Genomic DNA, 56414 nt, shown 5'->3' with positions numbered 1-56414 from the left:
CGACGCCACAAGGATCGGGCCATCGATGCCCGCCGCAACCTTGACAAGCGCATCTTGCCAGCGCGCCAGATCGACCTGTTCCAAGGGAACGAGGCTTTCATTCTGCCCCGGCAGATCGGGAAGCATTGCTCCAAAACCCTCGGCCGCCAGTGCGCGCATCGCGAGCACCAAAGTGCGGCGCGTGCGGTTCGCTTCCTCGAACAGCGGCGGGACGATCAGGACGGTGGCGCGGGGCGTGCCCGCGGGGTCGATGCGCAATCGATGTTCGCTCATGCGCGCATCCGGGATCAGTCGGTCACTTTGCGCAGCGAAAAGGCGAGCAAATTGCCGTAGGTTTCAAAGATTTCGCCGTCGATCTCATCATCGTCGATCAGGATGCCCAGCCGGTCTTCCATCTCGGTCAGCACCGTCGCGACCGCCATCGAATCGAATTCGGGCAGTTCGCCGAACAACCCGCTGTCTTCGGTCAGCGCGGCAGCGCGCGCTTCGCCGAGGCCGAGCACGTCGGCGAGCAGGGCGCGAAGGGTGGCGTCGACGCCGGATGCTTTGGTAGCGGGTTCGGTCATGAGTCTTTCCTGAGCAGCGAACGGGCATATGCCTTCAATGCCGGACCCCATGCCGCGACGCGCGACGGATTGAAAGCCTCGATGCGCCACAGCGGGTCGTGCCGATTCATCCAGTCGCGCTTGTACCCGTCGTTACCGGTGCCGAAATCGACGCGCTTCACGCCATCGACCTCGATCACATGGCGAAACAGCGCCGCCGACAGCAACGTACCCGGCGAGGCTTTCAGGCTGTCCTCGACATGCGCGAGCTTGTGGATGAAGGCGGTGCCGTCCTCGACGGTCCAGAACTGCGCGGCGACGGGGATTCCGTCGATACGCGCGATTCCCATGCGCAGGCGTCCGCCATCGCCTTCGACCTCGGCAAAGGCGCGCAGTAGTGCGGGGTGGCCTTCTTCGGGCTTCCAGCTCGCGGCATAGATTTGTTCGTAAGCGGCCCAGCTCCCCGGATCGAAATCGGTGAGCAGCTGGATATCGACGACACCCTTCTTCGCCTTGCGCTGAACGGTATTGCGCAGCGCGCCGGGCCGGCTCGCCCACCAGGCGTCATGGTCCATCTCGCCCAGGTCGAGCCAATGGCGATCCCCCGCAGGCGCCGTCTTCACCCACCAGCCCGCAGCGCGTAGCGCGGCGGTCAGCGCATCGGGGTCGGCAACAGGGTAAAGCGTCAGACGCGCGGCTTTTTGGCGAAGATCGGCGAAAAGCGCGCCAAGGGCGCCGCTGCGATCGCCGTCGCCATCGAAAAGCGGACGGATCGAAAAGCTGTACCAGTTGGTGAGGCCGGCCAGATCGCCCGGCGCCTCGACCCGCAGCGGCAACCACGCACGCGTCGCGCCCGCGCTGCCACGTGCGTCGATTCGGTCATGGCCGGCAAAGCCATGCGCGGTGAGCAGGTCGAACCATTCGGCCCGGTCGAACGGCGACGCAAAGCCGGCCGCGCGCGCTGTGGCGGGCAGCCGCTCATCATTAGCGTGATGTTCACCGTTCCCTTGCATGGTGCCGCCCTCTATCACTCCTGTCCTAACAGCCGATGACCAAAGCCGAAAACACATCTTCCAGGCCGATCGACCATCTCGCCCGCTGCGGTGCATCGGACGCGGCTGCGCTGCTGATCGGCGATCGGGTAACCACCTTCGCCGAACTCGACGCCGGAGTTGGACGGCTGGCGTCATGGCTGCTTGAACAGGCCGGCGGTCCCGGTGAACGCGTCGCAAGCTGGAGCGCCAAGACGCGGCTCGCCTGCCTGATGCCGCTCGCGGCGGCGCGCGCGGGGCTGATCCATGTGCCGGTCAATCCGTTGCTCAAAGGGCCGCAGGTCGCGCACATCCTGTCGGACAGCGGCGCGAAATTGCTCGTCACCAATGGCGCGCGCGCCGAGATGCTCGGCGATGGCCTGCCCGACCAGTGCGTGGTGCAGGATCTGAAGGTCGGCGAGGAAGTGATTGCTTCGGGCGGGCAGGGGCTGCCGCTCTCGATCGCCGAGCCCGACGATCTCGCCGCCATCCTCTACACCAGCGGTTCGACCGGGCGGCCCAAGGGCGTGATGCTCAGCCACGCGAACCTGTGGCTCGGTGCCGAAAGCGTCGCTTCCTATCTGAAGATCGTGCCCGAAGACCGTGTGCTCGCCGTCCTGCCGCTGAGTTTCGACTATGGCCAGAACCAGCTGCTTTCGAGCTGGTATGCAGGCGCGGCGGTCGCGCCGCTCGATTATCTGACCGCGCGTGACGTCGTGAAGGCGGTGGCGCGGCACAGGGCGACGACGCTCGCGGGCGTGCCGCCGCTGTGGGTGCAGCTCGTCGAGGCCGAATGGCCCGCCGAAACCGCGGCCCATCTTAAACGCCTGACCAACAGCGGCGGCGCGCTCACGCCGTCGCTCATCGACGCGCTGCGGGCTACCTTCCCGGGCGCCGACATCTACCCGATGTACGGGCTGACCGAGGCATTCCGCTCGACCTATCTCGACCCGAAATTCGTCGCCGACCATCCGACGTCGATGGGCCGCGCGATCCCGCATGCCGAAATATTGGTGTGCCGGCCCGACGGCACGATCACCGCCGACGAAGAACCCGGCGAACTCGTCCATTGCGGGCCGCTCGTCGCCAAGGGCTATTGGCAGGACGAAGAACGCACCGCGCAGCGTTTCAAACCCGCGCCGCGCGCGTCGCATTATGGCGGCATGGCGGTGTGGTCGGGCGACACGGTGCGCCGCGATGCCAATCACCTCCTCTATTTCGTCGGCCGCGACGACGCGATGATCAAGACCGCGGGCAACCGCGTCAGCCCGACCGAGGTCGAGGACGTCGCGGTCGCATCGGGGCTGATCTATGAAGCCGTCGCGTTCGGCGTGCCCGATCCGCGGCTCGGCGCCGCGATTGTCCTCATCGTGCGCGGCAAGGACGGCGTCGCCGACGAGGAGGGGCTCGCGGCCTATCTCCGCCAGAACCTCCCCAATTTCATGCAGCCGCAGGCGATCGAATGGCGGGGCGCCTTGCCGCGCAATCCCAATGGCAAGCTCGACCGTGTGGCGATTGCCGCCGATTGGGCCAAGGAGTTGACGGCATGAAGCCGCATGGCCCGATCCCGCCCGGCTTCCGCGCCGATGTGAGCGGTATGTTACTCATCGGCGGCGACCGCGCCGAGGCGCTCGCCGACGTCGCGGGCGACACCCCGCTGTTCGCCTATGACAGCGAGATGCTCGCCGCACGCGTCGCCGAATGGCGCGCCGCGATGCCAACCGGGGTCCAGCTTCATTATGCGATGAAGGCGAACCCATATGCGCCTTTGCTCGCCTTCATGGCGCGGCTGGTCGACGGGTTCGACGTCGCCTCGGGCGGCGAGCTCAAGGCTGCGCTCGCCAGCGGGATGCCGGCGGGCGACATCAGCTTTGCCGGCCCCGGCAAGCGCGACCGCGAACTCGAAGCGACGATCACCGCCGGCGCGACGCTCAATCTCGAATCGGCGGGCGAGGCCGAACGGGCGTTGTCGATCGCCGAGCATCTGGGATTGACGCCCAGCCTCGCGGTACGCGTCAATCCCGACTTCGACCTCAAGGGGTCGGGCATGAAAATGGGCGGCGGCGCCAAGCCATTCGGCGTCGACGCCGCCGATGTTCCGGCGCTCGTCCGCCGCCTGATCGACGCCGGCGCCGACTGGCAGGGTTTCCATATTTTCGCGGGATCGCAGGCGCTCGACGCCGCCGCGATCGCCGAAACGCAGGCGCAGACCGTCGCGCTCGCGGCGCGGCTCGCGAACGAGATCGGGGAGACGCCGCCGCTCGTCAATCTCGGCGGCGGCATGGGGGTCCCCTATTTCCCCGGCGACAAGCCGGTCGATGTCGCCTCCGTCGGGGCGGCGCTCGGCGAGACGCTGGCGGCGCGCGATCCGGTTCTCGCAAAGAGCCATTTCGCGATGGAGCTCGGCCGCTGGCTCGTCGCCGAGGCGGGGGTCTATCTGACCCGCATCGTCGACCGGAAGGTCAGCCATGGCGAAACCTTCCTCGTCACCGACGGCGGCCTCCACCACCAGCTCGCCGCGAGCGGCAATTTCGGCACCGTGATCCGCCGCAACTATCCGATCGCGGTCGCGGGCGCTTTCGGCGCCGAGGCCGAAGAGACGGTATCGGTCGTCGGCTGCCTCTGCACTCCGCTCGACCGCCTCGGCGATCAGGTCGCGCTCCCGCGCGCCGAGGTCGGCGATCTCATCGCGATTTTCCTCGCCGGAGCCTATGGTGCGAGTGCCAGCCCCGCGACCTTCCTGGGGCAAGGACCGGCGCGCGAAATGCTCGTCTGACGCGCTAGAATCTGTTCCTTATCGGGACATCTTCCGACAAGCGCGGTCCAAACTTAGTTCAATACTAACATTATGTTCACCCTTTTCGAGCAATGGCTGAAGCTGACGCAATGGCTGTCGCCGCGGAGTTTCCGGACCGCGGTTCCCCTGACGGCTCGAAAGGTTGATGGATTATGGCTTCGTTCCCCTCGCTCCGCATCGCGCGCGCCGCGCTCGTTTCGGGCATCGCCGCGACCGCGCTGACGGGCTGCATGGGCGCCGGCGGCAGCGCGCCGCAACTGCCGAGCGCGAACTTCGTGCAGAACCAGGAAGGGCCGGGCGAGGAATATATCATCGGCCCGCTCGACGAGCTTCAGATCTTCGTTTGGCGCAACCCCGAACTCGGCGGCAAAGTCCAGGTGCGCCCCGACGGCCGCATCACCACCCCGCTGATCACCGACATGCCCGCGGTGGGGAAAACCCCCACGATGCTGCAACAGGACATCAAGCTCCAGCTCAGCCAATATATTACCGATCCGATCGTCAGCGTGATCGTCACCAGCTTCAACAGCACCTTCTCGCAGCAGGTGCGTATCGTCGGCGCCACCGAGAAACCCGCGTCGATCCCGTTTCGCGCCAACATGACCGTGCTCGACGCAATGATTGCAGTCGGCGGCCTCGGCGAATATGCCGCTGGAAACAAAGCGCGACTCGTCCGCTTCGACAAGGGCAGTGGGAAGCAGCAGGAGTTCGGCCTGCGGCTTAATGACCTGATCAAGCGCGGCGACATCAAGGCGAATGTGCGGCTGCAGCCCGGCGATGTGATCATCATCCCCGAAAGCATGTTCTGACCGTAGCCGCCAACCCACCCATCTCCCAAGGATCGATTTCGAGCGATGAACAGCCTTTACGACGAATTCCGGGTAGCGCTGCACAGCGTCTGGACGCGCCGGTGGCTCGTGCTGGCGGTGGCGTGGGGCATCTGCATCCTCGGCTGGCTGGCGATCGCGTCGATCCCCAACCGCTATGACAGCCGCGCGCGCCTGCTCGTCGACGTCAACGAAATTCTGCCCGACGACGCGCAGGGTGGCGGCGGGCGTCCGCAGCTCGACCAGATCCGCGAAACGCTGACCAGCGCGCGCAACATGGAAAAGGTCGCGGCGACCACCGGCCTGCTTCCCGCCGGCGCGAACGAGCGCGAAAAGGCCGGCGCGGTCGGCATGCTGCAAAAGAATATCAAGGTCATCCCGCAGCAGGACAATATCTTCGAAATCACCTCGAGCGTCGCGGTCGGCAGCCTGTCCGACGCCGACAATGCCAAGCTCGCGTCGGGCGTGCTCGACAGCCTGATCACCGTGTTTCGCGACGATCAGCTGCGCGGCGGCCGGATGAACGCGCGCGAGGGGCTGAAATTCCTCGATGCCCAGATCGCCGACCGCGAAAAGGCGCTGCGCGAGGTCGAAGCGCGCCGCGGCGCGTTCGAGGCGCAGAATATCGGCCTGATCCCGGGCGGCAGCGGGTCGCCCGCGCAGCGCGTCGAAGCCGCGCGCGCCGAACTCGGCCAGATCGATTCGCAGCTCGTGTCGGCGCAGGCGCAACTCGCCGCCGCGAACGGCCAGCTCTCCTCGACCCCCGCAACGATCAACATCCCCGGCATGGGCAGCGTCGGCGGCGGCGTCGCGCGCCAGCAGCTTGCCGGGGCGCAGAACGAACTCTCGTCAATGCGCGCACGCGGGCTGACCGACGCGCATCCCGACGTCATCGCGCTCAAGAGCCAGATCGCCTCGCTGAAAGCGATGGCCGACCGCGAAGGCGCAGGCGGCGGCGGTGGCGGCAACTCGCAGAATCCCGCCTATGCCTCACTGTCGGCGATGCGCGCCGAGCGGCAGGCAACGGTCAGCGCGCTGTCGTCGCGCAAGGCGCAGCTCACCGCCGACATCGCCAAAATCACCTCGCAGCAGATCCAGAACCCCGGCATCGCCGCCGAGTACGACCGCATCAACGGCGAATATACCGCGTTCAAGGCGCAGTATGACAAATTGCTCGCGCAGCGCGAACAGGTGCGCATGCGCGGCGAGGTTCAGACCGAAACCGACGCGATCAAGATCGAACTGCTCGACCCGCCGTCGAAACCGACCAGCCCCGCCGCGCCCAACCGGCCCTTGTTCCTGACGCTCGTCCTGCTCGCGGGCATCGGCGGCGGCATCGGCGCCGCCTTCGGTCTCGCTCAGGTGCGCACCAGCTACGCGACCGCCGCGAAGCTCGAACGCGCGAGCGGCCTGCCGGTGATCGGATCGATTACCGAAGTCGTGACGCCCGACCGCCATCTCGACCGGCGCAAGAAACTCGTCTGGCTGGCGAGTGGCGGAGGCGCGCTGGTCGGGCTCTACGCCTTGCTGCTGGTCGTCGAATTCATCCAACGCGGCATGGTTGCGTGACGGGGGACGATGACATGAACGACCAACGCAAAGTCAAGCGCCCGCCCTCGCTCCTCGAACGCGCAGCCGATATGTTCGGCCTCGATCCCGCGGCCAATGCGCCGACGATCGACGTGTCGAAGCTGCCGCCCGAAGCGCCCAAAAAGACGAAGACGGCGAAGCCGGAACCCGCCGCGGACGCGCCGCAGCCCGAAATCCTCGATCCGGTCGTCGAGGCGGCGCCCGCCGTCGAGGCCGCGCCCGCCGCGCCCAAGCCGTCGCCGCGCAAGGATGTCGCCAAGGCGGCGCCCGCCATCGTGCCGACGCGGCAGGGAACGATCGACCGCGAGCGCCTCGCGTCGCGCGGGATGATCGTGCCCGGCACGCCCGTCACCGGCATCTCCGAAGAATATCGCATCGTGAAGCGCGAGCTGATCCGCAATTTCGGCGGCGTCGGCAATCGCCCGATCCTGCCGCGCGGCCACCGCGTGCTGATCGCGTCGGCGAACCCGGGCGAGGGCAAGACCTTCTCGGCGGTCAATCTCGCGCTCAGCCTCGCGGTCGAGGCCGATCACGACGTGCTGCTGATCGACGCCGATATCGCGAAGCCGAGCGTGCTCGAAGCGCTCGGGCTCGACGACGGTCCCGGCCTGATGGACGCGCTCGCCGATCCGCACCTGCCGCTCGGCGACTGCCTGATCCAGACCGACATTCCGGGCCTCAAGGTCATGCCCGCGGGCACCGGGCATATGCACGACACCGAACTCCTTGCCTCGGCGCGGACCGAGGCTTTGCTTGCGCAGCTCGAAGCGGGCGCGCCGGGCCGCATCCTCATCATCGATTCGCCGCCGGTGCTCGCGGCATCGCCCGCCGCGGTGCTCGCGGGGCATGTCGGGCAGACGATCATGGTCGTGCGCGCCGACGAAACGCTCGAATCGGCGCTGCGCGACGCGATCGGCCTGATGGGCGCGTGCCCGCATATCCAGCTGCTCCTCAACGGGGTCAAATTCTCGCCGGGCGGCCGCCGCTTCGGCACCTATTACGGACAGGGAGGCGCGTGATGCGCACCACCACCACCATGCGTCATATGTCGACGCTGGCGGCCTTGCTGCTCGCCGGGACGGCGACGGGCGCGCACGCGCAATTTTCGGGCGATCCCGGTTCGGGCAGCGGCAACGCGCCTGCGGCCGGCGCGCCGGCCTCCGAAGGCCGCGCGGCGAAGCGCGCCGAAGGCCGCCGGTCGCAGCGCCAGGTCGACGTCAGCCCCTATCTTGAAATCGGCCAGGTCCTGACCGCCGACCTCAAGAACGGCGGCGATGTCCTCACCTATACGAACCTGGCGGTCGGCGTCGACGCGTCGATCGTGACCAACCGCGCCGAACTCGCGGGCACGCTGCGCTACGAACATAACATCGGATGGAATGGCGGCCTCGGCGATTCGGACACGATCAGCGGCCTCGCCCGCGGACGGATCGAGGCGGCGCGCGGCCTGAATCTCGAAGGCGGCGCGCTCGCTACCCGCTCGCGCGCCGACGGGCAGGGCGCCGCGAGCGGCCTGTTGATCGGCGACGCCAGCAACGTCGCGAACCTCTATTCGCTCTACGCTGGCCCGACCTTCGCGCGCCGCATCGCCGGGCTCGACGTCGGCGCTGGCTATCGCTTCGGCTATACCAAGGTCGATGTGGACCAGCCCGCAATCCTCTCGCCGGGCACGCAGCCGCAGGATATTTTCGACAGCTCGACGAACCATGTCGCGTGGGCCAGCGTCGGTGCGCGACCGGGCGACCTGCCGTTCGGGTGGCAAGTGTCGGGCGGGTACGAGCGCGAGGACGCGAGCCAGCTCGACCAGCGCTACGAGGGCAAATATGCCCGCGCCGACGTCACGGTGCCGATCGGCCCGACGGTCGCGCTGCTCGGCGGGGTCGGCTACGAAGATATTGAGATCGGCCAGCGCAATCCGGTGGTCGATGCCAATGGCGTGCCGGTGCGCGATGCCAGCGGCCGCTTCATCACCGATAAATCGACCCCGCGCCAGCTGTCGTTCGATACCGACGGGCTGATCTGGGATGCCGGCGTGATGTGGCAGCCGAGCCGCCGTACATCGCTGACCGCGCGCGTTGGCCGCCGTTACGGCGACACCATCTACACCGGCAGCTTCACCTATCGCGCCGACCATGCGACCTCGATCCAGGTCGGCGTCTATGACGGATTGTCCAGCCTTGGCCGCGGCCTGTCGGGCGGGCTTGCCGCGCTGCCGACGCAATTCGACCCGATCCGCAATCCGATCAGCGGCGACATCAATCCGTGCGTTTTTGGCCAGCAGGGCGGCGGCTGCCTCAGCAACCAGCTCGGCAATGCGACCTCGGCGCAGTATCGCAGCCGCGGTGTGCAGGCGACTTTGTCGTCGCGCTTCGCCGGCTGGAGCTATGGCGTCGGCCTCGGTTACGACCAGCGTAAGCTGCTCGCGCCCTTGCTGTCGCCGATCGGCAGCCTCAACGGGATCAAGGACGAGAATTATTATCTCTTCGTGTCGGCGGCGCGTCAGCTCGACGTCGATTCGGACCTCTCGCTGTCGGGTTACGTCAATTATTTCGACAATGGCGCGCCGGGCGCCAGCGACGTCCAGTCGGCGGGCCTGACCACATCCTATTCGCGGCGCTTCTGGCGCGGCCTCACGGGGACCGCGGCGGCCAGCCTCAACGCCTTCGACCAAGAAGGCTTCAACAGTCAGCTTATCGGTTCAGCTTTGGTGGGACTTCGTTACAACTTCTGACCAGGCAACGGGAATTTTTGCGATGTACGATCAGTTCTATGGTTTCACCGGGCGTCCGTTCCAGCTGACGCCAGACCCGCATTTCTATTTCGAAAGCGGCACCCACCGCAAGGCGATGTCCTACCTCGGTTATGGCCTCGCGCAGGGCGAAGGCTTCATCGTCATCACCGGCGACGTCGGCGCGGGCAAGACGACGCTCGTCGGCCATCTGATGAACACGATCGACGCCAACCGCCTGACCGCGGTCAAGCTGGTGTCGACGCAGGTCGAGGGCGACGATCTTCTCCGCCTCGTCGCCGAACAGTTCGGCATCGAATGGGAAGGGCAGAGCAAGGCCGAACTGCTGCGCTCGATGGAGCAATATCTGCGCGAACAGGCGCGCGCGGGCCGCCGCACGCTGCTGATCGTCGACGAGGGGCAGAATCTCGCGATCTCGGCGCTCGAAGAGCTGCGCATGCTGTCGAACTTCCAGCTCGGCGGCCATTCGCTGCTGCAGATATTCCTGCTCGGCCAGCCCGAATTCCGCCAGACCTTGTTCCATTCGCCGGCGCTCGAACAGCTGCGCCAGCGCGTGATCGCGACGCACCACCTCGACCCGATGGAGCCCGAGGAGGTCGAACCCTATATCCTCCATCGTCTCGGCAAGGTCGGCTGGACGGGCAACCCCAGCTTCAGCCCCGACGCGTTCGAGGAAATCTTCGACTATAGCGAAGGGGTGCCGCGCAAGCTCAACGTGCTCGTCAGCCGCCTGCTGCTTTACGGCGCGGTCGAACAGATGAACCGCATCACCGCGCAGAATGTGCGTTCGGTGGTTGCCGAGATCGAGGCCGATCGCGGTATTGACGCGACGACGCTCGCGCCGCTGCCCGTCGACCAGGTCGTTGCGGCGGCCGCCGCTGCGGTGGCACCGACCCCCGCGCCCTTCGCCGTTCCGACGCCCGCCAACGAAGCGCCGCTCGAATGGCCGCAGCGCGCCGCCGAGCCCGCCGCCGATGGACCTCCGCCCTTCGCAGCGCCCGCCGAACCGGCGCGAGTCGTCACGCTGACCCCGCCGAAGCCGGCGGAGCCCGAGGGCGAGGTTCTGGAACTCGCGCCCGACGCCGCGGCCGAAGCACCCGCTCCGGCGGCACCCGCGATCGACCCCGAACATCTCGCGGCACTGGAAAAGCAGATCGCATCGCTCGAGGAACGCCTCGTCGAACAGGATGCCGCGCTCCGCCGCGTGCTCGACCTCTTGATCGAATGGGTCGAGCGCGATCCGGACAATGCACCCAACCCGCAGAATTCGCGGACTTGGGCTGCCTGACAACCCGGCCAAAATCGGCTATCCCGCTGATGAAGGTGAGGAAAAATGCAGAACGGCCTGTCGGTCGATGTCGAGGACTGGTTCCAGGTCGGCGCCTTTGAGCGCACGATCGACCGCGCCGACTGGCCGACGCTCGAATGCCGCGTCGAGGCGAATTGCGACGCGGTGCTGCAGATTTTCGCCGACGCGGGCGCCAAGGGCACTTTCTTCACCTTGGGCTGGGTCGCCGAACGCTATCCCGCGCTGATTAAGCGCATCGTCGCGGCGGGGCACGAACTCGCCAGCCACGGCTACGATCACAAGCGCGTGTTCAATATGACCGCCGACGAATTCGCGGCCGACCTCAAGCAGACGCAGGCGATCCTCGAAGACCTCGGCGGCGTGTCAATCCGCGGCTATCGCGCGCCGAGCTTTTCGGTCGATACGCGCACGCCGTGGGCGCATGCGGTGCTTGCCGAACAGGGCTATGCCTATTCGTCGAGCGTCGCGCCGGTCGTCCACGATCACTATGGCTGGCCGCAAAGCCCGCGCCATGCCTGGCGACCGCTGGCCGACAGCGACCTTGTCGAATGGCCAGTCACCACCGCGCGCTTTGCCGGGCGCACTTTGGCAGCGGGCGGTGGAGGCTTCATGCGGATGCTGCCCTATGGCTTCACGCGCTGGGCGATCGCGCGAATGAACGAGGAAGGCCATCCGGCGATCCTCTATTTCCACCCATGGGAAATCGATCCCGGCCAGCCGCGCGTCGCCGAAGCGCCGATCCGATCGAAGCTCCGCCATTACAGCGGCTTGTCGGCGATGGCCGGCAAGCTCAGGAAACTTCTCGCCGATTTCGAATGGACCCGCGCCGACGCCTTGCTCCCCGGGCAGCAGCAGCGCGCTTTGCCGTGGCGCGCTGCGGCGTGAACGCCCCCGTGTCGATCGACCAAAATTTCACCGCCGCTCCGCTATCCGACACGGCGGCGTGGGACGCCTATGTCGCCGCGCACGCGCAAGCGACTCCCTTTCACACCCGCGCCTGGTGCGAGGCGATCACAAAGGCGACCGGTCACCGCTGCCACCTCGTCACCGCGCGCGACGCAACCGGCGCGCTCACCGGCATCCTCCCGCTCCACCATATCCGCTCGCCTTTGTTCGGGCAGGCGCTGGTTGGCAGCGGCTTCGCGGTCGGTGGCGGCATTCTCGCCGACAATGCGGCGGTCGCGGCAACGCTCGCACAGGGCGCGGCCGACATGGCGAAGTCGCTCGGTGTCCCGTCGGTCGAACTGCGCGGCGGCCCGCAGCCCGCCGACTGGCAGGTCGATGAAGGCACCTACGCCGGCTTCGCCCGCGACCTCGCCGCCGACGACGACGCCGAACTTCTCGCCATCCCGCGCAAACAGCGCGCCGAGGTCCGCAAGGCGCTCGAAAGCGGCCTCACCGTCACCACCGGCCGCTCCGAACAGGACCGCCGGGACCATTATCGCATCTACGCAACCAGCGTCCGCAACCTCGGCACGCCCGTTTTTCCTAAATCATTGTTTTCATGTGTTATTGAAGCTTTCGGCGACGACGCCGACATCCTCAATGTGCGCAACGATCGTGAAGTTGTCGCCAGCGTCCTCAGCCTCTACTGGCGCGGCACCGTCATGCCCTATTGGGGTGGCGGCACCGCCGATGCCCGCAAGCTGCGCGCCAACGAACTCATGTACTTCGCCCTCATGCGCCACGCCCGCGCGAAGGGCTGCACCCGCTTCGACTTCGGCCGCTCGAAACTCGGCACCGGCCCCTTCGCCTACAAGAAAAACTGGGGTTTCGAGCCGCAACCGCTCGTCTACGCCCGCTGGCTCGCGCCGGGCGAAATCGCGCGCGACACCAACCCGAACAGCGCCAAATATCGGCTGCAAGTCGATCTGTGGAAAAAACTGCCGCTGTGGGCGGCGAACCGGATCGGCCCGCTGATCGCCCGTGGATTGGGGTAATGGCCGAAATCCTGTTCCTCGTTCACCGCGCGCCCTGGCCCCCCGACCGCGGCGACCGGATCCGCAGCTGGCATATGCTCGAGGCACTGGCGAAGCTCGCGCCGGTGCACGTCGCCGCGCTCGCCGACACGGAAGCCGATGCCGCCATCGCTCGCGAAAAGATGGCTCCGCTTTGCAAAAGCTTGACGATCGAAGTGCGCAACGTGTCGCGCCCGGTTGCGCTCGCGCAGGCGGTGCTGCGCGGTGAACCCGTATCGAACCGGCTGTTTCGCAGCGCCGCGCTGGCGCGCCATGTCGACGCGCTAATCGGGCAGGGTGATGTCAGCCATATCGTCGCCTTCTCCGGCCAGATGGCGCAATATCTGCCCGCCCGGTTCGATGGCCCTGTGCTGATGGATTTCGTCGACGTCGATTCGGCAAAATTCGCCACTTACGCCGAGCAGGATAAGCGCCAGCCGCTGAGCTGGGTCCATGCGCGCGAGGCCCGTGTTTTGGGCGCTTATGAGGCGGCGGTGGCGCGCCGCGTCGGCGCCAGCCTGTTCGTGAGCGAGGCCGAGGCGGCGTTGTTTCGCAAGCAAAGCGAACTCGGCACCGACAAGGTGCGCGCGGTCGAGAATGGCATCGACACCGACCGGTTCGACCCAGCGGTCCAGCTCGATGCGGTCGAGGCAGGCGAAGGGCCGCTTGCCGTCTTCACCGGTCAGATGGATTACCGCCCCAATATCGATGCGGTGCGCTGGTTCGCAAATGACATCCTGCCGCTGATCCGTCAGCGTCACAGCCAAGCACGCTTCGCGATCGTCGGCCGCGCGCCGAACGACGAGGTGCGCGCGCTCGCGGCGCTGCCCGGCGTGACGGTCACCGGCGAGGTTCCCGACGTGCGGCCGTGGCTCGCCGCCGCCGATGCCGTGGTCGCGCCACTGCTGCTCGCGCGCGGGGTGCAGAACAAGCTGCTGGAGGCGATGGCGATGGCGCGGCCCGTGGTCGCGAGTGCCGCCGCCGCCACGGGAATAGACGCGGTTCCGGGCGAGCATCTGCTCGTTGCCGATAATGCTCCGGGCATCGCCGAAGCTGTGTGCGCCCTCTTCGACGACCGCGTGGTGGCCGCGAAGATGGGGCAGGCGGCGCGCGCGCGGATGATCGCACGCTATGGCTGGGACGCACGCCTCGCGCCGCTCGGCGAACTGCTGGGGCTGTCCGCATGACGCGCTGGCAACGTCATCTTGCTGCGCTGGCGCTGCTGTCGGCGGCGATCTTCGCAATCTTCTGGCGCGAAGCCGCCGACGTGGCGGGGATCTGGTGGAACAGCTCGACCTTCACGCACTGCCTGCTGATCGTGCCGATGATCGGCTGGCTGGTGTCCCAGCGCGTGGCGCTGCTGCGTCCGCTGACGCCGGTCTATTGGTGGCCCGCACTCCTGTGGATGGCGGGAGCGGGGCTGGTGTGGCTGGTCGGCGAGGCCGCAGGCGTCGGCCTGTTCCGTCAGCTGGCTCTCATTCTCATGTTGCAGGGCGCGGTCGCGGCGACGCTCGGCGAAAAGCTCGTGCGCGCTTTGCTCTTCCCGCTCGGTTATGCGCTGCTGCTGGTGCCGTTCGGCGAAGAACTGGTGCCGCTGCTCCAGACGCTCACCGCGCATATCAGCATGGTCCTGCTCCACCTGTCGGGCATCCCGGCCCAGATGGAAGGCGTCTTCATTACGACGCCCGCGGGCTTCTTCGAGGTCGCCGAAGCCTGTTCGGGGGTCAATTTCCTGATCGCGATGCTCGCTTATGCGGTGTTCGCGGCGCATCTCTGCTTCCGCAGCTGGACGCGGCGGATCGTCTTTGTCTTCGCGGCGCTCGCGACGACGATCCTCGCCAATGCGCTGCGCGCCTATGGCACGATGGTCGCGGCGGAAATCTGGGGGATCGAGGCAGCGGGCGGGATCGATCATATCTTCTACGGCTGGTTCTTCTTTGGCGCCGTGATCCTGCTCGTCATGCTCGTCGCGCGGCGCTGGTTCGACCGGCCGGCGAACGATGCCGCGGTCGATGTGCGCGGGCTGGGCGGCGTGTCGCGTTTTTCCGGGCCGGCGAAAGCAGTGTTGCCAGTGGCGCTCGCGATTCCGTTGCTCTTTGCCGGTTGGGGGACGCTGGTGGGCGGGCGCAGCGCGCCCTTGCCCGATACGATCACGGTCGAAACGCCGCCGGGCTGGGACGAGGCGCGCGTCGAAACCATGGAATGGCAGCCGCGCTTCGATGGCGCCGATCAACGGCTGCTGCGCCAGTTCGCCAACGACAGGGGGCAGGTGGTGACCGTCGCGATCGGCGGATATGAGCACCAGGCGGAGGGGCGCGAGGTCGTCGCCTTCGGGCAAGGCGCGATCGACCCGGACAGCAGATGGAAGTGGAGTACCTCGCTGCCCGCGGTCGAGGGTGCGAAGACCGAGCGGCTGCTGCATCCCGGCCCGGTGCTGCGCGATGCTGCGACATGGTATGTCGTCGATGGCAAGGTGACGGGCAGCACGCGTGCGTCAAAGCTTGCGGGTCTGAGGGCACGGCTGCTCGGCGGCGACCCGCGCGCATTGTCACTGATCATATCGAGCGAGGAGCGGCGCGGCGGCCGCAATGCGATAGAGGATTTCCTTTCCGCGTCGGGCGGAGTCAACGCAATGGCTGACCGCGCGCTGAAAACGCGTTAAGAGCGGTTCCTATATGTGTGGGATCGCCGGCATCTATCATCTGGAAACGGCGAAACCGGTCGATCCGGCGCGCCTTCGCGCGATGCTTCAGCCGATGCAGCATCGCGGCCCCGACGGATCGGGCGAATGGACCGCACCCGGGGTCGGGCTCGGACACCTTCGCCTCTCGATCATCGATATCGCGGGCAGCCCGCAGCCGATGGCGAGCGACGACGAGATCGTGACGCTCACCTATAATGGCGAAATCTATAATTTCCGCGAGCTGCGCGCCGAGCTCGAGGATCGTGGCCACCGCTTCCGCACCAGCGGCGATACCGAGGTCATCATCGCGGCGTGGCGCCAATGGGGTCCCGATTGCCTGTCGCGGCTTAATGGCATGTTCGCCTTTGCGATCCACGATCATCAGCGCGGGTGCCTGTTCCTCGCGCGCGACCGGTTGGGGGTGAAGCCGCTCCATTATGTGCGCCTGTCCGACGGATCGGTCGCGTTCGCGTCCGAGCTGAAAGGGCTGCTCCGCAATCCGCTGTTGCGGCAGGAAGCCAACCTGACTGCGATCGAGGATTTCCTCGCTTTCGGTTATGTCCCCGACGACAATTGCATCGTCGCGGGCGTCGAGAAACTGCCCGCCGGCCATTGTCTGATGCTCGAACGCGGCAAGCCGGTGCCGGCGCCGACGCGCTGGTGGGCGCCCGATTTCTCGAAGCGTATCCGCGCGAGCGAAGGCGAGGCGGCCGAGCATCTCGTCCACCTGATGCGCGCCGCGGTGACCGACCGCATGGTCGCCGACGTGCCGCTCGGCGCCTTCCTGTCGGGCGGTGTCGACAGCAGCGCGGTCGTCGCGCTGATGGCCGAGGCGAGCGCGAAGGCGGTCAAGACCTGCACGATCGGCTTCGATCAGGCGGCCCTCGACGAAACCGCCTACGCACAGCAGATTGCCGAACGCTTCGCGACCGACCATCGGACGCGCACCGTGTCGTCGGGGGATTTTACGCTCGTCGACAAGATTGCCGATCATTTCGACGAACCCTTTGCCGATGCGAGCGCCCTTCCGACCTATCGTGTGTGCGAACTCGCGCGCGAAGAGGTGACGGTGGCGCTTTCGGGCGACGGCGCCGACGAGGCATTCGCCGGCTACCGCCGCCTCGTGTTCCAGCATCAGGAGGAGAAGCTGCGCGGGCTGATCCCGGGCTTTATGCGCCGCGGGGTGCTCGGCCCATTGTCGCATGTCTGGCCGCAAATGGATTGGGCACCGCGCCCGCTGCGCGCGCGTGCGACGCTCGCCAGCCTGTCGAAGAGCGGGGCGGAGGGCTACGCCGAAGCCGTTGGCGTGACGGGGCAGGCGCAGCGTTCGCGCCTGTTCAACGACGCCGCGCATCATGCGCTCGGCGATCATGTCGCCGAGACGCGATACTGGAAGGCGATGGCCGAGGCGCCTGCACGCGAGCCCCTCGACCGCGCGCAATATGCCGACCTGCAAATTTGGCTCTCCGGCGACATCCTGACCAAGACCGATCGGATGAGCATGGCGGTCAGTCTCGAGGCGCGCGAGCCTTTGCTCGACTATCGCCTGATCGAATTCGCGGCGAGCTTGCCCGCGTCGATGCGCGTCAAGCGCGGCACGGGCAAGGCGATCATGAAGCAGGCGATGGAACGCTATTTGCCGCACGATATCCTGTACCGCCCGAAGATGGGGTTCGTGACGCCGGTATCGCACTGGTTCCGCGGCCCGCTCGTCGAACAGGCGAAGGCGCTGGCGACCTCGTCGACGCTCGCGCGCTCGGGTTGGTTCGACATGGCCGAAATCGAACGCATCGTCGCCGCGCACCAGTCGGGGCGGCGTGACCATGGGCGCCTGATCTGGCAATTCTTCATGCTGGAGAAGTCGCTGGCGAAGCTTTTCGGGATCTGATCTCCCCTCCCTTCTAGGGAGGGGTCGGGGGTGGGTATGCGAACTGGAAAGAACGCCTGCGGCGACCCACCCCTAACCCCTCCCTAAAAGGGAGGGGCACTAAGTGATTTGCCACCCATCCTTAACGCTTGGCTGCTAGGCTCGCTGCCGATGACGGTCCATCCTGCCTTTCCGACGAGCGCCACCGAAGCCGCGCCGCTCACCGTACGTGTTGTCGATCCGCTGGCGCTGTCGCCCGATCTTGCCGCGCAGTGGGATCGGCTGGCCGGCGAGGCGAGCGAGCCCAATCCCTTTGCCGAGCGCTGGTGCCTGCAATCGGCGCTGCACCTGCTCGATCCCGAGCGCCAAGCGCGTTTAGTGCTGGTACGCGACGGTAGCGACGGGCCGGTGATCGGCATCATGCCGCTCGCGCCTGCCGCGAATTATGGCCGCATACCGCTGCGCCACGTCACCGGCTGGACGCACCACAATCATTTCCACGGTGCCCCGCTCGTGCGCGCGGGTTTCGAAAAGCTGTTCTGGTCGATCCTGCTCGGCTGGTGCGACGCGGCGCCGTGGGCGCGCACGCTGGTGCATGTGCCGCGGCTGACCGAAGGCGGCCCGCTCCATCGCGCTCTTGTAGATGTGGCGCGTATGCGCGGCGGCAGGGCAGAGGTGGTGCACCGCGAGGAGCGCGCGCTGCTCGAAAGCAATTTGTCGCCCGAGGAATATTGGGACGCTGCGGTGCGCGCCAAGAAGCGCAAGGAATTGCGGCGGCAGGCGAACCGGCTCGCCGAACAGGGCGCCGTGCAATTTCGCCGCTGGCAATCGGGCGAGGCAATCGATCCGTGGGTCGATGCCTTTCTCGACCTCGAGGCACGCGGATGGAAAGGGCGCTCCAAATCTGCGCTCGCGAGCCAGAGCGACACCGAGGCATGGTTCCGCGCGATCCTCGTCGCGGCGGGCGATGCGGGCCGGCTCGGCATGCGCGCGCTCGACCTCGACGATCGCCCGCTCGCGATGCTCGTCAATTTCCTTTGCCCGCCCGGCGGCTTTTCATTCAAGACTGCGTTCGACGAGGATTATAGCCGTTTCTCGCCTGGCGTGCTGCTGCAACAGGCTAATCTCGATCTGCTCGACCACCCGCAAATCGATTGGGTCGACAGCTGCGCGGCGCCGGGTCATCCGATGATCGACAGCGTCTGGCGCGAACGCCGCGCGCTTGTGTGGGTCAATATTCCCTTGTCGGCCACCCCGGACCGGATTCGTTTCGCCATGCTGACGAAGACCGAGCGGCTGTGGCGGCGCTGGAAGGGTGCCGCGGCGCCCGAAAATGAAGTAGAAAGCCTGTCATGACCGCGCACCAGCCGATCACTCGCCCTGTATTCCCCGCCGAAACGCTCGAACGGATGGCGACGCTCTATCCGCTGCAGGCGGGGCTGCTCCACCATCATCTGCCCGACCATCCGCTGCTGTCGCTCGAAGCGCTCGCGCAGCTCGGCGAAAGCCTGCCCGCGAGCGAGGTCGAGTATAATCCGGGCAATGTCCCGATCGGCATCCTGCCCGAAGATGTCCCGTCGAACGGCCTCTCGATTGGCGAGACGATCCGCACGATCGACAGCAACGGCAGCTGGGCGGTGCTCAAGAATATCGAGAATGTGGGCGCCTATCGCACCCTGTTGATGGACCTGCTCGGCGAACTCGAACCTGTTGTCGAACCGCGGACGGGTGCGATGCTGACGCCACAGGGCTTCATCTTCATCTCGTCGCCGGGATCGATCACGCCCTTCCACTTCGATCCCGAGCATAACATCCTGCTCCAGCTCCGGGGTACAAAGGTTATGAATGTCTGGCCGTCGGGCGACGAACGCTTTGCCCACCGCCGCGAGCATGAACGCTATCACACCGGCGGCCACCGCAATCTGCCGTGGCAGGACGACTATCGTGGAGATGCGCAGCAGGTGCCGCTCGGGCCGGGCGATGCGGTGCTGATGCCGGTGATGGCGCCGCATTTCGTCGCCAATGGCGATGCGCCGTCGATCTCGCTGTCGATCACCTGGCGCAGTGAGTGGAGCTATCGCGAGTCCGAGGCGCACGCCGCCAATGCGACCTTGCGCCGCTTGGGTCTAGACCCTGCGATGCCGCCGCGCTGGCCGAGCTATGCCTGGATGAAAACAATTGGCTGGCGCATCGCGCGCAGGCTCAAGCTCGTGTCATAACCCGTCTATGTCTTCGCCCCGGACTTGATCCGGGGTTCGCCCGTCCTTGATGGAAAAGATGGATGCCGGATCAAGTCCGGGGCGACGAAATTGGAGGGTGTGACAGATTGCTTTCAATTGGCATAAATTGGCGTTATGGGCCCGCATCCTTGATTTCGAGCCCATAGAGGACTGATGGCGAAAGAAGAACTTCTGGAAATGCGCGGCCAAGTGGTCGAACTGCTGCCCAACGCGATGTTTCGCGTCAAACTGGAAAATGACCACGAGATTCTGGGTCACACCGCCGGCAAGATGCGCAAGAACCGAATCCGCGTTCTGGTGGGCGACGAAGTGCTCGTCGAACTCACCCCCTATGACCTGACCAAGGGTCGGATCACCTATCGCTTCAAGTGAGCAGCGCGGCGAAATCTCCCGTGCTGGTGCTTGCTTCGACATCGCCGCGCCGGCGCGAACTGCTGGCGCGGATCGGCCTTGTGCCGGCGCGCATCGCCGCGCCTGAAATCGACGAGACACCGCTGAAGGCCGAGCTGCCACGTGACTATGTCGCGCGGCTCGCCAAGGGCAAGGCGCTCGCGGTCGAGCGTGCGCCGGACGAGGTCGTGCTTTCGGGCGATACCACCGTCGCGGTGGGCCGCCGCATTCTCGAAAAGCCGGCCGACGAGGCCGATCTGCGCCGGATGCTCGGGCTGCTGTCGGGGCGGCGGCACCATGTCTATTCGGGGATTTGCGTCGTCGGAACCGACGGAAAGGCGCGCGTGCGCGTCGTCGATACGGTCGTTGCATTCAAGGCGCTGAGCGCCGCCGAAATCGACCGCTATGTCGAATCGGGCGAGGGCATGGGCAAGGCGGGCGGCTACGCGATCCAGGGCCGCGCCGAAACCTTCGTCCGCTTCCTGTCGGGCAGTCATTCGAACGTTGTCGGCCTGCCGTTGTTCGAAACGCGCGCGCTGCTGACCAGCGCAGGAATCGCGCTTGGCTGAGTGGCTCTACGAGGCCGGAATCGGCGAAGCGCGCGCCGCGCTGGTCGAGGATGGCGCGATCGTCGAGGCCCGGATCGAACGCGACCATGAAGGACCGCCCGTCGGAACCGTACAACATGCCCGGCTGATCGAGGCAGGAAAAAAGCCGCTGGTCATGCTCGACGGACCCGGCGAACAGGCTGTTTCGCTCGCCAAATTGCCGCCCGGTATCCCGATCGGCTCGCGGCTGCAGGTGGAAATCACGCGCGAGGCGCTGATGGAGCGCGGCCGCGACAAGCTTGGACGAGCGAAAATCGCCGATCCCGACGCGGCGGTGGGTCCCGGCCCCGACCTGCGCGCGCGGATCGCGGCGACCGACGTGAGGGTCGTTGATCTCGGGGCACCGGGACCTGACCGTCTGGAAGAAGCGGGCTGGTCGGAGATCGTCGGCCATGTGCGAGCCGGCCATTGGCCGTTCGGCGACGGCGCGCTGTGGGTCGACGCGACGCCGGCGATGGTGCTGATCGACATCGACGGCGATGGTGACCCGCTGGCGCTGGCCAAGGCGGGCGCGGTGGCCGCGGTCAGGGTGATTCGCTGCTGCGACATCACGGGATCGATCGGAATCGATTTTCCGTCGTTGGCAAGCCGGGCCGACCGGCTTGCGATCGATGCGCTGATCGATACGCTTTTGCCGCAGCCCTTCGAGCGCACCGCGGTCAACGGGTTCGGCCTGATGCAGATCATCCGCCGCCGCGTGCGGCCCTCGCTGATCGAACAGATTCGGCTCGATCCCGTCGCCACCGACGGCGCCCTGCTGCTGCGGCAGGCGGAACGCGCGGTCGGGGCAGGGGTTTTGAAACTGACTTCGCGTCCTGCCGTGATCGATCATGTCGGCCGCCACCCGCTCTGGATCGAAATGCTGCAAAGACGTACAGGCCGGCCGGTCGAGCTGATCGCCGACGCCCAGATCAAAGGAATGGGCCATGCCCAATAAGATATCCGCCAAATCGCAATCCTGCCCGCTGTGCGGCAAGCCGCGCGAGCCCGAATATAAGCCCTTTTGCAGCCGCGGCTGCCGCGATCGCGACCTGTTGACCTGGTTCGGCGAAGGCTATCGCGTACCCGTCGATCAGGCGCCCGACGGCACGGCCGAGGACGATCGTTTCGACGAAGGCTGACCCCGAAATAGAGCGTCACAAAGCCTCTGGACAGGATGCAAAGCCCTGCCTATAGCCGCCGCTCGCCAGCGCGACCGACCGGTCGCAGCGGCCGTGCCCGGGTAGCTCAGTTGGTAGAGCATGCGATTGAAAATCGCAGTGTCGGCGGTTCGACCCCGTCCCCGGGCACCATTCGCTTTTCAGAACATCCCGGAAAATCCGGATGTAGAACTGGGGCCGTTATAGGCGCTCCAGCTATCGCGTGGCAAACAAGCGCGGGCCGTCTCGCTCGAGGCATACCCGAACGTCGGTTTGACGGCCGCGTTGATCCCGATGAGTGCGCTTCTTCCGAGCAGGGAATCGACCGCGACTATCAAATACTTATCGGCACCCGCTCAAAATGTTGTGCGTTGGTGTGAAAGGCCTGTCGGGTTATGTATCTGTAAAAATATGTAAAATTTCCACAATTGAGGATGCATTACAGGAAGATGAGGATAGCTGTATCTCATATGGTCTGACGAAAACGCAAAAGGAGCATGCTGGAAAAGGCCGGGGCTATATCAAGAGCTGCGGTGTCGCCGAGGTATATATTGTTGCAAAACCTGACAGGACCACGGAGGGCTGGAAATGGTGGTAGCTCGCTACCTTCTGGCAGCTTTGGGGCACGTCTACGGTATCTGAGAACCGTGAAGGGCCTCAGCCAAGCGGATGTCGCGTCGTGTCTCGGCGTCAGCAAACCGGCGATTTCGGGCTGGGAAAAGGGGCGCACGCGGCCAAAAAATGCGCGCTTGGGGGCTCTCGCGGACTTGCTCGGTGTGTCGCAATTTGACCTGATGGAAGGGCCGCTGTCCGCTGCGTACGGTGACGTGATCGCCCGCAGCCGGATACAGATCGCTCAAAAACTGGGTGTCGAACTCAACAAGGTAAGGATAATCATCGAGTTCTAGATTATCGGCAAATCAAAACCGAAGGCAATCTCGCCGGCATGGAAGCCGCAAAGCTGTTGCCTGCGAGCCCGATATTCGGCAGCGCGAAGCGTCCTGAAAGGACGCAAATGCGTGGATTTTCGCCTCTACCAATGGGTTGTCGTGCGTGTTACTGCCCAGCGATGAACAGGATTGTGAACAAGCTCAACCGGTTGTGGAAGGAGCGCGCGCACCGCGCCGCGGCACGGGCGGTACTGGATACGCCCCCGATCGTACCGGCCGATGACGGACTGGTCCTGTTTTCCATGATCGGCACGCGCGTGCTGCTACCGTATCTCGTCGCGGTCAAATCGCTCCACGCGCAGCTTGGCAAAGGGCGCATCGTCATCCTCGACGACGGTACGCTCACCGACACCGACCGGCAGATATTGGCGGCGCACCTTGGAAATCCGCACATTGTGGCGATCGCGGATATCGATACCGCGCCTTGTCCGCGCGGGCAGGTATGGGAACGCCTCCTCGCGCTTCTGGACATGCGGGCAGGCGATTATGTGATCCAGCTCGATTCGGACACGGTCACGCTGGGCGACGTGCCCGAGATCGCCGCCGCGATCGTACAAAATCGCAGCTTCACATTGCGCGGCGATCCCGATTCCGAGCTGTTGTCCTTCGCCGAGATGGCGGCAAAGTCCGATGACGACGCGTTTCTCTACAATCCTGCGGCCCACGTGCAGGGTGCGATCGAATGTGGTCTCGACCGCGTTTCGCTGCCCATGGTCACGAACCCGCAATATGTGCGGGGATGTGCGGGCTTTGCCGGTTTCGCGCGTGGCGGCGATGGCCGCGCGCTTGCCGAGGCGTTTTCACGCGAGGCCGAACGATTGCTCGGAGCCGAGCGCTGGGCGCGATGGGGCAGCGAACAGGTGACGTCGAACATCGTTATCGCCAACGAACCCGATCCGTTGCTGCTGCCTTACGATCATTACCTTAACTTCTGGGACGAAGGCGTGCCTCCCGACGCCCGGTTCGTCCATTTCATCGGCAGCTATCGCTTTAGCGGCAATGCCTATATCGACGCGACGCGCACAGCGATCGCGGCGCTCGGTCGCGCTTAGGTAGCGACGGCCGGAACGGCCGGCATACGTCGTCCGCGCACCAGTTCGATCAGGTCCCGCACCGTCTCGCGAGCGAACAACGCCAGCCACAGGCAATAGATCGGTCCCCCGGTTGCGACGAGCACCGCCAGTCGCATGGGCTGCGGCAGAGCGGGCAGCATGCGATCGACCAGCATCACCACCGCGGCCATGGCCGTGGCAGCGAGAACCGGCGGTGCGACCGCGCGCAACAGCTCGCCCGCCCGGACGCCGACAACGGGCAAACTCCGGACGGCGGCAAAGATGAGCAGCAACGGATAGGCGATCAGCCAGGCCCATGCGATGCCGATGATGCCCCACTGCGCGCCGACCAGAAATACGACCGGCATCAGCAGCGCCCCTGCCGCGGCATTGCCCGACGCGATACCCGGGCGGCCGAGCGCGTCGGTTGCGGGGCGAAGCAGGGTGAACAAGGTCCAGAAGGGCATGGCGAGCGCCAGCGGCAGGAGCAGCGGCACGATCTCGCGCCATTTATCGCCGAGCAGGGTGAGAACGAGCGGCTCCGCCACCGCGGCGAGGCCGAAGAAGAACGGCATGGCTGCGACCATTATGGCACGCGTCGAGCGCGTAAAGCCCGCGGCCAACGCCGGACGGTCGTTCTGCATTCGCGAATAGGCGGCAAAGGCCACCTCGTTGAGCGGCGGCACGACCTTGTTGTTGAAGATCTGCGTCAGCAGCAGCGCGGTCGTATAGATGCCGACCAGATGCGCCTCGAACCAGCGGCCGGCGACCAATATGTCCGCCTGGCTCTGGACGAAGCCGAAAAACTGCGCAACCGCGATCAGCCCGCCATAGCGCGCGATCGAACCCGCGCCGCGGAAGTCGAAGCTGGGCCACATCCAGCTGCGCGCCGCGATCGTCAGGCCCAAGGCCCGCGTCGCGAACATGGCGATCGGCGCCCAGACCAGCGCCCACACGCCCCAGCCCGCGAGCGCGCCGCCGAGCGCCACGCCCGCGCCGATCAGCGCGGAGACGAGGTTGACCTGCGCCTGACGCTGAAACTCCAGCGAGCGTGCGAGCTGCGCGTAGGCGAGCGCGGAGAAGGGAATGGTGAGATAGATCAGCGCCTGCACCCGCAGCAGATCGGCGACCATCGGCTGGCGATAATAGGCGGCCGCCAGGGGCGCGCAGGCAATCTGGGCCACCGCGAGCGCGCCGTTGAGCAGCAGCAGAAGGCCGAAAATCTGCCGCAGCTCCTGTTTGGCTACCTCGTCGCGCTGGATTACGGCGCTGGCGAGGCCATAGCCGTTGAGCAGGTTGAACAGCATCAACATCACTTGGGTGAGCGCAAACAGGCCATAATCTTCGGGCGTCAGGATGCGGATGACGAGGAAGGTGGAGGCCCAGGCGACGATTTGCCCCGCAATCTGCGACCCCGAGCGCCAGATCACGGCGCGGCGGATCCGCTGACCGAAATCGGGTTCGGTCGCGATATCCGGGCCAAGTGCCGTTTCGGGGGGGATGGAGGAGCCTGACATGACGGCGAGCCTTAGCAACTATTCGTTGGCAAAGCATTGCACGCGCCTGTCATCGCGGTGCAGCGCCGTTCTTGCGCGCGGCATAGTCGCCAACCGGCGGTCGGGCGACCGATGCGCGCTCGACCTTGACCCATATCGGCTCGCGCCCCAGCCGCGCGTTGAAGAGGCTGTTGAACGTGGCCGGATCGGGGGCCGAGGAGTCGAGCGCTTCGCCATATTGGCGGCGCACCGCCGCCCGATCATAGCCCATCGCATTCAGCAGCGTCGGAAAGATGCGATAGTGGCTCGATGCGTCGAAATGGCGTTTCGCGGCGGCTTCCCAGCGGCCGGGCGCGCCGATGATTGCGAGGGGCACTGCGCCCTCCTCGCTGGCGGGCGACGGGCTGCAATGCGTCGTCGTTCCCGAATCGCCGCGCTCGTGCAGATTCTGCCCGTGATCGGACGTATAGATGATCAGCGCCCCGTCGAGCCGGGCGCGCGCGAACAACCGGTCGAAGAAGCCGCCCACCGTCCACGTCACCGTGTTGCGATAGGCGTTGCGATAGCGGCGCCAGCTTTCGGCGCCGTTGTACAGATTTTCGGGAAGCCGGGTTTCGGTCACGACCTCCGATTCGTCGCGCGGCAGAGCGGGGCTGAAGAGATGGGCGCTGCCGGGATATTTGTCGGCGACGGGGAAATGCGCACCCATCTTGTTGACGAGGATGAATTCGCGCCGCTCGTTGCTGAGCGCCGCGATCAGCGCATCGGCCGCGGCCATGTCGCGGTCGACGACGGGTATATCGTCAAACTGGACGATATGATCGATCTGACGCCGCTCGGCATCGTCCATGCCGTTCTGATAGGCGCCGCCGGTCCGCTGCGCGTCGATGTAGATCGTCGCGAAGCCGGCTTGTTTCGCATAGGCGAAGATTGACGGCATCGTGGCATTGATGCGGTGATAGGCGCCGCGTGTCCCGCCGTAGCGAAGCGTCAGATTGCTTCCGAAACTGCAATTGGCGATCGAGGCGGCGAGCCCGAAATTGCTGACGACGATGCCGGGGGGCGGCGATGCCAGCCCGGATCGAACGCCCGCGGCATCGTTGATGTCGAGGTATCGGCCGGCAATGCTTTCGTCGATGATCAGGATGATGTCGCCCTGGTCGGGTTTTGGACCATGCGCGATGGTCACCGGTTGGCGCGCCATCGACGGCTGCGTCGCGGCTTCGAATGCAGCAAGCGCCGAATAGGCGGTTCCGACCCAGGCGTTCGGTAGCCCGCGGCCGCCTTCGCCCCCGCGCACGAACAGCAGGATGGTTAGCATCGCGAGCCCCGCCAGCGGTGCGAGCGCAGCAGCGATGCTGGGCAGGGGGCGCCGGGCACCCGGTTTCAGCCCGACGCCGACAAAGAGGAAGAATGCGCCGGCCGCCGCCCATGCGATCGATGCGCCATATTGCGCGACGGCGTCGTCGGCGAAGCCTGCCGAATGGACCATGGTGACGAAGGCGTCGTAGCTCATCGCATCGGCCGTGGCATCCTGAAAGCTGCCGACGAAGATGGCGGCGAGAGCAAACACTGCAGCCCAGCCCCACCGCAGCAGCGGGCCGCGGATGAAGGCCGCGCCCCACAGGCAAGCGATCAGGCCGCCATAGAGGCCGGCGTAGAGCAGGAGGGGCGGCGACAGTCCCAGCATAGCGATCCGCGCGGCGATGCCGGGAAGCTCGAAGGCCAGGCCGAATGCCAGCAGCAGCGTTTTGGTCAGCGTGTTCGGGCTCGGCCGGGTCTGTGCCCGCATCGCTTGTCCTTCGTCTTCCGGGGCGGAGCTATTTGGCAGATTGCCTAATACACGTTTCGCATTTGACACATAACTGTAACCAATTCGAACGTTCGCCGTAACGTAAACTGTTGCTTTTTAGTCACGAATTGGCGGAAAATCGGCCGTTTCGCGCGTGCGCGCGTTGACGCCGCCGGGGTGGGCGTTAGACCGGGAGCTTACCACCGGGCATCTCCCGATAAGCCTTTGGCTGCGCTTCGGTGGGTTTGGAGAGAGACTGAATATGACTTTGCGCAACATTCTGTTGGGCGCCACCGTGCTGTGTGCCGCCACCACCCCCGTCTATGCCTTCGCTCAGGATGCCGCGCCGGCCGACGCCGGAACGACGGTCGACGACACCGATTATGGCAACGACATCATCGTTACCGCCAGCAAACGTTCGCAGACGCTGCAGGACACGCCGGTCGCGGTCTCGGTGACCTCGGCAGCGCAGCTTGAAGAAGCGCAGATCCGCGACCTTATCGACCTGCAGTCGTCGGTCCCCAGCCTGCGCGTGTCGCAGCTCCAGTCGAGCGCGAACACCAACTTCATCATCCGCGGTTTCGGCAACGGCGCGAACAACGCCGGTATCGAACCGTCGGTCGGCGTGTTCATCGACGGCGTCTATCGCTCGCGTTCGGCCGCCCAGATCGGCGACCTTCCCAACGTCGAGCGCATCGAAGTGCTGCGCGGCCCGCAATCGACTTTGTTCGGCAAGAACGCGTCGGCGGGCGTCATCAGCATCGTCACGCAAAAGCCGCAGTTCGAATTCGGCGGCTCGGCCGAAGTCACCTATGGCAACTACGACGCGATCACCGTCAAGGGCGACGTCACCGGCCCGATCAGCGACACCATCGCCTTCTCGATCGGCGGCAGCTACAACCGCCGCGATGGTTATGCGCAGGATTTGAAGCTCGACACCGACGTCAACGACCGCAATCGCTGGGGCGTGCGCGGCCAGCTCTTGTTCGAACCGACCGACGCGCTGTCGATCCGCCTGATCGGCGACTATGACAAGATCGACGAAAATTGCTGCATCGCGGGTAACGTCATCGCCGGCCCGACCGTCGCGATCACCAACGCGCTCGCGGGCGGCCCCAGCGTCGATGCGAACGACCCCTTCTCGTATGACGTCTACAACAACTTCCTGTCGTCGAATAAGATCAAGAATTACGGCGGCTCGGCGCAGATCGACTATGATCTCGGCAACCTCGCGCTGACCTCGATCACCGCGTACCGCAAGGTGCAGGCCGACACGAACCAGGATTCGGACTTCACCAGTGCCGACCTGATCGGCGAGAAGAGCGACAATGTCGGCATCGACACCTTTACGCAGGAAGTCCGCCTGACGTCGGACTTCGATGGACCGCTGAACTTCCTGATCGGCGGCTATTATTTCAACGAAAAGGTCGATCAGCAGAGCGCGATCAAGTTCGGAAACCATTTCCGTCCCTACGGTGATGCATTGATTCGCGCTGCGAGCGGCAACGCGCTCAACGTCGCGATGCTCGAGGCGACGTTCGGCGCGCTTGAAGGGAATCCGGCGAAATACGCGGGCACTTTCTTCCGCGCGGGTAACGGGCTCGACGAAGATTATCAGATGAAGAACGAGGCCTTCTCGATCTTCGGCACTGTCGATTTCGAGGTCACCGATCGCCTGACGCTGACCCTCGGCGGCAACTATACGAAGGATCGCAAGCGTTTCTCGACCAATGTCGTCAGCAGCGATGTGTTCTCGGGCGTCAATCTTGACGCGGCTGCCTACACGCCGTTCCGTCAGGCGCTGCTGATCGGTCAGGGTGTTCCCGCGCCGACTGCCGCCTTCCTGGCGGCCAATCCGACGCTGACGCTGCCCGATGGGCGCAGCGCGAATCCGCTGGCCGGCCTCAAGGCGTTCCAGTTCCTGCCGCCCTTCCTCAACATTCCGAACGCGGTCGAAAGCGGCAAGACCAACGACGGCGATTTCTCGTACAGCGTTCGCGCCGCCTATGAGCTCACCGACACGGTCAATATCTATGCGACCTATGCGACGGGCTTCAAGGCGAGCTCGGTCAACCTGTCGCGCGATAGCCGCCCGCTTGCATCGGACCTCGCGGCGATCACCGCCGCGGGTTTGCGTACCCCGAACCTGGTGGCAGGGTCGCGCTTTGCCGATCCCGAAGAATCGACCGTCTATGAGTTCGGCCTGAAAGGCCAGTGGGACGTCGCGGCGGTGAACGTCGCGGTGTTCAAGCAGTCGATCAAGGGCTTCCAGTCGAACGTCTTCACCGGCACCGGCTTTGCGCTCGCCAACGCCGGCAAGCAGTCGACCTTCGGTATCGAGTTCGACGGCTCGGTGCGTCCGGTCGCCGGGCTCAACCTGACGCTCGCGGCGACCTATCTCGACGCCAAATATGACAGCTTCATCAACTCGGCGTTCGGCGACATCTCGGGCAGCACGCCCGCGGGCATCCCGGAACTGTCGCTGTCGCTCGGCGGCACCTACACGCATGAATTCGCGGGCGGGACCAAGGCGATCGCGCACGTCGACTATGCGTATGAAAGCCCGGTCCAGATCGTCGAAGGCCTCGGCGGTTTCCCGGCGAGTGTCGCGCAGAACCTGAAGCGCGAAGTGAACTCGCTCAACGCGTCGTTCACGATCCGCCTGACCAACGGCATCGACGTCGGCGTGTGGGGCCGCAACCTCACCAACGCGCAGTATCTGACGACGATCTTCCCGGCGGTGGCGCAGGCGGGCAGCGTCTCGGGCTACCCGAGCCAGCCGCGCACCTATGGCGGGACCATTCGCTACAAATTCTGATCGGGAGCGCCGGGGTAGCGTTGCTCCCCCGGCTGCCGCACGAAAGGCAAAAAGAAACCCCGGCCTCTCGATCGAGAGGCCGGGGTTTTTTGGTGGCGTTGCCGCCTGCGCTTTAGAATTTCACACCGGCGGCGATGCCATAGCGGCGCGGTTCGAGCGTGAAGATATTGGTGTAGTTACCCGACGACTGGTCGGTGATGTACAGGCCGGTGACGCTGTTGGCGTCGAAGACGTTCTGGATGAACCCCCGCACATACCATTTGTCGTCGGCGCCGTTCAGCTGCACCTGGGCGTTGACCTGAGCATAGCCTTTGATCTTGTTCACATTGCCGTTGAAGATGCTGCCATAGCTTTCACCGGTATAGGCGAGGTCGACGCGCGGAACGAGCGACATGTCGCCCATACGCGCCGTGTATTGGATGCCCGCGCTGAACTTGTAATTCGGCGCCTGCGGCAACTGGTTGCCCTTGATGTTGACCGGAATACCCGCGGAGAAATAGTCGACCCCGCCCAGCGTCGCGGGATTGACCGAGAGGCCGGCAACGGGAGCGGGCAGGTTGGCGAAGGCGCCCGCGGCTGCGGCCTCCATGACCGAACAGATGCTGAAGGCGCCCGTCGAGGCGATGCCGCCATCGGACGGGAAGGCCGTCGTCGGCCGCAGCCCCGCGCCGCCCTGAACACCGGGGACGATGCCCGCGTTGATCAGGGTCTGGACGCCATTCACGAAGGCGTTGACCCCGGCCACATTGCCGGTTCGCGATCCCACCGCGCAGTTCGCGGCGTTGGTGATGTCTTTGATGATAACCGCATCGCTGCGGCCGCCGCCAAAGTCACGCGGGTTGCTGGTGAGCTTGTCTTCAGACACCTTGCTGTGCAGGTAGCTGAAGCCGAGGTTGACTACGACGTCGGGGTCGGGCCGGACAATGGCTTCGGCTTCGAAGCCATAGATATCGGCGCTGACATTGTCGTTCACCGCGGTACGGGCAACGATCTTGCTGAGCTGCAAATCCTTATACTTATAGTAGAAGGCCGTCAGGTTCAGCTGGAGCGCCCCGTTGTCGAAGCTATTCTTCGACCCGATTTCGAACGCGTCTACCTGTTCGGGCTTGAACGATTCGGGCACCGCGAAAATCGGCTGGAGCGGCGGGTTGATGCCGCCCGATTTATAACCGCGCGAATAGGAAGCGTAGAGCAGATTGTCTTCGGTGACCTTGAAATCGAGCACCGCGCGGCCCGTCAGCTTGTTGAATTTGACGCTGCGTTCCTGGATGATCTGGTTGCCCGGCGTGCCAGGATCTGCGTCGAACGATCCGACGAACGGCGAACCGAAGACGGTATCGGTCGTTCCGGCGTGCGGTGCAAGGAAGCTTGCCAGCGTCGACCGCGCCGACACACTCTTCTTGTCGTTGTTATAGCGCAGGCCCGCCGTGAGTTTCAGCCGATCGCTGAATTCGAAATAGGCTTCGCCAAACAGACCCCATGACTTGATGTTCAGATCGTCGGTGTTGTTGCGGAAGAAGGGTGTCGCGAGGAACGACGGCGGCAGGGGGCCACCGGCGGCCGGCGGGTTGGTCGCCGCGGTGAAGGCGCCCAGCACGCCCGTCAGATAATCGATCGGGAAGGCGTTCACATAATAGCTGTTCTCGGTCAGGTGGTAATCGGCATAAATGCCGCCGACCAGGAAGTTGAACGGCCCGTCGAGGTCGCTCGACAGGATGCTTTCGACCGACCAGCTGCTGTTATACTGGTTCGACCGGTCGAATTGCAGCGACTGGTCGCTACAGATCTTGTTGCCGCCAAAGCTGCCGTAGCCGCTTTCTTCCGCCAGCGACGTGCAAAGCTGGCCGGTGGGGCCGTTGGGGATGATCGCCGCGGCGACGGGACGGAAATAGGGCGCGAGGCCGGCCCCCAGCGCGCCATTCGCGGCCGCCTGCAAGGTGGCGAGGCCGGTCGCATAGAGCGCGCGGTTGCCGATATTGCTGTTATAATCCTGCGACGCGTCGAGCTTGACCTTCTGATACTGGCCCGAAACCTGCAGCGACACGGGGCCGAAATTATGCTCGATTTGGCCCTGCAGCGTCAGTTCGCTGGTGAAATAGCTCGGCGTATAGGCGGTATTCACCTCGCGCGGATCCGACGGGATCGTCGTGTTGGCATAGACGTCGGGCCCATAGAGACTGCCGAGGGCAAAAGCCTGCGGGATGCCGCGGATCGCGAGGAATTCGCGCGACGTCAGCGCGGCGGTGAAGGTCGCGTTGCCGTTGAAGGGCGAATTGTCGAGACGGCTGTTCAAACAGCCGAGGATGCCGGTCGGATCGCGCTGGCAAAGCTGCTTCTGGATGCGCGTGCGCTTGTCTTTTTCGCGGAAATAGGATGCGAGCAGGTCGATCGTCGTGTCGGGCGAGGGCTCCCAGCGGAACGAGCCGCGGACCGAATAAAGATCGCGGTCGTCGATGCGGGTGTCGAGGAAGCTGTTCTTCGTATAGCCGTCGCGGTTGAGGTAAATGCCTGCAACGCGGATGCCCATCGTGTCGCCGAGCGGGATGTTCACCATCGCCTTGCCCTTCATGGAATTATAATTTCCATATTCGGCTTCGGCGGCGGCTTCGAAGACGCCGAGTTTGGGCTTGGCGGTGATCACGTTGACCACGCCCGACGTCGCGTTGCGGCCGAACAGCGTTCCCTGCGGCCCGCGCAGCACTTCGACGCGTTCGAGGTCGAAGAATTCGGTTTCGAACAGGCGGGTCGAAAACAGCGGGTCGCCGTTCAGATGGATCGCGGTTGCGCTGTCGCAGGTCGTGCCGACGCAAAGGTCGCCGATCCCGCGGATCGTGAAGCTGGCGCCCGTGAAGTTGGTCTTGGTGAAAGTGACGTTGGGCAAGGTCAGCTGAAGATCGGACGGTGTCTTGATCTGCTGCGCTTCGAGCGCCTCGGTCGAAAAGGCGCTGACCGCGATCGGCACGTCCTGCAGACGTTCCGACTGGCGCTGCGCCGTGACGACGATTTCGCCGCCGAAAGCATCGCGTTCCACTTCATCCGCCGCGTCCTGCGCATATGCCGGCGTCGCCACCGTCATCGCAAGGATCGAGGTTCCGATCAGTGCCTTGAACTTCATCTATAGCCTCCCTTTTTCGATCCCGCGCGATGCGGGGCCGCCCAACGTCAAATTGTGGTAAGGGGAGGGGAAACGACCAGACATGGCAAAGGGCACCCGGCTAAAGCGGCCATGTGCCCTCGTGAATCCCACTTGCCAGCTGTGCTGGTCATCGTCCTCTCCCACCGGCGTCGGGGAAAACGCCGGCCTCTCCGGAATACGACCCGCTTGAGCGAGTTCTGTATGGAGCAAAGGTGCGCCGAGTTGACGAAAGCGTCAAGTGACTTGTTTGGTTCAAAAAAGGACGCGAAACCGCGCCTCTCCGAAAAGTGAAAAAGCCAAGATTCCGCAACGTAAAGTTGATGGGAGAGGACAATTTCTTCTTCTCTGGCCCTTGCTTATCGTCGCATTCGCCCCGAAATGTGCGACATGAAGGCAACAGTGAAAGCGGGGCGATGAGCGACAACGGACAAGAGTTGGGACCGGACGGCAAGGTGGTCGTTCCCGACCATGTTGCGGACGCCGTGCGGACGCTCATCGAGTGGGCGGGCGACGATCCGGCGCGCGAGGGACTGCTCGACACACCGCGCCGTGTCGCGCGCGCGTGGAAGGAATATTGTTCGGGATATGGCGACGATCCGGCGCTTTACCTGTCGCGCACCTTCGAGGAAGTCGGCGGCTATGACGAGATCGTGTTGCTGCGCGACATTCCGTTCCAGTCGCATTGCGAGCATCATATGGCGCCGATCACCGGAAAGGCCTCGATCGCTTACCTGCCGCGCGACCGGGTCGTCGGCATTTCGAAGCTGGCCCGCGTGCTCAACGGCTTTTCGCGGCGGCTGCAGGTGCAGGAGCGGCTGACCGCCGAGGTCGCGAAGTGCATCTGGGACAATCTCCAGCCGCAAGGCGTCGCGGTGGTCATCGATGCACAGCATGGCTGCATGACCGGGCGCGGCGTGCGCACCCCGGGCGTCGGCATGGTGACGAGCCGCCTGCTCGGCTGTTTCCTCGAGGACCAAAGCAGCCGCAAGGAAGTGCTGAGCCTGATGGGCTATTGATGGGCGGACGGCCTTAGCGCCGCCACATCCGCAAGAGCTGATACTGGACCGCCTGCAGCCGCGTGAAGTTCGCGGGTTCCATCTTGCCGCCCTCGATCGCGGCAATTTCGTTCAGTTCGTACATCAAATTCCGGTGCGCGACGTCGGGGATCAGGCTCTGGATGAAGGTGATTGCGACGAGCCGCTCGCCGCGCGTCACCGGTTCGACCTCGTGCAGCGTGTGCGAGGGATAGATGATTGCGACCCCTGGAGCTTCCTTGAAGCGTAGGTCGGCACCCCCCAACTGCACGTGCAGCGCGCCGCCCTCATAATCGGCAGGATCGTTCAGGAAGATAGTGCAGCTGACGTCGGTGCGCAGCTGGCCGTCGGGCAGGGGAATATAGGCGGCATCGGGGTGCAGCCCGTAATGCATGCCCGGCGTGTACCGCGTTATCAACGGCGGCGCGATCCGTGCCGGAAAGGAGAATTCCATGAAATCGGGGTTCTGCACCATCGCATCGAGCAATATCTTCGACGAGCGTTCATAAGCGCCGGCGTCGTGAAGTTGCAGGTTGTTCTTCACCTTCGAATGCGGGTTGCTGATCTTTCCGTCGACAAACTTGCCGCTGGCGGCAATCTCGCGCAGCGCGCGGACCGCGCCATCGTCGAGCAGCTGGACGAGCTTGAACATTATGCGCTTTCCTGGTTGCCGCGGATCGGCAGGTCGCCGAGGCTTGTATAGCGTGCGGCGAGCGCTTCAACCCACGCGATCGCTTCGGCGATGGCGGGCGCGTGTCCGACGGCCGCCTGCGCCTGCAATTCGCGGCGCAGACCGGGGCTATAGCCATGCTCGGGCGCCTTAGAATATTGGCGCATCACAGGTCCGGCGAGCGCGGCGTCGATCCGCGCCGCATCGACCGACAATCCGAAATGCCCGCACTGCGCGGCGAGCGCGGCGGCGGGATCGGCCAGCACGCCTTCGAAATCGGCCCACAGATGCCGCGGATCGGCGCGCGGCAACGTCTGCTGCGCCGTGGCCATCTCGCAAAGCCAGCTCATCGCGACGCGCGTCACCGGTGGCAGCTGCCACAATGCGAACGGGAAATCGGGCAGCAGCGCGGCAAGTCGCGCCATGCGTGCCGGGGCTTGCGCCAGCGTCTCGGCCATCGACGCCTCGCCGGCCAGGATCGTCTCGATGTAGCGCGCGAGCGGGACGTAGAGGAACAGCGCGCGGCCATCGGCACCCGTCAGCTCGTCGGCGATCGCCGTGATCACGCTCGACGCCTTCACCATCGCGCGCTGGCCGGGGGCGAAGTCGCGGCCCAGCCATCCGACAGCTTGTGCAAGGCGCCGGCGATAAAGCTCGGGCGACCAGACCGACTCGGGCCGGTCAATCCGCTCGGCGACCTGTGCCAGCGTGCGGAGCAACATCGGCTCGCGCAAGGGCAGTACCTCGCCAACCTCGGCATGCAGTCGCGACATGAGCGTCGATCCGACATGGCCGATATGGAAGATGAAGTGCGGCGCAGGGGCCGCGGCGCCCAGATCGGGCAGGGTGTCCCACGCCATCCACTCGCGCCCGATGCGATCGGTGAGCAGTCGCTGGTCGAGGAAGCTTGCGGCGCGATAATCGGCTTCGGTCAGCAGTGCGATCAGCACCCGGTCGTTTGCGAGGTCCGCCATATGCGGCAGCAGGCTCGCATCGGCGGCAAAGCGGCGCTGGAAAGGATCATCGGCCATCGCCGAGCCATAGGAAAGGGCGGACCATAAGAAAAGGGCCGCGCCTCCTTTCGGAAACGCGGCCCTTTCAAAAGGCTTTGGCCAGAGGAAGCTTAAGCGTCTTCGGCTTCGTCCGCAGCAGCTTCGGGAGCGAGCTCCGAAGGCGGCGTTGCGTCTTCGAATTCGTCTTCGCTGTCGGGTTCCAGTGCCGTGGCGACTGCCTCGGCCTGTTCTTCCTCGAACATCGCCGCGATGACGTCGATGCCCTGCTTCTGCATTTCGGCTTCGTCGGGCGAGCGCGCGACGTTGACGCCGACGGTCACGACGACTTCGGGGTGCAGCTTGACCTTGACGTCGACCAGGCCGAGCGACTTGATCGGGCGTTCGAGTTCGACCATCGACTTACCGATGCCTTCGACGCCGTCTTCGGCGAGCGCGTCGACGATGTCACGGACCGAAACCGAGCCGTAAAGCTGGCCGGTGTTCGATGCCTGACGGATCAGGACGATCTGCTTGCCGTTGATGCCGCTGGCGCGGCCTTCGGCGTCGGTGCGACGTTCGGCGTTATCGGCTTCGATCTTGCCGCGGTTCGCTTCGAACAGCTTCTTGTTGGCGTCGTTCGCACGAAGCGCCTTGTTGTTCGGCAGCAGATAGTTACGGGCAAAGCCGTTCTTGACGGTGACGACGTCGCCGATACCGCCCAGTTTCTCGATGCGTTCGAGCAGGATGATTTCCATCGGTCAGCCCTCCTTACTTAACAATGTAGGGGAGCAGGCCGATGTGGCGCGAGCGCTTGATCGCTTTTGCCAGCTCACGCTGCTTCTTGGTGGACACCGCGGTGATACGCGACGGGACGATCTTGCCACGCTCCGACAGGTAACCCTGGAGCAGACGGACGTCCTTGTAATCGATGACCGGTGCGTCCTTCTGGCTGAAGGGGCAGGTCTTGCGGCGGCGGAAAAAGGGTCGTGCCATGATCTTTATCCTTATTCTTCGCCGTCGCGGTCACGGCCGCGGCCGCCACGACGTTCCTGCTTGCGCATCATCACCGACGGACCCTTTTCGAGTTCGTCGACCTTGATGGTGAGCCAGCGGATGATATCTTCGTTGATCGCAGCCTGACGCTCGATCTCTGCGATGGCTTCGCCTGCGACTTCAGCCGACAACATCACATAATGACCCTTGCGGTTCTTCTGGATCTTGTAGGCGAGCTGCTTGAGGCCCCAGGTCTCGGTCTTGTGAACCGTGCCCTTATATTCGCCGATGACGTTGGTGACGGTTTCCGCCAGCGCGTCGACCTGAGCCTGGCTCAGGTCCTGACGCGCGATAAAAACATGCTCGTAAAACGGCATGGTGCGCTTCCTTCGATTTGGCCGATCGCTGGCTTCGCGCCAATCGCGAAACCCCTCCGGCTGTCGTCAAGCTTTACGGATTGGTGCAAAGCAAACGGGGCGATGGCAACGTGGCCTCGCCCCGAATGAGCGCGCCTATACAGATTCGCGGGGAGAAATCAAGCGGAGAGCGCCAGCTTTCCCAAGAGTTCCCGCCCGAATTCGGTGAGCGTGTCGTCGCGCGCGCCGAGGATGAGGATGCGGTCGCCCGCCTTGGCCTCGTCGAGCATCGCTGCACCGCAGGCTGCGCGTGTCGTCAGATGCACGGCGTCAGCCCCGCCCGCGACGATATCGGCGACGAGCGCCTCGCTGCCGATGCTGCGGTCGACGGTGCCGCCGAAATAGACGGGGTCGCACACGAACAGCTTGTCATCGGGGCGCATTCCGGCGGCAAAGCTTGCCGCGAGTTCCTTGCCCATCTGGCGCAGCGGGCCATAACCGTGCGGCTGGAAGAAGATCAAAGCGCGGCCCGGCAGTTCGGACACGGCGGCGAGCGTCGCGGCCACCTTGTCGGGGTTGTGCGCGAAATCGTCGATCACGGTGACCCCGCCTGCTTGTCCGAGCACCTCATAGCGGCGCGCGAGGCCGGCGAAGTCCGCGAGCGCCTCGACCGCCTGTGCTACGGTCGTGCCCGCCGCGTGGGTGGCGGCGATCGCGGCGAGCGCGTTGGCTGCATTGTGACGGCCGGGCATGCGAAGCCTCACCCGATACGCGGTGCCATCGGCATGAACGGCGAAACGGCAGCCGTCGGGCAAGGCTTCGAAATCGCTTCCACGAATGTCGGTGTCTTCGCCTTCGCTAAAACCGAATGAAATATGATTGTCCAATGAAAGGAAGGGTGTGCTTTCCTCATCGTCGATATTGACCACGGCAACGCGCGCCTTGAGGAGAAAATCGGCAAACAGGGCATGGAGTTCTTCGAGGCTCTTGTGATCGAGGCTGATGTTGGTGACCACCGCTACATCGGGGCGATAGAGCGCGATCGATCCGTCGCTTTCGTCGACTTCGCTGACGTAGATCGCGGCGTCGCCAACCAGCGCGCTCGCGAATGGCCTGTCGTCGCCCGAAAAATTGCGCATGACCGCGCCGTTCATCACGGTCGGTTTCCGGCCCGCGCTTTCAAGGATCCAGCCGATCATCCCGGTGACGGTCGACTTGCCGCTCGTCCCGCCGACCCCGATCGCGCTGTCGGCCGCGTTGAACAGCTCGGCATTCAGGTCGGCGCGCGTCATCCGCGGCAGGCCGAGCGCATTGGCCGCGGCAATATCGGGAACGCTGTCCTCGATCGCCGCCGAGGCGACGAGGATCTGGTCGGCTTTGGGTCCGCTGCCGTCTTGCGGGTAAAAGGCGATGCCCTGGCTTTCGAGCCAGGCGAATTTACCGGGCGTCCGCCCTTGGTCACGGCTGCGATCGGACCCCGACACCGCGTCACCGCGCGCCGCGACGATCATCGCGAGCGGCAGCATCCCCGACCCGCCGATGCCGCAGAAGAAATAGGATTTGTTTTCGGCCATCGCGGCGCGATATGGCTTTGACGAAGGGTTTGCAACCAGAGCGGCACTCTCTTTCCCGTTCGCATCGAGCGAAGTCGAGATGCCCCTCGACCTTGCGCGCCGCCGATGGGTGTCTCGACTGCGCTCGACACGAACGGATTTAAAGGTCGCTGCATGCGCATAGGCATCGTCGCTCCGTCGACACCCATTTTACCCGATGATGCGGAGGCCGTTCGCGCGCTCGCAAGCCTCGGTTACCCCGACGTCGAACTTGTCTTCGACGCGCAATGCTTCGCTGTTCACGGCCATTTCGCGGGCGAGGATGGGCACCGCTTCGCCGCGCTCGTCGAGATGGCGAACCGCCCCGACATCGACGCGATCTGGTTCGCGCGCGGCGGTTATGGTGCATGCCGGATCGCCGAAGATGCGGTCGCGGCGATGACCGACGCGGCGAGGGCCAAGGCGTTCCTCGGCTATTCGGATCAGGGAAATCTGCTCGGTGCGCTCTATCGCGAGGGGTTCGACCATGTCGCGCACGGCCCGATGGTCGCCGATATCCGCCGCGAGGGCGGTGACGCGGCAGTGCTGCGCGCGCTCGACTGGCTCGTTGCGCGCGATCCGGGTGCTTGCGAAGCCGGATTGCAGCATGGCGCCCGCCATGCGGCGTTCAACTTGATGACGCTGTCGATGCTGATCGGCACCCCGCTCGAACCCGATCTTTCGGGTCATGTCGTGTTGGTCGAGGAGGTGAGCGAATATCTTTACGCCTTCGACCGCGCCTTCTTTCACGTCGCGACCTGTCTGGGCCCGCGCGGGCTTGCCGGATTGCGGCTGGGACGGGTCGGCGACATTCCGGAAAACGATCGCCCCTTCGGCATGGAGGCCGATGAGATCGCTCGCGATTGGTGCGGGCGCACCGGCATCCCCTGGCTCGGCCGCGCGGACATCGGCCACGACGCTGCGAACAAGGTCGTGCCCTTCGGCTTGCATCGTGCGGGGTGAAGGAATAGGCGCGCGGTAACGAATATCACCGCAGGGGACGCAATATGCGCGCATTCATTTTTCCGGGTCAGGGCAGCCAGGCCGTCGGCATGGGCAAGGCGTTGTCGGACGCTTCGCCGGTCGCGCGCGAAGTGTTTCAGGAGGTCGACGACGCGCTTGGCCAGAAGCTGTTCAAGCTGATGAGCGAAGGCCCGGAGGACCAGCTCACCCTTACCGAAAACGCTCAGCCCGCGATCATGGCCAATGCCATCGCGACACTGCGCGTGCTCGAAAAAGAAGGCGGCGTGACGCTCGCCGCCAAGGCCGATTCTGTCGCGGGCCACAGCCTCGGCGAATATAGCGCGCTCTGCGCAGCCGGCGCCTTCGACCTCGCAACCACCGCTCGCCTGCTCAAGACGCGCGGGCAGGCGATGCAGGCGGCGGTGCCCGTCGGCGTCGGCGCAATGGCGGCGCTGCTCGGCGCCGACATCGACACCGCGCAGAAACTCGCCGACGCCGCGGCCGAGGGCGAAGTCTGCACCGTTGCCAACGACAACGACCCGTCGCAGGTCGTGATTTCGGGCCACAAGGGCGCGGTCGAGCGCGCCGTCGCCCTCGTGAAAGATTATGGCATCAAGCGCGGCGTGCTGCTCCCCGTCTCGGCGCCTTTCCACTGCCCGCTGATGCAGCCCGCGGCCGACGCAATGGCCGAGGCGCTCGGCGCCAACCCGCCCGCCGCGCCGCTGGTGCCCGTCGTCGCCAATGTCACCGCGAGCCCGGTGAGCGACGCCGACACGATCCGCGATCTGTTGGTCCAACAGGTCACCGGCCGCGTCCGCTGGCGCGAAAGCGTCGCGTCGATGGAAGATGTCGGTGTCCAGCAGTTCGTCGAATTCGGCGGCAAGGTGCTCGGCCCGATGGTCAAGCGCAGCGCATCGGGCGAAGTCGAGACGGTGAGCGTGATTTCGATGGATGACATCGAAGCGCTGCTGAAAGGTTTTTGAAATGCGACTTGCGACGTTGAACCACAGACTGTGGGCCGCGTCAGCGCTGCTGCTTTTCAGTTTGACTTCAATAAATGTTGAGGCGGCAGAAAATCTCGGATGTATGGATGTTGGATATTCTGGCACCGAGCTGGCGGCAATGGACCGCTTTGTTGAGAAATATGGCTTGGCGGACTGGCAAGCTGCCAAACGTCTGCCGAATGATATCGAGAACTCGATTGCTACGCGCCTGCGATATTGCGCGGACGCAAACGCATGGCCACAGAGGGCAATCGAGCAGGCCGTGTATTACAAGGTTAGCATTCTTACGGCGGCTGCCATCGATAAGAACACTCCTTTGAGTTCTCAACAAATGGCTCAGCTTCGCGGTGCCTATTCAAGCACAGATTCAAAGCGTTTGATGTCCATCATGCTTCCTGCTCTTGATGCCATTTTCGCCGTAAAAGCAGTGCCTGTACCGTCAGAAGACGACATAAGCTATTTGAACGAGCATATCACGCGGCGATCAGGGCTTCCCATTAATAACGAGGTCACAAACTACATAGGCGCCTGGCTGCTCACGAGGGGCATGGTGGAGATCACGAAGAGACGGTTCAGTGAGTTTTAAAATCTCGCCTTTGGATTAGCGGGCGGTTGTGCTGTTCTAACCATTGGATTCTGCGTTCTCCGCGCGAAAATCATCTTACACCGACGTCCGAGATTCGGACCCCAGACTAAGGAACAAAACCATGTTCGATCTCACCGGCATGACCGCCCTCGTCACCGGCGCTTCGGGCGGCATCGGCTCGGCCATCGCGCAGGCGCTCGCGGCGCAGGGCGCGCGGCTCGCGGTGTCGGGCTCCAATGCCGACAAGCTCAATGCCTTCCGCGATACGCTCGGCGGCGACCATGTCGCGCTGCCCTGCAACCTCGGCGATGCGGCCGCGGTCGATGCGCTCGTCCCGTCGGCGGTCGAGGCGTTGGGCCAGCTCGATATTCTCGTCAACAATGCCGGCGTCACGCGCGACAACCTGATCATGCGCATGAAGGACGAGGAGTGGATGGATGTCATCCGCATCAATCTCGAGGCCAATTTCCGCCTTGCGCGGGCTGCGGCGAAGCCGATGATGAAGGCGCGGTTCGGCCGCATCATCTCGATCACCAGCGTCGTCGGCGCGACAGGCAATCCGGGGCAGGTCAATTATGCCGCGTCAAAGGCGGGCGTCACCGGCATGACCAAGGCGCTGGCGCAGGAACTCGCGAGCCGCGGCGTCACCGCGAACTGCGTCGCGCCGGGCTTTATCGCCACCGCGATGACCGACGACCTGCCCGACGCGCAGAAAGAGGCACTCAACCAGCGCATTCCGGCCGGCCGGATGGGTGCTGGCGACGATATCGCCGCCGCCGTCGTCTATCTGGCGTCGAAGGAAGCGGGCTATGTCACCGGTCAGACGTTGCATGTGAACGGCGGGATGGCCATGCTGTCCTGAGGGGTCGCACCCTAAAGGGCGGAAGGATTCGTCGATGCATAAGGGTCTGATCGCGGGCGTTGCACTTGCCTTGGCGATGCTTCCGGGCGCGGTCCGGGCGCAAGAGGGCGAGAAGTTCGACTGCGTCGTCACGTCGGTCCCGATCGGCACCAAGAATTCGATCGGTCTCGCGATGGCCGGTGGCGGCGACGAAGCATCGCGCGAGGCGCTGTTCAAACAGCTTGGCGCGGTCACCGACAATTGTGTGACGCGCCATGGCATCGCCGCCGAACAAAAGAGTGTCTATTTCGACTACAGCCTCGCGCGCATTTCGCGCGAATGGCTGATGGGCGACATCGCAAAACTTGGCCTGGCGAGTGTGATCGTCGACAAGGCGCTCGATTTCGGTCCCGGCGGCGCGAACCCCGATCTGTCGGGCGACATGACCGAGGATCAGATCATGAAGATCGTCCAGGCCTATATCGAAAGCGGTGTCGACATCGAAAAGGTCGACGGCGCCGCCTGGGAAAAGGTCGGCGCTTATGCCGCCGCGACCTCGATCTACTGGAACAAGCGCAAGCTGCTCGCCTTCTGAACCCGAACGGGCCGGATCCGGCTGAACCGGACCCGGCCCTCGGGACGAGCGGAGAGAGGGGTTAGAAGCTCGCCCGGGCTGTCAGCCGGAAATCGCGTCCGGCCAGTGGCACATAATCCTTGGTAAAGCTGGCGTGGCGGCGCGCTTCGACGTCGAAGATATTGTTCGCCGACAGGCTGAGCGTCAGATTTTTCGTGTCGGGAAGCGGGCGCCAGCTGATCGAGGCGTTGACCAAAGTGAAGCCGTCGGTCGGCGTTTCGAACTGCGCGACGCGCGTCTGGTCGTCGGTCCATTCGACCTCGACGCGCGCATCGACGCGTTCGCCCTGCGCTTCGAGCCCGCCCAGCACGCGGAGCGCCGGGATGCGGGGCACGTTGCGGTCGAGGCCCGCATTCTTGATCTTCGCGCGCGTCATGTCGGCGGTGACGTCGCCGACGATGTTGAACCCGCCGATCTGCGCCAGCCGTGCGCTCGCTTCGGCCTCGAAGCCATAGACGCGTGCATCGCGCTGGAAATACTGGAAGACGGGCAGTTCATCCTCTTCCGCGCCGGTCGCCGCCGAATAGATGAAATTGTCGAACCAGTTCGAATAGCCGGTGAGGCTGAGGTTGAAGGCGTCGGTCTTGATCTTGAACGAAGCTTCGGCACCCCAGTTGGATTCGCGCTTCAAATTCGGGTCGCCCAGCTCGAAGCTCTGCGTCGCGATGTGCGGACCGTTCGACAGCAGCTCCTCGGCCGACGGCGCACGGACCGCGCGCGACACCGAGACGCCGAATTTCGCGCCCTCGAATATGTCGTAGGTCGCGCCGAGCGCGCCCGAAAAGCTGTCGAAATTGCGTTCGAAACCCAGCGTGTGGGCGCGGACATTGGTCTTTTCGTACCGCGCCGCGGCTTCGAGCCCGAGCGGACCCATCGTATATTCCTGCAGCGTGAAGAGCGCGAACTGGTCGGTCAGGTTGTGGGGCACGAACGCCTCGGCGCCGATCGCGTCAAAGTCGCGATGGCTGTATTGCACGCCGCTCGCGCCGCGCCAGCCGCCGCGGTCGTTCTGCGCCAGCTCGATCCGGCCTTCGATGCCCTGGTTGGTGAAGATGGTGCCGACCTCGTCGCCCTCGAACTCGGTGTGCTTGTAATCGGCAAAGCCCGCACGGACGCGCAGCTTGTCGAAGAAGCCGTCGCCGAGCTCGACTTCGCCGCGAAGATCCGCGCGCCACTGCTTCAAGCCGATGGTGACGGGACCTTCGCCATGGTCATGGCCGCCTTCTTCCTCGCCGCCATGGTCATGCGCGGTGTTCGGGCGGTCGGGCACACCGTAATTGGAGTCGAAATAGCCGATCGATATGCCGAGCTGGCCACCGTCGTTGATCAGCGACAGGCCGCCGCCGGCGGTCCATGTCTCGCTCTGCGTGTTGTCGATCTTGCCGCGCTTGCCCGCCTGTGCCGTCAGTTCGGCCGCCTCGTCGGGATGCCCGTCCTCGATCTCATGCTCGGCAAGGTGGAGCAGGTCCCCGCGAATGCCGGGAGCATAGACGAAGCCGCCGCTGCGGGCGTCGCCCGTCTTGCGCCAGCTGCCGTCGAGATGCGCGACGATCTGCGGGCTCAGCGCGACGTCGATCGAGCTGCCGATGTTGCGGTCGTTCGCGGCGGTCGCATAGCCGCCGATCGCATCGATATGGACATGATCGGTCGGAACCTTGCGCGGGATGCGGCGGTCGAACATGTTCACCGCGCCGCCGATCGCCTGGCTGCCGAACAGCAGCACCGCGGGGCCGCGCAGAATCTCGATGCGTTCCACGGTCAGCGGGTCGATGGTGACCGCATGGTCGGCGGAGGTGTTCGACGCGTCGATCGACCCGATGCCGTCGGTGAGCACGCGCACGCGCTCGCCCGAAAAGCCGCGGAGCACGGGGCGCGAAGCGCCGGGCGAGAAGCTCGTCGCCGACACGCCCGGCTGGCGGGTGAGCGTGTCGCCGATCTGCCCGCGAATGTCGCGCGCCAGCTCGTCGCCTTCGAGCACCGACACATTGCCGAGGATATCGAGGCTACGGACATAGGGCGCGGTGACGACGATCGGCTCGCCGGTGTGCACATCGTCGTCGCCGCCCGCGGCGGCGCGGTCCTGCGCGTACGCGGGGGCGGCGAGGAAGAGGGCAAAGGTGAAACCGGCGGAGCAAAGCAAACGCATAAGGGGAGAGTCCTGTTGTTATGGCGACCTGTCGGCGCACCCAGTAATGATATACTGTTACAATCGCAACCCTTGAGGCGGTCCCGGGCTGTCGTTCGTCGGACGTCGATGCCCGTTGGTCGACAAAGGCCGAACATTGACAGGGCAAGCGAAGCTGTCTTGCGGGGCTGCGGGCGGCGCCCTAGATCATGCGCATGACTATTGCTGCAAACAGCCTCGACCTCATCGGCAACACCCCGCTGGTGCTGCTCAAGGGGCCGAGCGAAGCCACCGGCTGTGAAATCTGGGGCAAGTGCGAATATGCCAACCCCGGCGGATCGGTGAAGGACCGCGCCGCGCTCTATATTGTCCGCGATGCCGAAGCGAACGGCAGCCTGCGTCCCGGTGGTACGATCGTCGAGGGCACCGCGGGCAACACCGGCATCGGGCTGGCGCTCGTCGGCAATGCATTGGGCTACAAGACGATCATCGTCATGCCCGACAACCAGAGCGCCGAGAAGATGGCGACGATCCGCGCGCTGGGTGCCGAACTGGTGCTCGTCCCACCCGCGCCCTTCGCCAACCCCGGCCATTTCGTCCACACCTCGCGCCGCATCGCCGAGGAAACCGACAATGCGATCTGGGCCAACCAGTTCGACAATATCGCCAACCGCAAATCGCATATCTTCGGCACCGCCGAAGAGATATGGGAGCAAATGGACGGCCGCATCGACGGCTTCACCTGCGCGGCGGGCACAGGCGGCACGATCGCGGGCACCGGGCTCGGGCTGAAGGCGCATAATTCCGACGTCGTCATCGCGCTCACCGATCCGCACGGCGCGGGGCTCTATAATTATTATCAGTGCGGCGAGCTGCGCGCCGAAGGCAATAGCGTTGCCGAAGGGATCGGTCAGAACCGCGTCACCGCCAACCTCGACGGCGCGCCGATCGATACGCAGTTCCGCATCTCGGATGCCGAGGGGCTCGCGGTGGTCCGCCAACTTCTGGACGAAGAGGGGCTATGTCTCGGCCTGTCGTCGGGGATCAACGTCGCCGGGGCGATGGCGCTCGCGCGGCGGCTGGGTCCGGGTAAGCGCATTGCAACCATCCTCTGCGACAGCGGGTTTCGCTATCTCTCGACGCTCTACAACCCCGAATGGCTGGCGAGCAAAGGACTGGAGACGCCAAAGGAGACGGCGGCATGAGCGTGCGGATCGAAATTCCTTCGTCCCCAAAAGAGGCGCCGCCGCCACCCCCCACCGCGCCCGTCGACGACACGATACGCCGCTTGCAGATCGGCATCGCCGGGGTGCTCACGGTGTTGCTGCTCGTCGGCATGGCCGGGTTGATCGGTGATCGCGCCCGGGAAAGCGCGGCCGGCGACACCGCCGCCACCGCCGAAGTCAAAATGCCGGGCGATGAAGAGAAAACCAGCGGCGCGCCGCTTGAGGAACTGGGCGTTCAGGCGGTGTCGCCCTCGTCGAAGGATGAAAATGCCGCGACCCCGGTAAAGGTGCCGCAGGCCGCCCCATCGGCGACCGTGCCCGACCTCGAACCCGATCCTGCACTCCAGCGCGCGCGCCAGTCGAACCAGTGACGGCGGCATCGCGCCGGCCCGTGCTGCGCGCTTTCATGATAGCTGCCACGATCGTCGCGCTGGCCTGGGTCGCGGGCGGGCAGGCGCTGCTCGGCCGCATCGATCCGGCGCTTGCGATCCCGCTGCTCGCGCCGCCGATGCTGCTTTTGGCCTGGTGGCAGCGCGGTGAGCCCGTCGCGGCGCGGCGTCGCGCTTGCCTTCTCACTCTCGCGCTTGTGGCGATAACGCAGGCTTTGCTTGGCGTCGTTCTCGCCGGATCGGCGGCGTGGTTGCAGCTGCTACTGGCGATCATAGCGGGGGGCATCGCGGCTTGGCTCGCGGACAGGATCATCCAATGGCGCAGCCCGAGTAAATTGCTGTCGTGGCTCGCCGGATTTCTGCTCGTGGTCGGCTGGTTCGGGGCGGGGCACGCGCTGCTCGCGACCCTCTATCGGCCCGCGTCGGCTTCGGCGGGCGCGCCTGCCGTCACCATGCTCACCGGCCTGCCGCTGCGCTGGTCGGCAAGTCCAAGCATCGCGGCGATGATCGCCGAAGGGACGAATGACGATCCGGCGCTCGCGCGGCTGGCGGCGGCGGGGCCGGTGTCGCTGGTCGACAGCCTCGCCGATCATGTGCCGCCGCCGGGCGGGACGCTGTTGATCGCGCACCCGCGCGCGCTGGCGCCGCAGGAACTGGTCGCGATCGATGCGTTCGTGCGGGGCGGCGGGCGCGCGGTCGTACTCGCCGATGCGCTGTCGGGCTGGCCGGCGCGCCATCCGCTCGGCGATCCGCGCAACGCGCCGGTGACGAGCCTGCTCACGCCGCTGCTCGACCATTGGGGTGTGATGCTGGGCGCCGCGCCCGCGCAGGAGAGCAAGCCGCTGCCGGCCGATGTCGCCGGTGCGCGCCTGCGCCTGTTCAGCGCCGGACGCCTGGATCGCCTGCCGACTGCCTGCCGTGCCTATGCCGATCGCCGCGCGGCGCAGTGCCGGATAGGGCAGGGCGAGGTTTGGCTGGTGGGCGATGCCGATCTGCTCTTTGCACCGCTATGGCGTCCGCTCGTTCCGGGCGCATATCATCTGCGCCAAGCCGATACGATGGAGTGGCTTTCGGCCCGCCTGTGGCGCGGTGCCGGAAACAGCTTGCTTCATCCGCTCTGGATTCGCGCCCGTACCACCTGAGTCGGGCGTATCCGCCCCGATTTACCCCGATCGAAGCCTGTCCCGCAGTGCCGCTGTGCGCCGTGGGACCGGTATTTACCCAATTCGGAGGTCTTTTTGCGGCAAATGGGGGTCAGATTCCCTATTTCACCCTAAATTACCCCTTTTCACCCCGATCTATAGTTGATACTCAGGAATCGGAGAGGGGCATTCTCCACCCGTGCCGAACCAGCTGGAATCATGCGATTTCGGGGACGGGGAAGTTTTGCCCGGTGGCGCGATACGGGGGGCAGAGCGATGGCGATTGTGACGCCCGGCCAGTATGCGGGCACCAGCTTCGCCGCGATCGATGGCAAGGGACGCATCGCCGTCCCCTCACAGTTCCGCAACAATGTGCCCCTCATTGCGGACGGCCAGCGCGTGCTTTGGGTCGGCTTTCACGAAAAGCTGCCCTGCCTCGTCGCCTATGGCCAGGATCAATATGACCGGCTGAACGGCGAGATCGAACGCGACCGCGAAACCGCGCGGCTGCGCAACCTCGATTTCGACGAAGATGCCGAGTTCAAGAAGCGTTTCAGCTATACCGAGCCATACACGCTCGACGACAGCGGTCGCTTCCTTCCCAGCTTCATCCACCGCGACCGCGTCGGCGATGCCGGCGCGACGGCTTTTGTGGGCTCGGGTCGCCGCCTCGAAATCTGGTGGTTGCCGGCCTTGGCCGAATGCGCCGAGGCGGACCCGGTGTTGCAGCGCCTCGCCGCGTCGTGGGACGCGACCAAAGGGAAGGGGCGCAAGTGACCGACCTTCCGCGCGACCCACGCCACGATCCGGTCCTCCGTGAAGAAGTCCTCGCCGCACTTGCCATCGCCCCGGGCGAGCGCCACGTCGACGCGACCTTCGGCGCCGGCGGCTACACGCGTGCGATGCTCGCCGCGGGCGCTGACGTCATCGCCTGCGACCGCGACCCCGATGCGATTGCCGGAGGGCAGGCGCTCGTCGAGGAAGCCGGCGGCAAGTTGACGCTGATTCACGGCCGCTTTGGCGAGATCGACCGGCTGCTCGCCGAGCGCGGGATCGACGCCGTCGACGGTATCACGTTCGACATCGGCGTGTCGTCGATGCAGCTCGACCAGGGTGAGCGCGGCTTCTCTTTCCAGAAGGATGGTCCGCTCGACATGCGCATGGCGCAGGAAGGCGAAAGCGCCGCCGACTGGCTGAACAGCGCCGACGAGCATGTCATCGCCGACGTGCTCTTCCATTATGGCGACGAACGCCAGTCGCGCCGCGTTGCGCGCGCGATCGTCGCGGCGCGTCCGCTCACCCGTACCGGCGAGCTGGCGACGGTGATCCGCAAGGCGCTGCGCCATCCGCCCGGCGCGCCCAAGGATCCTTCGACCAAGAGCTTTCAGGCGATCCGCATCCATGTGAACGGCGAGCTCGACGAGCTGATCGCGGGTCTCAATGCGGCCGAGCGTCTCTTGCGTCCCGGCGGGCGGCTCGCCGTCGTCAGCTTCCACAGCACCGAGGACCGGATCGTGAAGAACTTCCTGCGCGAACGTAGCGGTGGCGATGCCGCGGGTTCGCGCCACCGGCCCGCGCCGCTCCCTCTGGCGCGGGCCGCAACTTTCGAAACCCCGGCGCGCAAGGTGCGCCCGGGCAAGGCCGAAGAGGCGCGCAACCCGCGCGCGCGTTCGGCGACGCTGCGCAGCGCGGTCCGGACATCTGCTCCGGCGCATTCGACGATCAAGGAGGCGATGTCATGCTGATGGCGGCCCGCAAGCTCCAGGGAATCGGCCTGGTCCTGCTCGTGCTCATCTTCGCGATGATGCTCTATCCCGTGTCGCTCAAGGTGGCGGCGACGCGCAGCGAACTGACGCGCATCGAAAAGCAGATCGACCGCACGCGCGACAACATCCGCTACCTCGAATCCGAACTCGCGGTGCGCGCCTCGATGCGACAGCTCGAGCAGTGGAACGCCGACACCTTCGGCTATTCGGCACCCGATGCGGGCCAATATCTGGCGAGCGAGCGCCAGCTTGCGTCGCTCGACCGACTGCCGCGCGCCCGCGGCGCCAACGAGGTCGCGCCGGTGCTGATGGCGATGGTGTCGCCCGTCGGCACGCCGGCCGTCACCGCGCCGAAAGAAAGCCCGGTCGCCAGCAAGCCCGCAGCCGCGAAGCCCGTCGCCGTCAAGCCGGTCGTGCTGGCGCAGGCCGATACCGCGATCCGCAGCGACGTGACGCCGCGGATGGCGCCGACGCGCCGGCGCGAACAATTGAAGATGATCGAGGACCAGTTGCTCGCCGAATCGACGCTCGCCGATCTCAAGCGCGCGGCGGCGGCCGAAGCGGCAGGAGGCAAGTCCGGCCGATGAACACGCTGGTCGTCCGTCCAACGAGGGTCCGAACCGCCGGGGTGCGGCAGCAGATATTGCTGACCGCGCAACAGCGTTTGATGATCCTGATGCTGCTGTTCATGGCGGCATTTTTCGTTGTGTCGGTGCGTCTCCTCTATTTCGCGCTATTCGATACCTCGTCGAGCGCCAACGCGGCGACCGCCTTCGTTCCGGCGCGCGCCGACATCGTCGACCGCAACGGCGTGCCGCTGGCGCGCACGATCGACGGCTATTCGATCCGCGTCGTCCCGTCGAAGCTGCTCAACAACCGGCAATACCTCGCCGACGAACTGCACAAGATTTTCCCCGACACCCCGCGCGAGGAACTGCTCGCCAAGGTCAGCGGCTCGCGCCCGACCTATATTCGCCGCCGCGCGCTGCCGGACCAGGTGGCGGCGGTGAATGCGATCGGCGACGTCGGCTTCGACTTCCCGCGCGAAAAGGAACGCCTCTATCCTCAGTTGACGCTCGCCGCACATGTGCTCGGCTTCACCAATGCCGAGGGGCACGGCGTCACCGGCGTCGAGGGCGCGTTCGACCAGCGGCTGATCGACAAGGCGACGCGCGGCGAGCCGCTCGCGCTGTCGATCGACGCGCGCGTGCAGGGCGTGCTCGAAAGCGAGCTGAGCTCGGCGGTGGCGAACCTCGAGGCGATTGGCGGCGCGGGGATCATCCTCGACGTCCACACCGGCGAAGTCGCGGCGATGACCTCGCTGCCGACCTTCAACCCGAACAAGCTGACCGGCAGCGACCCGGCGACGCGCCGCAACGCGGTGACCTATAATCTCTACGAGCTCGGTTCGACCTTCAAGCCGCTGTCGATCGCGGCCGCGATCGACGACGGCACGATCACTAGTATGGCACGCCGCTACGACGCGTCGGCGCCGTTGCCGATCGCCGGTTTCCGCATCCGCGACAGCCATCCCGGCCGCTGGTACAATGTGCCCGAGACGCTGATCGAAAGCTCGAACATCGCCACCGCGCGTATCGCCGACGAACTCGGGCGCGAGAATCTGGAGCGGCTCTTCCGCAACCTCGATTTCGACAAGCGCCCGCAGATCGACCTCAAGGAACGGGCTTTCCCGCTGTGGCCGAAGGACTGGGGCCGCGTGACCACGATGACGACCAGCTATGGCCACGGCATCGCGGTGACCCCGATGCATCTCGCGAGCGCCTATGCCGCGCTCGTCAACGGCGGCATCTATCGCCCCGCGACGCTGATGAAGCTCGGCGACAAGGCGCCGCCGCAGGGCCGCCGCGTGTTCAAGGCGGCGACCAGCGCGCGGATGCGCCAGCTCCTCCGCCTCATCGTTTCCGACGGCACCGGCAAGCAGGCGAACGCGCCGGGCTTTCGTGTCGGGGGCAAGACCGGTTCGGCAGAAAAGCCGGGCGCGGGCGGCTATCGTCGCCATTCGCTCGTCTCGACCTTCTCGGCGGCTTTCCCGATGGACAATCCGCGCTATGTGGTGATCGTGATGATCGACGAGCCGAAGGGTAACGCGTATAGTTCGGGACAGCGCACCGCAGGCTGGACCGCAGCGCCCGTGGTGCGCAAGGTCGTGACCCGCGCGGGGCCGATGCTGGGTGTCTTCCCCGACGAAAGCCGCGACGTCGATGTCTCCGAACTCATCCCCTTGCTGCGGAGAAACGAGGAAACGCACTGATGCGTCTCGCCGCGCTGCTCGAAGATCAGGCGCTGGGGGGCAGCGATCCCGTCGTTACGGGGCTTGCGATCGATCATCGCAAAGTCGCGCCGGGGACGATTTTCGGCGCCTTCGTCGGTGAAAAATTCAACGGCGAGGATTTCATTGCCGCCGCGGTCGAAGCGGGCGCGGTCGCGATCGTCGCGCGTCCCGAAGCGAAGGTCGAGGGCGCGGTACATATCGCCGACGCCAACCCGCGCCGCGCCTTTGCGCATATCGCCGCGCGCTTCTTTCACCGCTTTCCCGCGACCTGCGTCGCGGTGACGGGCACAAACGGCAAGACCTCGACCGTCGAAATGACGCGTCAGCTGTGGCGGATGGCCGGGTTCAACGCCGCGTCGATCGGCACGCTGGGCATCACGACCTCGATGGACAGCGCATCGACGGGACTCACGACGCCCGATATCGTCACCTTCCTTTCGAACATGTCGGGGCTCGCCGCCGAAGGTATCACCCACGCCGCGTTCGAAGCGTCGAGCCACGGGCTCGACCAGTATCGCACCGAAGGTCTGTCGGTGAAGGCGGCCGCCTTCACCAATCTCAGCCACGATCATCTCGATTATCACGGCACGATGGAGGCCTATCTCGCCGCCAAGATGCGGCTTTTTGACGAAGTGGTGGTGAAGGACGGCGCGGCGGTGATCTGGGCCGATGACGCCTATTCGGCCGAAGTGATCGATGCGGTGACCGCGCGGGGCGTCCGCCTGCTGACCGTCGGCTCGAAGGGCGAAACGCTCCGTCTGATCTCGCGCGAGCCGACCCAACTCGGCCAGTCGCTCGTCATCGCGGCAGGCGACCTCACCCAAAAGGTCGATCTGCCGCTGATCGGCGCCTATCAGGTCGCGAACGCGCTCGTATCCGCGGGACTCGTGATCGCGACCGGCGGCGACGCGGCGCTGACGCTGAACAATCTCGCGCGGCTCCAGCCCGTGCGCGGCCGCCTCGAACGCGCGGCGATCACCCGGACCGGCGCGCCCGTCTATGTCGATTATGCGCATACGCCCGATGCGATCGAGGCCGCGCTCGACGCGCTGCGCCCGCACGCGACCGGCCGCCTGATCCTCGTTTTCGGCGCCGGCGGCGACCGTGACCAGGCGAAGCGCCCCGAAATGGGCAAGGCCGCCGCAGCCAACGCCGACGTGCTGATCATCACCGACGACAATCCGCGCGGCGAAGACCCCGCCGTCATCCGAGGCGCGATCGCTGCCGGCGCGCCCGACGCGCAAGTCATCGGCGACCGTCGCGCCGCGATCGCCGCCGCGATCGCCGAAGCAAAGGCCGACGACATCATCTGCATCGCGGGCAAAGGTCACGAACAGGGCCAGATCGTCGGCAGCGGCTATGACGTGCGGGTCATTCCCTTCGACGATGTGACCGTAGCGCGCGAGGAGGCGGCATGAACCCGCTCTGGACCGCGCGCGCCGTCGCAGCCGCCACCGGCGGCGAAGCGAGCGCCGACTTCACCGTGCAGGGCGTCGCCTTTGACTCGCGCGAGGTGACGAAGGGCGACCTCTTCGTCGCGATGAAAGGTGAGGCGACCGACGGCCACAAGTTCATCGACAAGGCGATCGCGGCGGGCGCCGCGGGCATCGTCTGCGAAACCGTGATCGATCACCCGCACGTTCGCGTCGCCGACAGCGCCGAGGCGCTGAATGCGCTCGGCATCGCGTCGCGCGCGCGCAGCCATGGCCGGATCATCGGTGTCACCGGCTCGGCGGGCAAGACGGGGACGAAGGAAGCGCTGTTCGCTGCGCTCGACCGCTTTCGCCCGGGCAAGGCGCACCGCTCGGTCAAAAGTTACAACAACCATGTCGGCGTGCCATTGAGTCTCGCGCGCATGCCCTCGACCGCCGATTTCGGCGTGTTCGAAATGGGGATGAACCATGCGGGCGAGCTTGCCGAATTGACGCGCATGGTGCGCCCGCACGTCGCGATCGTCACCACCATCGCCCCCGCGCATATGGAATATTTCGGCAGCGAAGAGGCCATCGCCGACGCGAAGGGCGAGATTTTCGAGGGACTCGAACCCGGCGGCACCGCGATCGTCCCGTTCGACAGTCCGCATTATGCAAGGCTGCGCGCCAAGGCGGAACAGCACGCGGCGCACGTCGTCAGCTTCGGTCTGAACGAAGGGGCCGACGTCCGCGCGGTCGACTGGCTTTCGGACGGGAAGGGCGGTTCGCTCGTCACGGCGCAGGTCCAGGATTCGCTCCTCTGCTTCACGATCGCGCAGGCCGGCGCGCATTGGGTCGCCAATTCGCTCGCCGTGCTTGCGGTGGTCAAGGCGGTTGGCGGCGACCTGCCCGCCGCGGGCCTTGCCTTTGCCGAAATGGGCGGCCTCACCGGGCGCGGCGCGCGCCACCGCGTCGAAGTGCCGGGCGGCCATATCCTCGTCATCGACGAAAGCTATAACGCGAACCCCGCTTCCATGGTCGCGACGATCAACCAGTTCGGCACCGAATCCGCCGACCGCAAGATCGCGATTCTCGGGGCGATGAAGGAGCTTGGGCCGGGCGGGGAGGCGTATCACGCGGGTCTCGCGGCTCCGCTCGTCGCGGCGGGAGTGCAATTCGCCCTGCTTGTCGGCGAAGAGATGGCGCCGCTCGCCAAAGCGCTTGAGGGACGCATCGATTTCGAGCATGTGCCCGCCCACTCGGCCGCGGTAGGGCGGCTGAAGGACGTGATCCGTCCGGGCGACGCCGTGCTGGTCAAGGGGTCGAACAGCGTCGGGCTGTCGCATGTCGTGACGGCGCTGACCAACGGGGATTATTGATGCTTTATTGGCTGGCGGAATGGCTTGGCTTTCCGGGGGCTCTCAACCTCATTCGCTACCTGAGCTTCCGCTCGGGGGCCGCGGTCGCGACCGCAATGATCCTCGGGCTGTGGATCGGTCCGCGCTTCATCCTGATGCTGCGGATGCGGCAGGGCAAGGGGCAGCCGATCCGTGACGACGGCCCGCAGAGCCACCTCGCCAAAAAGGGCACGCCGACGATGGGCGGGCTGATGATCCTCATTTCTCTGATGATCTCCGCGCTTTTGTGGATGGACCTTTCGAACCGTTTCGTCTGGGCCTGTTTGTTCGTCACCGCGGGTTTCGCGGTCGTCGGCTTTCTCGACGATTTCGACAAGGTGACCAAGGCCAGCCATCGCGGGATTCCGGGGCGCGTGCGGCTGCTGATCGAATTTGCCATCGCCGCGGTCGCGGTGCTGCTGATTGTCTCGCGCACCGGTACCGACCTGTATCTGCCCTTCTTCAGCGGGATCGTCATCCCGCTTGGGCCGCTTTACTATGTCTTTGCGATGATATTGATCGTCGGCTTCGGCAATGCGGTGAACCTCACCGACGGGCTCGACGGTCTTGCGACCTTCCCCGTGATCATCGCCAGCCTGACCTTCCTCGTCATCGTTTACCTCTCGGGCAACGTGAAGTTCGCGGGCTATCTCGGCATTCCGCACGTCCCCGGGGCGGGCGAGCTTGCGGTGTTTGCCGCCGCGATCATCGGCGCCTGCCTCGCCTTCCTGTGGTTCAACGCGCCCCCCGCGGCGGTGTTCATGGGCGATACCGGCAGCCTCGCGCTCGGCGGCGCGCTCGCGACGATCGCGGTCACCGCGCAGCATGAACTGGTGCTCGTGCTCGTCGGCGGGCTGTTCGTGGTCGAGGCGCTGTCGGTGATTATCCAGGTCTTCTGGTACAAGCGCACCGGCAAGCGCGTGTTCCGTATGGCGCCGATCCACCATCATTTCGAACAATTGGGCTGGCCCGAATCCACCGTCGTCATCCGTTTCTGGATCGTCTCGATCGTCCTCGCGCTCGCAGGGCTCGCGACCTTGAAACTCCGTTGATCTCCTCGCGCGCCTTTGCCGGTCGCCGCTACGCGGTACTGGGACTGGCGCGCTCGGGCCTGGCGACCGTCGAGGCGCTCGTCGCCAGCGGCGCGGGCGTGACCGCATGGGACGACCGCGAGGAAGCGCGCGACGATGCGATGGCCTTGGGCGCCGACATCGGCAATCCGCTCGAGATCGACCTGATTGGTTTTGCAGGGGTCGTCGTGTCGCCGGGTGTGCCGCTCAACCGTCATCCGATCGCGGCGCACGCGCGTGAGGCGCATGTCCCGGTCATCGGCGACGTCGAGCTTTTTGCCGAGGCGCGTGACGAGTTGCCCGCGCACAAGGTCGTCGGCATCACCGGCACCAACGGTAAGTCGACTGTCACCGCGCTGATCCAGCATATGCTCGAAAGCGCCGGGGTGCCGTCGCTGATGGGCGGCAATATCGGCCTGCCGATTCTCAGCCGTGACCCGCTCGCCGAAGGCGGCGTCTATGTGCTCGAACTGTCGAGCTATCAGATCGACCTGTCGCACAGCCTCGCGTGCGACATCGCGGTGCTCACCAACCTCAGCCCCGATCATCTCGACCGCTACGACGGCTTCGCGGGCTATACGGCGTCGAAGGCGCGGCTGTTCGGCCTCCAGCACCGCGATCAGGTCGCGATCGTCGCGGTCGACGACGATCCGTCGAAGATGATCGCAAGCCGGATCAATCACCGCCTCCACCGCGTGTCGGCAAAGGATGTCGACCCGGTCGACCAGGCGCGCTGGCCCGCATTGCAGGGGCCGCATAACGCTCAGAACGCCGTGTGCGCGATCGCCGTGTGCCGCGTGCTGGGGATGAACGACGAACAGATTGAACGCGGCCTCGCGACCTACAAGTCGCTGCCGCATCGTATGGAATTGGTCGGCGAAGTCGGGGGGGTCAGCTGGTTCAATGACAGCAAGGCTACCAATGCGGCTTCCGCTGCACCGGCGCTGGCGGC

At 65.3% G+C, this 56414-nt stretch carries 51 protein-coding genes and 1 tRNA gene (1 of these 52 running past the window's edge); 39 read left to right on the top strand and 13 right to left on the bottom strand.

Annotation, left to right across the window (positions count from 1 at the left end; genetic code table 11):
- The 3 genes in view from ACTJI5_RS21305 to ACTJI5_RS21295 are tightly spaced (at most 14 nt apart) and all read right to left on the bottom strand, a layout consistent with a single transcriptional unit that may run on beyond the window.
- Nucleotides 1–273, bottom strand: partial view of a hypothetical protein gene (locus ACTJI5_RS21305; protein ID WP_440861721.1) — the 5' portion only. 396 nt of this gene lie to the left of the window's left edge; the window shows 273 of its 669 coding nt (coding positions 1–273); it begins with the start codon at nt 271–273; the stop codon falls past the left edge of the window.
- A gap of 14 nt (nt 274–287) precedes the next feature.
- The gene (locus ACTJI5_RS21300) at nt 288–566 is read right to left on the bottom strand and encodes an acyl carrier protein (RefSeq protein ID WP_439511259.1); all 279 of its coding nucleotides are present in this window, start codon (nt 564–566) and stop codon (nt 288–290) included.
- On the bottom strand, nt 563–1558 hold the full coding sequence (locus ACTJI5_RS21295) for a GNAT family N-acetyltransferase (protein ID WP_310256675.1): 996 nt from the start codon (nt 1556–1558) through the stop codon (nt 563–565). The genes ACTJI5_RS21300 and ACTJI5_RS21295 overlap by 4 nt, the downstream gene beginning before the upstream one ends.
- A gap of 35 nt (nt 1559–1593) precedes the next feature.
- On the opposite strand from ACTJI5_RS21295, the gene ACTJI5_RS21290 reads away from it, so the two are divergent.
- The 21 genes from ACTJI5_RS21290 (at nt 1594) to ACTJI5_RS21190 (ending at nt 23735) form a co-directional block, all read left to right on the top strand.
- Nucleotides 1594–3126 carry an acyl-CoA ligase (AMP-forming), exosortase A system-associated gene (locus ACTJI5_RS21290; protein WP_440861720.1) on the top strand — a complete coding sequence of 511 codons (1533 nt, stop codon included), beginning with the start codon at nt 1594–1596 and terminating at the stop codon, nt 3124–3126.
- Nucleotides 3123–4352: a pyridoxal-dependent decarboxylase, exosortase A system-associated gene (locus ACTJI5_RS21285; RefSeq protein ID WP_440861719.1), complete on the top strand. Its 1230-nt coding sequence runs from the start codon at nt 3123–3125 to the stop codon at nt 4350–4352. The genes ACTJI5_RS21290 and ACTJI5_RS21285 overlap by 4 nt, the downstream gene beginning before the upstream one ends.
- Before the next feature lie 173 nt (nt 4353–4525).
- Nucleotides 4526–5182, top strand: coding sequence for an XrtA/PEP-CTERM system exopolysaccharide export protein (locus ACTJI5_RS21280; RefSeq protein WP_440861718.1), 657 nt, complete (start codon nt 4526–4528; stop codon nt 5180–5182).
- A gap of 45 nt (nt 5183–5227) precedes the next feature.
- The gene (locus tag ACTJI5_RS21275) at nt 5228–6769 is read left to right on the top strand and encodes an XrtA system polysaccharide chain length determinant (RefSeq protein ID WP_440861717.1); all 1542 of its coding nucleotides are present in this window, start codon (nt 5228–5230) and stop codon (nt 6767–6769) included.
- A gap of 14 nt (nt 6770–6783) precedes the next feature.
- Complete coding sequence (locus ACTJI5_RS21270) at nt 6784–7809, top strand: P-loop NTPase (RefSeq protein ID WP_440861716.1); 1026 nt, start codon at nt 6784–6786, stop codon at nt 7807–7809.
- Nucleotides 7809–9521: a hypothetical protein gene (locus ACTJI5_RS21265; RefSeq protein WP_440861715.1), complete on the top strand. Its 1713-nt coding sequence runs from the start codon at nt 7809–7811 to the stop codon at nt 9519–9521. Before ACTJI5_RS21270 ends, ACTJI5_RS21265 begins: the two co-directional genes overlap by 1 nt.
- A 22-nt stretch (nt 9522–9543) precedes the next feature.
- Complete coding sequence (locus ACTJI5_RS21260; protein ID WP_440861714.1) at nt 9544–10827, top strand: XrtA/PEP-CTERM system-associated ATPase; 1284 nt, start codon at nt 9544–9546, stop codon at nt 10825–10827.
- A gap of 45 nt (nt 10828–10872) precedes the next feature.
- Nucleotides 10873–11733: an XrtA system polysaccharide deacetylase gene (locus ACTJI5_RS21255; protein ID WP_440861713.1), complete on the top strand. Its 861-nt coding sequence runs from the start codon at nt 10873–10875 to the stop codon at nt 11731–11733.
- A gap of 8 nt (nt 11734–11741) precedes the next feature.
- A complete protein-coding gene (locus ACTJI5_RS21250) occupies nt 11742–12788 on the top strand; it encodes a FemAB family XrtA/PEP-CTERM system-associated protein (RefSeq protein WP_440861712.1) in 1047 nt (348 codons plus the stop codon).
- The gene (locus ACTJI5_RS21245; RefSeq protein WP_440861711.1) at nt 12788–13993 is read left to right on the top strand and encodes a TIGR03087 family PEP-CTERM/XrtA system glycosyltransferase; all 1206 of its coding nucleotides are present in this window, start codon (nt 12788–12790) and stop codon (nt 13991–13993) included. Before ACTJI5_RS21250 ends, ACTJI5_RS21245 begins: the two co-directional genes overlap by 1 nt.
- Entirely contained in the window at nt 13990–15468 is a 1479-nt protein-coding gene (gene xrtA / locus ACTJI5_RS21240; RefSeq protein WP_440861710.1) for an exosortase A, read from the top strand. Before ACTJI5_RS21245 ends, xrtA begins: the two co-directional genes overlap by 4 nt.
- Before the next feature lie 13 nt (nt 15469–15481).
- Nucleotides 15482–17377 (top strand): XrtA/PEP-CTERM system amidotransferase, encoded by a 1896-nt coding sequence (locus ACTJI5_RS21235; protein WP_440861709.1) that lies wholly within the window; start codon nt 15482–15484, stop codon nt 17375–17377.
- 150 nt (nt 17378–17527) lie between these two features.
- Nucleotides 17528–18712, top strand: a complete 1185-nt coding sequence (locus tag ACTJI5_RS21230; RefSeq protein ID WP_440861708.1) for a GNAT family N-acetyltransferase — start codon at nt 17528–17530, stop codon at nt 18710–18712.
- Entirely contained in the window at nt 18709–19575 is an 867-nt protein-coding gene (locus ACTJI5_RS21225) for a cupin-like domain-containing protein (protein ID WP_310256642.1), read from the top strand. Before ACTJI5_RS21230 ends, ACTJI5_RS21225 begins: the two co-directional genes overlap by 4 nt.
- A 174-nt stretch (nt 19576–19749) precedes the next feature.
- Entirely contained in the window at nt 19750–19968 is a 219-nt protein-coding gene (gene infA / locus ACTJI5_RS21220; RefSeq protein WP_010162480.1) for a translation initiation factor IF-1, read from the top strand.
- A 20-nt stretch (nt 19969–19988) separates the two neighbouring features.
- Entirely contained in the window at nt 19989–20555 is a 567-nt protein-coding gene (locus tag ACTJI5_RS21215) for a Maf family protein (protein WP_440861707.1), read from the top strand.
- Nucleotides 20548–21531, top strand: coding sequence for a ribonuclease (locus tag ACTJI5_RS21210; protein ID WP_440861706.1), 984 nt, complete (start codon nt 20548–20550; stop codon nt 21529–21531). The genes ACTJI5_RS21215 and ACTJI5_RS21210 overlap by 8 nt, the downstream gene beginning before the upstream one ends.
- Nucleotides 21521–21715 carry a DNA gyrase inhibitor YacG gene (locus tag ACTJI5_RS21205; RefSeq protein ID WP_058535991.1) on the top strand — a complete coding sequence of 65 codons (195 nt, stop codon included), beginning with the start codon at nt 21521–21523 and terminating at the stop codon, nt 21713–21715. The genes ACTJI5_RS21210 and ACTJI5_RS21205 overlap by 11 nt, the downstream gene beginning before the upstream one ends.
- A gap of 95 nt (nt 21716–21810) precedes the next feature.
- Nucleotides 21811–21886: transfer RNA gene (locus ACTJI5_RS21200), tRNA-Phe, on the top strand.
- 344 nt (nt 21887–22230) lie between these two features.
- Nucleotides 22231–22641, top strand: coding sequence for a helix-turn-helix domain-containing protein (locus tag ACTJI5_RS21195; RefSeq protein WP_440861705.1), 411 nt, complete (start codon nt 22231–22233; stop codon nt 22639–22641).
- A 173-nt stretch (nt 22642–22814) separates the two neighbouring features.
- Nucleotides 22815–23735, top strand: coding sequence for a hypothetical protein (locus ACTJI5_RS21190; protein WP_440861704.1), 921 nt, complete (start codon nt 22815–22817; stop codon nt 23733–23735).
- Here the strand turns inward: ACTJI5_RS21190 and ACTJI5_RS21185 are convergent.
- Nucleotides 23732–25252 carry a lipopolysaccharide biosynthesis protein gene (locus ACTJI5_RS21185; RefSeq protein WP_440861703.1) on the bottom strand — a complete coding sequence of 507 codons (1521 nt, stop codon included), beginning with the start codon at nt 25250–25252 and terminating at the stop codon, nt 23732–23734. The two genes, ACTJI5_RS21190 and ACTJI5_RS21185, sit on opposite strands and share 4 nt — an antisense overlap.
- 49 nt (nt 25253–25301) lie before the next feature.
- Nucleotides 25302–27023 (bottom strand): sulfatase-like hydrolase/transferase, encoded by a 1722-nt coding sequence (locus ACTJI5_RS21180; protein WP_440861702.1) that lies wholly within the window; start codon nt 27021–27023, stop codon nt 25302–25304.
- Nucleotides 27024–27285: 262 nt separating this feature from the next.
- Here ACTJI5_RS21180 and ACTJI5_RS21175 point away from each other — a divergent pair, with 262 nt between their 5' ends.
- Nucleotides 27286–29841: a TonB-dependent receptor gene (locus ACTJI5_RS21175; RefSeq protein WP_440861701.1), complete on the top strand. Its 2556-nt coding sequence runs from the start codon at nt 27286–27288 to the stop codon at nt 29839–29841.
- Nucleotides 29842–29953: 112 nt separating this feature from the next.
- Here ACTJI5_RS21175 and ACTJI5_RS21170 read toward each other — a convergent pair whose 3' ends face one another.
- Nucleotides 29954–32956, bottom strand: coding sequence for a TonB-dependent receptor (locus ACTJI5_RS21170; protein ID WP_440861700.1), 3003 nt, complete (start codon nt 32954–32956; stop codon nt 29954–29956).
- Nucleotides 32957–33390: 434 nt separating this feature from the next.
- Here ACTJI5_RS21170 and folE point away from each other — a divergent pair, with 434 nt between their 5' ends.
- Nucleotides 33391–33993 (top strand): GTP cyclohydrolase I FolE, encoded by a 603-nt coding sequence (gene folE, locus ACTJI5_RS21165; RefSeq protein WP_440861699.1) that lies wholly within the window; start codon nt 33391–33393, stop codon nt 33991–33993.
- 13 nt (nt 33994–34006) lie between these two features.
- On the opposite strand, the gene ACTJI5_RS21160 is transcribed toward folE, so the two are convergent.
- The 6 genes from ACTJI5_RS21160 to ACTJI5_RS21135 form a co-directional block, all read right to left on the bottom strand.
- Nucleotides 34007–34663, bottom strand: coding sequence for a Fe2+-dependent dioxygenase (locus ACTJI5_RS21160; protein WP_440861698.1), 657 nt, complete (start codon nt 34661–34663; stop codon nt 34007–34009).
- Nucleotides 34663–35712 carry a hypothetical protein gene (locus ACTJI5_RS21155; protein ID WP_440861697.1) on the bottom strand — a complete coding sequence of 350 codons (1050 nt, stop codon included), beginning with the start codon at nt 35710–35712 and terminating at the stop codon, nt 34663–34665. Before ACTJI5_RS21155 ends, ACTJI5_RS21160 begins: the two co-directional genes overlap by 1 nt.
- A 92-nt stretch (nt 35713–35804) precedes the next feature.
- Nucleotides 35805–36428, bottom strand: coding sequence for a 50S ribosomal protein L9 (gene rplI, locus ACTJI5_RS21150; protein ID WP_440861696.1), 624 nt, complete (start codon nt 36426–36428; stop codon nt 35805–35807).
- A 13-nt stretch (nt 36429–36441) separates the two neighbouring features.
- On the bottom strand, nt 36442–36666 hold the full coding sequence (gene rpsR / locus ACTJI5_RS21145; RefSeq protein WP_037517582.1) for a 30S ribosomal protein S18: 225 nt from the start codon (nt 36664–36666) through the stop codon (nt 36442–36444).
- An 11-nt stretch (nt 36667–36677) separates the two neighbouring features.
- Nucleotides 36678–37043, bottom strand: a complete 366-nt coding sequence (gene rpsF, locus ACTJI5_RS21140) for a 30S ribosomal protein S6 (RefSeq protein ID WP_324070948.1) — start codon at nt 37041–37043, stop codon at nt 36678–36680.
- A gap of 158 nt (nt 37044–37201) precedes the next feature.
- The gene (locus ACTJI5_RS21135; RefSeq protein WP_440861695.1) at nt 37202–38596 is read right to left on the bottom strand and encodes a Mur ligase family protein; all 1395 of its coding nucleotides are present in this window, start codon (nt 38594–38596) and stop codon (nt 37202–37204) included.
- 153 nt (nt 38597–38749) lie between these two features.
- Here ACTJI5_RS21135 and ACTJI5_RS21130 point away from each other — a divergent pair, with 153 nt between their 5' ends.
- The 5 genes from ACTJI5_RS21130 (at nt 38750) to ACTJI5_RS21110 (ending at nt 42603) form a co-directional block, all read left to right on the top strand.
- Nucleotides 38750–39577, top strand: a complete 828-nt coding sequence (locus ACTJI5_RS21130; RefSeq protein WP_310256600.1) for an LD-carboxypeptidase — start codon at nt 38750–38752, stop codon at nt 39575–39577.
- A 44-nt stretch (nt 39578–39621) separates the two neighbouring features.
- Nucleotides 39622–40560: an ACP S-malonyltransferase gene (fabD, locus tag ACTJI5_RS21125; RefSeq protein WP_440861694.1), complete on the top strand. Its 939-nt coding sequence runs from the start codon at nt 39622–39624 to the stop codon at nt 40558–40560.
- 1 nt (nt 40561) lies between these two features.
- Nucleotides 40562–41167: a hypothetical protein gene (locus ACTJI5_RS21120; RefSeq protein ID WP_440861693.1), complete on the top strand. Its 606-nt coding sequence runs from the start codon at nt 40562–40564 to the stop codon at nt 41165–41167.
- Nucleotides 41168–41288: 121 nt separating this feature from the next.
- A complete protein-coding gene (gene fabG / locus ACTJI5_RS21115; RefSeq protein ID WP_440861692.1) occupies nt 41289–42029 on the top strand; it encodes a 3-oxoacyl-[acyl-carrier-protein] reductase in 741 nt (246 codons plus the stop codon).
- A gap of 34 nt (nt 42030–42063) precedes the next feature.
- The gene (locus tag ACTJI5_RS21110) at nt 42064–42603 is read left to right on the top strand and encodes a hypothetical protein (protein WP_440861691.1); all 540 of its coding nucleotides are present in this window, start codon (nt 42064–42066) and stop codon (nt 42601–42603) included.
- Nucleotides 42604–42664: 61 nt separating this feature from the next.
- On the opposite strand, the gene ACTJI5_RS21105 is transcribed toward ACTJI5_RS21110, so the two are convergent.
- Entirely contained in the window at nt 42665–44788 is a 2124-nt protein-coding gene (locus ACTJI5_RS21105; protein ID WP_440861690.1) for a TonB-dependent receptor, read from the bottom strand.
- A gap of 194 nt (nt 44789–44982) precedes the next feature.
- On the opposite strand from ACTJI5_RS21105, the gene ACTJI5_RS21100 reads away from it, so the two are divergent.
- The 11 genes from ACTJI5_RS21100 to murD all read left to right on the top strand — a co-directional run.
- Nucleotides 44983–45972: a cysteine synthase A gene (locus tag ACTJI5_RS21100; RefSeq protein ID WP_440861689.1), complete on the top strand. Its 990-nt coding sequence runs from the start codon at nt 44983–44985 to the stop codon at nt 45970–45972.
- Nucleotides 45969–46364, top strand: coding sequence for a hypothetical protein (locus tag ACTJI5_RS21095; protein WP_058536006.1), 396 nt, complete (start codon nt 45969–45971; stop codon nt 46362–46364). The genes ACTJI5_RS21100 and ACTJI5_RS21095 overlap by 4 nt, the downstream gene beginning before the upstream one ends.
- A gap of 35 nt (nt 46365–46399) precedes the next feature.
- Entirely contained in the window at nt 46400–47524 is a 1125-nt protein-coding gene (locus ACTJI5_RS21090) for a Gldg family protein (protein WP_440861688.1), read from the top strand.
- A 276-nt stretch (nt 47525–47800) separates the two neighbouring features.
- Nucleotides 47801–48301, top strand: coding sequence for a division/cell wall cluster transcriptional repressor MraZ (locus ACTJI5_RS21085; RefSeq protein WP_058536007.1), 501 nt, complete (start codon nt 47801–47803; stop codon nt 48299–48301).
- On the top strand, nt 48298–49269 hold the full coding sequence (gene rsmH / locus ACTJI5_RS21080) for a 16S rRNA (cytosine(1402)-N(4))-methyltransferase RsmH (protein WP_440861687.1): 972 nt from the start codon (nt 48298–48300) through the stop codon (nt 49267–49269). The genes ACTJI5_RS21085 and rsmH overlap by 4 nt, the downstream gene beginning before the upstream one ends.
- On the top strand, nt 49263–49877 hold the full coding sequence (locus ACTJI5_RS21075) for a hypothetical protein (protein WP_440861686.1): 615 nt from the start codon (nt 49263–49265) through the stop codon (nt 49875–49877). The genes rsmH and ACTJI5_RS21075 overlap by 7 nt, the downstream gene beginning before the upstream one ends.
- Nucleotides 49874–51562 carry a peptidoglycan D,D-transpeptidase FtsI family protein gene (locus tag ACTJI5_RS21070; RefSeq protein WP_440861685.1) on the top strand — a complete coding sequence of 563 codons (1689 nt, stop codon included), beginning with the start codon at nt 49874–49876 and terminating at the stop codon, nt 51560–51562. Before ACTJI5_RS21075 ends, ACTJI5_RS21070 begins: the two co-directional genes overlap by 4 nt.
- Nucleotides 51562–53001 carry a UDP-N-acetylmuramoyl-L-alanyl-D-glutamate--2,6-diaminopimelate ligase gene (locus tag ACTJI5_RS21065; protein ID WP_440861684.1) on the top strand — a complete coding sequence of 480 codons (1440 nt, stop codon included), beginning with the start codon at nt 51562–51564 and terminating at the stop codon, nt 52999–53001. Before ACTJI5_RS21070 ends, ACTJI5_RS21065 begins: the two co-directional genes overlap by 1 nt.
- The gene (locus ACTJI5_RS21060; protein WP_440861683.1) at nt 52998–54374 is read left to right on the top strand and encodes a UDP-N-acetylmuramoyl-tripeptide--D-alanyl-D-alanine ligase; all 1377 of its coding nucleotides are present in this window, start codon (nt 52998–53000) and stop codon (nt 54372–54374) included. The genes ACTJI5_RS21065 and ACTJI5_RS21060 overlap by 4 nt, the downstream gene beginning before the upstream one ends.
- Nucleotides 54374–55444: a phospho-N-acetylmuramoyl-pentapeptide-transferase gene (gene mraY, locus ACTJI5_RS21055; protein WP_058536013.1), complete on the top strand. Its 1071-nt coding sequence runs from the start codon at nt 54374–54376 to the stop codon at nt 55442–55444. The genes ACTJI5_RS21060 and mraY overlap by 1 nt, the downstream gene beginning before the upstream one ends.
- The coding region (gene murD / locus ACTJI5_RS21050) for a UDP-N-acetylmuramoyl-L-alanine--D-glutamate ligase (RefSeq protein WP_440861682.1) at nt 55441–56414 on the top strand (974 nt) is incomplete at its 3' end. The genes mraY and murD, both read left to right, overlap by 4 nt.

Source organism: Sphingopyxis sp. 22461 (genome assembly GCF_052044915.1).
In the GTDB taxonomy this organism is placed as follows: domain Bacteria; phylum Pseudomonadota; class Alphaproteobacteria; order Sphingomonadales; family Sphingomonadaceae; genus Sphingopyxis.
This window is presented reverse-complemented; position numbering and strand designations above follow the sequence as displayed.

Excerpts from the sequence above, each read along its gene's own strand:
- ACTJI5_RS21300 (WP_439511259.1), bottom strand. The coding sequence starts at position 566 with ATGACCGAACCCGCTACCAAAGCATCCGGCGTCGACGCCACCCTTCGC.
- ACTJI5_RS21295 (WP_310256675.1), bottom strand. The coding sequence starts at position 1,558 with ATGCAAGGGAACGGTGAACATCACGCTAATGATGAGCGGCTGCCCGCC.
- ACTJI5_RS21290 (WP_440861720.1), top strand. The coding sequence starts at position 1,594 with ATGACCAAAGCCGAAAACACATCTTCCAGGCCGATCGACCATCTCGCC.
- ACTJI5_RS21285 (WP_440861719.1), top strand. The coding sequence starts at position 3,123 with ATGAAGCCGCATGGCCCGATCCCGCCCGGCTTCCGCGCCGATGTGAGC.
- ACTJI5_RS21280 (WP_440861718.1), top strand. The coding sequence starts at position 4,526 with ATGGCTTCGTTCCCCTCGCTCCGCATCGCGCGCGCCGCGCTCGTTTCG.
- ACTJI5_RS21275 (WP_440861717.1), top strand. The coding sequence starts at position 5,228 with ATGAACAGCCTTTACGACGAATTCCGGGTAGCGCTGCACAGCGTCTGG.
- ACTJI5_RS21270 (WP_440861716.1), top strand. The coding sequence starts at position 6,784 with ATGAACGACCAACGCAAAGTCAAGCGCCCGCCCTCGCTCCTCGAACGC.
- ACTJI5_RS21265 (WP_440861715.1), top strand. The coding sequence starts at position 7,809 with ATGCGCACCACCACCACCATGCGTCATATGTCGACGCTGGCGGCCTTG.
- ACTJI5_RS21260 (WP_440861714.1), top strand. The coding sequence starts at position 9,544 with ATGTACGATCAGTTCTATGGTTTCACCGGGCGTCCGTTCCAGCTGACG.
- ACTJI5_RS21255 (WP_440861713.1), top strand. The coding sequence starts at position 10,873 with ATGCAGAACGGCCTGTCGGTCGATGTCGAGGACTGGTTCCAGGTCGGC.
- ACTJI5_RS21245 (WP_440861711.1), top strand. The coding sequence starts at position 12,788 with ATGGCCGAAATCCTGTTCCTCGTTCACCGCGCGCCCTGGCCCCCCGAC.
- xrtA (WP_440861710.1), top strand. The coding sequence starts at position 13,990 with ATGACGCGCTGGCAACGTCATCTTGCTGCGCTGGCGCTGCTGTCGGCG.
- ACTJI5_RS21235 (WP_440861709.1), top strand. The coding sequence starts at position 15,482 with ATGTGTGGGATCGCCGGCATCTATCATCTGGAAACGGCGAAACCGGTC.
- ACTJI5_RS21230 (WP_440861708.1), top strand. The coding sequence starts at position 17,528 with ATGACGGTCCATCCTGCCTTTCCGACGAGCGCCACCGAAGCCGCGCCG.
- ACTJI5_RS21225 (WP_310256642.1), top strand. The coding sequence starts at position 18,709 with ATGACCGCGCACCAGCCGATCACTCGCCCTGTATTCCCCGCCGAAACG.
- infA (WP_010162480.1), top strand. The coding sequence starts at position 19,750 with ATGGCGAAAGAAGAACTTCTGGAAATGCGCGGCCAAGTGGTCGAACTG.
- ACTJI5_RS21205 (WP_058535991.1), top strand. The coding sequence starts at position 21,521 with ATGCCCAATAAGATATCCGCCAAATCGCAATCCTGCCCGCTGTGCGGC.
- ACTJI5_RS21195 (WP_440861705.1), top strand. The coding sequence starts at position 22,231 with ATGCTGGAAAAGGCCGGGGCTATATCAAGAGCTGCGGTGTCGCCGAGG.
- ACTJI5_RS21185 (WP_440861703.1), bottom strand. The coding sequence starts at position 25,252 with ATGTCAGGCTCCTCCATCCCCCCCGAAACGGCACTTGGCCCGGATATC.
- ACTJI5_RS21180 (WP_440861702.1), bottom strand. The coding sequence starts at position 27,023 with ATGCGGGCACAGACCCGGCCGAGCCCGAACACGCTGACCAAAACGCTG.
- ACTJI5_RS21175 (WP_440861701.1), top strand. The coding sequence starts at position 27,286 with ATGACTTTGCGCAACATTCTGTTGGGCGCCACCGTGCTGTGTGCCGCC.
- ACTJI5_RS21170 (WP_440861700.1), bottom strand. The coding sequence starts at position 32,956 with ATGAAGTTCAAGGCACTGATCGGAACCTCGATCCTTGCGATGACGGTG.
- folE (WP_440861699.1), top strand. The coding sequence starts at position 33,391 with ATGAGCGACAACGGACAAGAGTTGGGACCGGACGGCAAGGTGGTCGTT.
- ACTJI5_RS21160 (WP_440861698.1), bottom strand. The coding sequence starts at position 34,663 with ATGTTCAAGCTCGTCCAGCTGCTCGACGATGGCGCGGTCCGCGCGCTG.
- ACTJI5_RS21155 (WP_440861697.1), bottom strand. The coding sequence starts at position 35,712 with ATGGCCGATGATCCTTTCCAGCGCCGCTTTGCCGCCGATGCGAGCCTG.
- rplI (WP_440861696.1), bottom strand. The coding sequence starts at position 36,428 with ATGGAAATCATCCTGCTCGAACGCATCGAGAAACTGGGCGGTATCGGC.
- rpsR (WP_037517582.1), bottom strand. The coding sequence starts at position 36,666 with ATGGCACGACCCTTTTTCCGCCGCCGCAAGACCTGCCCCTTCAGCCAG.
- rpsF (WP_324070948.1), bottom strand. The coding sequence starts at position 37,043 with ATGCCGTTTTACGAGCATGTTTTTATCGCGCGTCAGGACCTGAGCCAG.
- ACTJI5_RS21135 (WP_440861695.1), bottom strand. The coding sequence starts at position 38,596 with ATGGCCGAAAACAAATCCTATTTCTTCTGCGGCATCGGCGGGTCGGGG.
- ACTJI5_RS21130 (WP_310256600.1), top strand. The coding sequence starts at position 38,750 with ATGCGCATAGGCATCGTCGCTCCGTCGACACCCATTTTACCCGATGAT.
- fabD (WP_440861694.1), top strand. The coding sequence starts at position 39,622 with ATGCGCGCATTCATTTTTCCGGGTCAGGGCAGCCAGGCCGTCGGCATG.
- ACTJI5_RS21120 (WP_440861693.1), top strand. The coding sequence starts at position 40,562 with ATGCGACTTGCGACGTTGAACCACAGACTGTGGGCCGCGTCAGCGCTG.
- fabG (WP_440861692.1), top strand. The coding sequence starts at position 41,289 with ATGTTCGATCTCACCGGCATGACCGCCCTCGTCACCGGCGCTTCGGGC.
- ACTJI5_RS21110 (WP_440861691.1), top strand. The coding sequence starts at position 42,064 with ATGCATAAGGGTCTGATCGCGGGCGTTGCACTTGCCTTGGCGATGCTT.
- ACTJI5_RS21105 (WP_440861690.1), bottom strand. The coding sequence starts at position 44,788 with ATGCGTTTGCTTTGCTCCGCCGGTTTCACCTTTGCCCTCTTCCTCGCC.
- ACTJI5_RS21100 (WP_440861689.1), top strand. The coding sequence starts at position 44,983 with ATGACTATTGCTGCAAACAGCCTCGACCTCATCGGCAACACCCCGCTG.
- ACTJI5_RS21095 (WP_058536006.1), top strand. The coding sequence starts at position 45,969 with ATGAGCGTGCGGATCGAAATTCCTTCGTCCCCAAAAGAGGCGCCGCCG.
- ACTJI5_RS21090 (WP_440861688.1), top strand. The coding sequence starts at position 46,400 with ATGATAGCTGCCACGATCGTCGCGCTGGCCTGGGTCGCGGGCGGGCAG.
- ACTJI5_RS21085 (WP_058536007.1), top strand. The coding sequence starts at position 47,801 with ATGGCGATTGTGACGCCCGGCCAGTATGCGGGCACCAGCTTCGCCGCG.
- ACTJI5_RS21075 (WP_440861686.1), top strand. The coding sequence starts at position 49,263 with ATGCTGATGGCGGCCCGCAAGCTCCAGGGAATCGGCCTGGTCCTGCTC.
- ACTJI5_RS21070 (WP_440861685.1), top strand. The coding sequence starts at position 49,874 with ATGAACACGCTGGTCGTCCGTCCAACGAGGGTCCGAACCGCCGGGGTG.
- ACTJI5_RS21065 (WP_440861684.1), top strand. The coding sequence starts at position 51,562 with ATGCGTCTCGCCGCGCTGCTCGAAGATCAGGCGCTGGGGGGCAGCGAT.
- ACTJI5_RS21060 (WP_440861683.1), top strand. The coding sequence starts at position 52,998 with ATGAACCCGCTCTGGACCGCGCGCGCCGTCGCAGCCGCCACCGGCGGC.
- mraY (WP_058536013.1), top strand. The coding sequence starts at position 54,374 with ATGCTTTATTGGCTGGCGGAATGGCTTGGCTTTCCGGGGGCTCTCAAC.